The sequence below is a fragment of the Paenibacillus plantarum genome, from assembly GCF_013141695.1.
GTDB lineage: Bacteria > Bacillota > Bacilli > Paenibacillales > NBRC-103111 > Paenibacillus_E > Paenibacillus_E plantarum.
The window spans coordinates 115,343-173,013 of record NZ_WHNY01000092.1 but is presented as its reverse complement, the minus strand read 5'-3'; the positions used below and the strand labels follow the sequence as shown (position 1 = coordinate 173,013).

Annotated in this window: 51 protein-coding genes (1 of these 51 cut by a window edge); 44 read left to right on the top strand and 7 right to left on the bottom strand. The window is 45.0% G+C overall.

Annotation, left to right across the window (positions count from 1 at the left end):
• Window positions 1–196 precede the first annotated feature (196 nt).
• The 19 genes from GC096_RS36890 (at window position 197) to GC096_RS36800 (ending at window position 25,827) form a co-directional block, all read left to right on the top strand.
• Complete coding sequence (locus GC096_RS36890; protein ID WP_056624253.1) at window positions 197–499, top strand: YunC family protein; 303 nt, start codon at window positions 197–199, stop codon at window positions 497–499.
• 226 nt (window positions 500–725) lie between these two features.
• Window positions 726–1,514 carry a basic amino acid ABC transporter substrate-binding protein gene (locus tag GC096_RS36885; RefSeq protein WP_376769555.1) on the top strand — a complete coding sequence of 263 codons (789 nt, stop codon included), beginning with the start codon at window positions 726–728 and terminating at the stop codon, window positions 1,512–1,514.
• An 83-nt stretch (window positions 1,515–1,597) separates the two neighbouring features.
• A complete protein-coding gene (locus GC096_RS36880; protein ID WP_056624247.1) occupies window positions 1,598–2,245 on the top strand; it encodes an amino acid ABC transporter permease in 648 nt (215 codons plus the stop codon).
• A 1-nt stretch (window position 2,246) separates the two neighbouring features.
• On the top strand, window positions 2,247–2,978 hold the full coding sequence (locus GC096_RS36875; RefSeq protein WP_171638025.1) for an amino acid ABC transporter ATP-binding protein: 732 nt from the start codon (window positions 2,247–2,249) through the stop codon (window positions 2,976–2,978).
• 461 nt (window positions 2,979–3,439) lie between these two features.
• Window positions 3,440–5,194: a sensor histidine kinase gene (locus GC096_RS36870; protein ID WP_171638023.1), complete on the top strand. Its 1,755-nt coding sequence runs from the start codon at window positions 3,440–3,442 to the stop codon at window positions 5,192–5,194.
• A gap of 7 nt (window positions 5,195–5,201) precedes the next feature.
• Window positions 5,202–6,770 (top strand): response regulator, encoded by a 1,569-nt coding sequence (locus GC096_RS36865; RefSeq protein WP_171638021.1) that lies wholly within the window; start codon window positions 5,202–5,204, stop codon window positions 6,768–6,770.
• Between the two features lie 151 nt (window positions 6,771–6,921).
• Window positions 6,922–7,611, top strand: coding sequence for an ABC transporter ATP-binding protein (locus GC096_RS36860; RefSeq protein ID WP_171638019.1), 690 nt, complete (start codon window positions 6,922–6,924; stop codon window positions 7,609–7,611).
• Window positions 7,601–8,641, top strand: coding sequence for an efflux RND transporter periplasmic adaptor subunit (locus GC096_RS36855; protein WP_171638082.1), 1,041 nt, complete (start codon window positions 7,601–7,603; stop codon window positions 8,639–8,641). Before GC096_RS36860 ends, GC096_RS36855 begins: the two co-directional genes overlap by 11 nt.
• 64 nt (window positions 8,642–8,705) lie before the next feature.
• Window positions 8,706–11,576, top strand: a complete 2,871-nt coding sequence (locus GC096_RS36850) for an ABC transporter permease (RefSeq protein WP_171638017.1) — start codon at window positions 8,706–8,708, stop codon at window positions 11,574–11,576.
• Window positions 11,577–11,578: 2 nt separating this feature from the next.
• Window positions 11,579–12,463 (top strand): ABC transporter ATP-binding protein, encoded by an 885-nt coding sequence (locus tag GC096_RS36845; protein WP_171638015.1) that lies wholly within the window; start codon window positions 11,579–11,581, stop codon window positions 12,461–12,463.
• Between the two features lie 219 nt (window positions 12,464–12,682).
• The gene (locus GC096_RS39440) at window positions 12,683–14,992 is read left to right on the top strand and encodes a helix-turn-helix domain-containing protein (RefSeq protein WP_171638013.1); all 2,310 of its coding nucleotides are present in this window, start codon (window positions 12,683–12,685) and stop codon (window positions 14,990–14,992) included.
• A gap of 274 nt (window positions 14,993–15,266) precedes the next feature.
• A complete protein-coding gene (locus tag GC096_RS36835) occupies window positions 15,267–16,313 on the top strand; it encodes a glycoside hydrolase family 88/105 protein (RefSeq protein WP_171638080.1) in 1,047 nt (348 codons plus the stop codon).
• Between the two features lie 267 nt (window positions 16,314–16,580).
• On the top strand, window positions 16,581–17,549 hold the full coding sequence (locus GC096_RS36830; RefSeq protein WP_171638011.1) for an ABC transporter permease: 969 nt from the start codon (window positions 16,581–16,583) through the stop codon (window positions 17,547–17,549).
• 19 nt (window positions 17,550–17,568) lie between these two features.
• The gene (locus GC096_RS36825) at window positions 17,569–18,450 is read left to right on the top strand and encodes a carbohydrate ABC transporter permease (protein ID WP_171638009.1); all 882 of its coding nucleotides are present in this window, start codon (window positions 17,569–17,571) and stop codon (window positions 18,448–18,450) included.
• 132 nt (window positions 18,451–18,582) lie between these two features.
• The gene (locus GC096_RS36820; RefSeq protein ID WP_171638006.1) at window positions 18,583–20,133 is read left to right on the top strand and encodes an extracellular solute-binding protein; all 1,551 of its coding nucleotides are present in this window, start codon (window positions 18,583–18,585) and stop codon (window positions 20,131–20,133) included.
• A 118-nt stretch (window positions 20,134–20,251) separates the two neighbouring features.
• Window positions 20,252–21,451 (top strand): oligogalacturonate lyase family protein, encoded by a 1,200-nt coding sequence (locus GC096_RS36815; protein WP_171638003.1) that lies wholly within the window; start codon window positions 20,252–20,254, stop codon window positions 21,449–21,451.
• Entirely contained in the window at window positions 21,448–23,031 is a 1,584-nt protein-coding gene (locus GC096_RS36810) for a sulfatase family protein (protein WP_171638001.1), read from the top strand. Before GC096_RS36815 ends, GC096_RS36810 begins: the two co-directional genes overlap by 4 nt.
• 414 nt (window positions 23,032–23,445) lie before the next feature.
• The gene (locus GC096_RS36805; RefSeq protein WP_171637999.1) at window positions 23,446–24,741 is read left to right on the top strand and encodes a homocysteine synthase; all 1,296 of its coding nucleotides are present in this window, start codon (window positions 23,446–23,448) and stop codon (window positions 24,739–24,741) included.
• Between the two features lie 177 nt (window positions 24,742–24,918).
• Window positions 24,919–25,827 (top strand): M15 family metallopeptidase, encoded by a 909-nt coding sequence (locus GC096_RS36800; RefSeq protein ID WP_246303249.1) that lies wholly within the window; start codon window positions 24,919–24,921, stop codon window positions 25,825–25,827.
• Between the two features lie 53 nt (window positions 25,828–25,880).
• Here GC096_RS36800 and namA read toward each other — a convergent pair whose 3' ends face one another.
• Window positions 25,881–26,885 (bottom strand): NADPH dehydrogenase NamA, encoded by a 1,005-nt coding sequence (gene namA / locus GC096_RS36795; protein WP_171637997.1) that lies wholly within the window; start codon window positions 26,883–26,885, stop codon window positions 25,881–25,883.
• A 365-nt stretch (window positions 26,886–27,250) separates the two neighbouring features.
• On the opposite strand from namA, the gene GC096_RS36790 reads away from it, so the two are divergent.
• Window positions 27,251–28,267 (top strand): Gfo/Idh/MocA family protein, encoded by a 1,017-nt coding sequence (locus GC096_RS36790; protein ID WP_216626373.1) that lies wholly within the window; start codon window positions 27,251–27,253, stop codon window positions 28,265–28,267.
• A gap of 35 nt (window positions 28,268–28,302) precedes the next feature.
• The gene (locus GC096_RS36785; protein WP_171637995.1) at window positions 28,303–29,271 is read left to right on the top strand and encodes a helix-turn-helix domain-containing protein; all 969 of its coding nucleotides are present in this window, start codon (window positions 28,303–28,305) and stop codon (window positions 29,269–29,271) included.
• A gap of 638 nt (window positions 29,272–29,909) precedes the next feature.
• Here the strand turns inward: GC096_RS36785 and mtnA are convergent.
• The gene (gene mtnA, locus GC096_RS36780) at window positions 29,910–31,007 is read right to left on the bottom strand and encodes an S-methyl-5-thioribose-1-phosphate isomerase (RefSeq protein ID WP_171637993.1); all 1,098 of its coding nucleotides are present in this window, start codon (window positions 31,005–31,007) and stop codon (window positions 29,910–29,912) included.
• Window positions 31,004–32,224 (bottom strand): S-methyl-5-thioribose kinase, encoded by a 1,221-nt coding sequence (gene mtnK / locus GC096_RS36775; protein WP_171637992.1) that lies wholly within the window; start codon window positions 32,222–32,224, stop codon window positions 31,004–31,006. The genes mtnA and mtnK overlap by 4 nt, the downstream gene beginning before the upstream one ends.
• Window positions 32,225–32,462: 238 nt before the next feature.
• Between mtnK and GC096_RS36770 the strand changes: the two genes are divergently transcribed.
• The 8 genes from GC096_RS36770 (at window position 32,463) to sufB (ending at window position 39,325) form a co-directional block, all read left to right on the top strand.
• Complete coding sequence (locus GC096_RS36770; protein ID WP_171637990.1) at window positions 32,463–32,921, top strand: Dps family protein; 459 nt, start codon at window positions 32,463–32,465, stop codon at window positions 32,919–32,921.
• A gap of 90 nt (window positions 32,922–33,011) precedes the next feature.
• Window positions 33,012–33,179: a hypothetical protein gene (locus GC096_RS36765; protein ID WP_171637988.1), complete on the top strand. Its 168-nt coding sequence runs from the start codon at window positions 33,012–33,014 to the stop codon at window positions 33,177–33,179.
• A 125-nt stretch (window positions 33,180–33,304) separates the two neighbouring features.
• Entirely contained in the window at window positions 33,305–33,874 is a 570-nt protein-coding gene (locus GC096_RS36760; protein ID WP_171637985.1) for a DUF1802 family protein, read from the top strand.
• A gap of 166 nt (window positions 33,875–34,040) precedes the next feature.
• Complete coding sequence (sufC, locus tag GC096_RS36755; protein ID WP_171637983.1) at window positions 34,041–34,871, top strand: Fe-S cluster assembly ATPase SufC; 831 nt, start codon at window positions 34,041–34,043, stop codon at window positions 34,869–34,871.
• Window positions 34,872–34,924: 53 nt separating this feature from the next.
• Window positions 34,925–36,220 (top strand): Fe-S cluster assembly protein SufD, encoded by a 1,296-nt coding sequence (gene sufD / locus GC096_RS36750; protein ID WP_171637981.1) that lies wholly within the window; start codon window positions 34,925–34,927, stop codon window positions 36,218–36,220.
• On the top strand, window positions 36,217–37,443 hold the full coding sequence (locus GC096_RS36745) for a cysteine desulfurase (RefSeq protein ID WP_171637979.1): 1,227 nt from the start codon (window positions 36,217–36,219) through the stop codon (window positions 37,441–37,443). Before sufD ends, GC096_RS36745 begins: the two co-directional genes overlap by 4 nt.
• A complete protein-coding gene (sufU, locus tag GC096_RS36740) occupies window positions 37,430–37,864 on the top strand; it encodes a Fe-S cluster assembly sulfur transfer protein SufU (protein WP_057310356.1) in 435 nt (144 codons plus the stop codon). Before GC096_RS36745 ends, sufU begins: the two co-directional genes overlap by 14 nt.
• 63 nt (window positions 37,865–37,927) lie before the next feature.
• The gene (sufB, locus tag GC096_RS36735; protein ID WP_056624188.1) at window positions 37,928–39,325 is read left to right on the top strand and encodes a Fe-S cluster assembly protein SufB; all 1,398 of its coding nucleotides are present in this window, start codon (window positions 37,928–37,930) and stop codon (window positions 39,323–39,325) included.
• 54 nt (window positions 39,326–39,379) lie between these two features.
• On the opposite strand, the gene GC096_RS36730 is transcribed toward sufB, so the two are convergent.
• A complete protein-coding gene (locus GC096_RS36730) occupies window positions 39,380–39,811 on the bottom strand; it encodes a PH domain-containing protein (RefSeq protein WP_216626372.1) in 432 nt (143 codons plus the stop codon).
• A gap of 178 nt (window positions 39,812–39,989) precedes the next feature.
• On the opposite strand from GC096_RS36730, the gene GC096_RS36725 reads away from it, so the two are divergent.
• From GC096_RS36725 to GC096_RS36700, 6 genes are all read left to right on the top strand, one after another.
• The gene (locus tag GC096_RS36725; protein ID WP_171637974.1) at window positions 39,990–41,102 is read left to right on the top strand and encodes a C40 family peptidase; all 1,113 of its coding nucleotides are present in this window, start codon (window positions 39,990–39,992) and stop codon (window positions 41,100–41,102) included.
• A 121-nt stretch (window positions 41,103–41,223) separates the two neighbouring features.
• Window positions 41,224–41,445, top strand: coding sequence for a hypothetical protein (locus tag GC096_RS36720; RefSeq protein ID WP_171637972.1), 222 nt, complete (start codon window positions 41,224–41,226; stop codon window positions 41,443–41,445).
• Entirely contained in the window at window positions 41,442–42,083 is a 642-nt protein-coding gene (locus tag GC096_RS36715) for a hypothetical protein (protein ID WP_216626371.1), read from the top strand. The genes GC096_RS36720 and GC096_RS36715 overlap by 4 nt, the downstream gene beginning before the upstream one ends.
• A 4-nt stretch (window positions 42,084–42,087) precedes the next feature.
• A complete protein-coding gene (locus GC096_RS36710; RefSeq protein WP_171637970.1) occupies window positions 42,088–43,284 on the top strand; it encodes a glutathionylspermidine synthase family protein in 1,197 nt (398 codons plus the stop codon).
• The gene (locus GC096_RS36705) at window positions 43,281–43,931 is read left to right on the top strand and encodes a hypothetical protein (protein ID WP_216626370.1); all 651 of its coding nucleotides are present in this window, start codon (window positions 43,281–43,283) and stop codon (window positions 43,929–43,931) included. The genes GC096_RS36710 and GC096_RS36705 overlap by 4 nt, the downstream gene beginning before the upstream one ends.
• A complete protein-coding gene (locus GC096_RS36700; protein WP_171637968.1) occupies window positions 43,928–44,317 on the top strand; it encodes a DUF350 domain-containing protein in 390 nt (129 codons plus the stop codon). The genes GC096_RS36705 and GC096_RS36700 overlap by 4 nt, the downstream gene beginning before the upstream one ends.
• Before the next feature lie 13 nt (window positions 44,318–44,330).
• Here the strand turns inward: GC096_RS36700 and GC096_RS36695 are convergent, their stop codons facing one another.
• The 3 genes from GC096_RS36695 to GC096_RS36685 are packed head-to-tail and all read right to left on the bottom strand — an operon-like array spanning window position 44,331 to window position 47,217.
• Complete coding sequence (locus GC096_RS36695) at window positions 44,331–45,380, bottom strand: HD-GYP domain-containing protein (RefSeq protein WP_171637966.1); 1,050 nt, start codon at window positions 45,378–45,380, stop codon at window positions 44,331–44,333.
• Between the two features lie 46 nt (window positions 45,381–45,426).
• Complete coding sequence (locus GC096_RS36690) at window positions 45,427–46,455, bottom strand: ThiF family adenylyltransferase (RefSeq protein WP_171638070.1); 1,029 nt, start codon at window positions 46,453–46,455, stop codon at window positions 45,427–45,429.
• Between the two features lie 57 nt (window positions 46,456–46,512).
• On the bottom strand, window positions 46,513–47,217 hold the full coding sequence (locus GC096_RS36685; protein WP_171637964.1) for a molybdenum cofactor biosynthesis protein: 705 nt from the start codon (window positions 47,215–47,217) through the stop codon (window positions 46,513–46,515).
• Window positions 47,218–47,341: 124 nt separating this feature from the next.
• On the opposite strand from GC096_RS36685, the gene GC096_RS36680 reads away from it, so the two are divergent.
• The 9 genes from GC096_RS36680 to GC096_RS36640 form a co-directional block, all read left to right on the top strand.
• Window positions 47,342–47,812 carry a molybdopterin-binding protein gene (locus GC096_RS36680; RefSeq protein WP_171637962.1) on the top strand — a complete coding sequence of 157 codons (471 nt, stop codon included), beginning with the start codon at window positions 47,342–47,344 and terminating at the stop codon, window positions 47,810–47,812.
• A gap of 68 nt (window positions 47,813–47,880) precedes the next feature.
• Window positions 47,881–49,347 carry a bifunctional metallophosphatase/5'-nucleotidase gene (locus GC096_RS36675; RefSeq protein ID WP_171637960.1) on the top strand — a complete coding sequence of 489 codons (1,467 nt, stop codon included), beginning with the start codon at window positions 47,881–47,883 and terminating at the stop codon, window positions 49,345–49,347.
• Between the two features lie 47 nt (window positions 49,348–49,394).
• Window positions 49,395–50,207: an undecaprenyl-diphosphate phosphatase gene (locus GC096_RS36670; RefSeq protein ID WP_171637958.1), complete on the top strand. Its 813-nt coding sequence runs from the start codon at window positions 49,395–49,397 to the stop codon at window positions 50,205–50,207.
• A 107-nt stretch (window positions 50,208–50,314) separates the two neighbouring features.
• Window positions 50,315–51,448 carry an HD-GYP domain-containing protein gene (locus tag GC096_RS36665; RefSeq protein WP_171637956.1) on the top strand — a complete coding sequence of 378 codons (1,134 nt, stop codon included), beginning with the start codon at window positions 50,315–50,317 and terminating at the stop codon, window positions 51,446–51,448.
• Window positions 51,449–51,520: 72 nt separating this feature from the next.
• Complete coding sequence (locus GC096_RS36660; RefSeq protein WP_171637954.1) at window positions 51,521–53,746, top strand: MMPL family transporter; 2,226 nt, start codon at window positions 51,521–51,523, stop codon at window positions 53,744–53,746.
• Between the two features lie 128 nt (window positions 53,747–53,874).
• Window positions 53,875–55,002 (top strand): radical SAM/CxCxxxxC motif protein YfkAB, encoded by a 1,128-nt coding sequence (gene yfkAB / locus GC096_RS36655; protein ID WP_171637952.1) that lies wholly within the window; start codon window positions 53,875–53,877, stop codon window positions 55,000–55,002.
• A 26-nt stretch (window positions 55,003–55,028) separates the two neighbouring features.
• A complete protein-coding gene (locus GC096_RS36650) occupies window positions 55,029–56,366 on the top strand; it encodes a hemolysin family protein (protein ID WP_056624147.1) in 1,338 nt (445 codons plus the stop codon).
• Window positions 56,367–56,380: 14 nt separating this feature from the next.
• On the top strand, window positions 56,381–57,427 hold the full coding sequence (gene ytvI / locus GC096_RS36645) for a sporulation integral membrane protein YtvI (RefSeq protein WP_171637950.1): 1,047 nt from the start codon (window positions 56,381–56,383) through the stop codon (window positions 57,425–57,427).
• Between the two features lie 197 nt (window positions 57,428–57,624).
• Window positions 57,625–57,671, top strand: partial view of a spore coat associated protein CotJA gene (locus tag GC096_RS36640; RefSeq protein ID WP_171637948.1) — the 5' portion only. It continues 193 nt past the right edge of the window; only the first 47 of its 240 coding nucleotides appear in the window; it begins with the start codon at window positions 57,625–57,627; its stop codon lies off the right edge, out of view.

The window sequence follows — 57,671 nt, the reverse complement described above, 5'->3', positions numbered from 1 at the left end:
AGGAAAAGAAGCTGAGTTTCTATTCAGACGAACAAGGAAGAGTTGTTGGCGTTTGTCCAGTATGTAGACCTCAAGCCGAACGGAGAGCGCTAATGCGGTTATGAAAAAACACACAGAATCTTTACAGTGACCTCACACCGTACTAGCCGCAGGCGCATATACTACCGTAAGACTGCGAAGAGGAGCTGTGCAGAGCATGATGCGCGTAGAACCCATTCTTCTTGAAGGACATACAGCAATCGCGATAGAGGTCAAATTGCCGAAGACGACCTTGCTAGTGGTGACAACGGATAAAGGCTATATTATGTGTGGCGCCCTTGATGTGGCGCTGCTCAACGAGCGATTAAGTGACAGGAATATTGTAGCGGCGCGAGCTACCGGGGTTCGAACGATCGAGGAGCTTTTGGAAGCACCGCTTGAATCAGTAACCTATACGGCGGAAGACTTAGGTATTGTAGCAGGGATGACTGGAAGAGAAGCGATACTTAAAATGATGTAAATCATGTAACGGCAAGCTCGAGCGCTTGGGTCTCTAAGACCTAAGCGTTTTTTTGCATCATGCATGATGACAAAGTTGTGTGTGCTATCTGTGCATGAATCTGAAAATGCATATAAATTCATATTTCCTGCAATTTCCTTGCTTTTTTTACACATAAAAGTGTTGTTATTTTATTGACCAAGTGTTAATATATGATTCGTCCATTACATAGAGCGGGGGAAAAATGATGAAAAAATTAATGATTTCTGTGGTAGCAGCAGCTTTAGTTATAACAATGGCAGGTTGTGGCTCCAAAGATAGTGGTGGCACGAAAGTTAAATTTGCAACAGATGCAGCTTATGCACCGATGGAATATATGGATAAAGACAAGGTAGCTGGCTTTGATATCGACTTCCTTGCTGAAGTGATGAAAGAAGCAGGTCTAGCTTATAGCATTACGAACACGGGTTGGGATACGATGTTGACGAGTGTTCAACAAGGTAAAGAGTATCAAGCAGGTATTTCCAGCGTATCCATTACGGATGAGCGTAAACAAACGTATGATTATACAGCTCCTTATTTCGAGTCAACGAATATGATTCTTGTTAAAGAAGGCAGCCCGATCAAAACGGCAGTTGATTTGAAAGATAAGAAAGTAGCGGTTCAAATCTCTACAACGGCGGATACGCTTATGACGAAAATTATGGGTGCTGATAATAAGTCACTCAAACGTATGGATAATAACACGCTCGCCTTGATGGAACTTGAAAGTAACGGTGTAGACGCGGTTGTTGCGGATATTGCTATTATTCGTGAGTATGTTAAAAACAATCCAAACAAAAAATTCGTTTCGATATCTGACAGCAAAAACTTCGAATCCGAGTACTACGGCATCTTGCTTCCTAAAGGCAGCGACCTGAAAGCGAAGCTGGATCCCGCGATCAAAAAAGTAATTGAGAACGGCACTTATGCAACAGTGTACAAAAAATGGTTCGGTCAAGAGCCTGATACGAAGAAATTGCTCGATCAAAAATAAAAGTTCAAAAGCATGCGTGACTTAACCTTACGCATGCTTTTCTTCTGTAAGTAGCAGAATAATTAAGGGAAAGGAAGTGTGGAATGGATTTTCGGTTTGATATTATTCTTGATTATGTCCCCTTGCTGCTGAAAGGAACGCTATGGACGATTGGTATTTCCATTCTCTCTATCTGTTTCGGGTCTGTATTGGGTCTGGCAGTTGGTTTAGGTAAAATGTCACACCGCGGCTATTTGAGATGGCCGACAAGCATATATGTTAACTTCTTCCGCGGCACTCCGTTGCTGGTTCAAATATTGCTTGTTCACTTTGGGGTCGTTCCTTTGTTTTTAGGGTCGACGAACCCCATCATTGCTTCCATCGTGGCATTGTCCTTGAATTCAGCGGGATATATGGCGGAGATTTTCCGTGCAGGTATTCAATCGATTGATAAAGGCCAGACCGAAGCCGCGCATTCTCTGGGTATGACGCATTTCCAAACGATGAAATCGGTTATTTTACCGCAAGCGATCAAACGGATGATTCCGCCTTTCGGGAATGAATTCATCGTACTTATCAAGGATTCTTCGTTGTTCGCCATTATCGCGGCGCCTGAGTTGATGTATTGGTCGAACGCGATGCGCAGCCAATATTTCAAAGTATGGGAACCGTATTTGACAGCTGCACTTATTTATTTCATTCTTACTTACTCTCTTAGCAAGCTTCTTGGCTATATCGAAAGGAGAGTATAATATGACGGCTTTAATCGAAGTAAAGAACTTGAAAAAAGCGTTCGGAGATAACGTTGTTCTTCGTGACATTAGTACGGAAATTCGGCACCAAGAGGTGCTGGTTGTAATTGGCCCTTCTGGATCCGGGAAATCTACGTTCTTACGTTGCTTGAATCTGCTGGAGCAGCCCAATGGTGGAACGATCACGATTGATGGTCGCAATCTCATGGACCCTGCGAACAAAATTAACGAGATCCGCATGGAATTAGGGATGGTTTTTCAGCGGTTTCACTTATTCCCTCATATGAAGGTTATTGATAATATTATGCTTGCGCCAATCCAGGTACGGAAATGGCCGGAGGATAAAGCACGGAAGAAAGCTTTGGAGCTTTTGGCCAAAGTTGGACTCGCAGACAAAGCAAACGCACTTCCGGATTCTTTATCCGGTGGTCAGGCGCAGCGTGTTGCGATTGCACGTGCACTTGCGATGGAGCCGAAGATCATGTTGTTCGATGAACCAACTTCCGCACTTGATCCAGAGATGGTCGGCGAAGTGCTTGCGGTTATGAAACAGTTGGCCAAAGAAGGTATGACAATGATTGTCGTGACGCATGAAATGGGCTTTGCGCGTGAGGTAGGCGATCGTGTCATGTTCATGGAGCAAGGTGTTATTGTCGAGGAAGGCCCTCCGAAACAAATTTTTGAGGCGCCGACTCAGGAACGTACGAAATCGTTTTTGTCCAAAGTACTATAGTGAAATAGATGAGGAGGCTCGCGCCATGCGCGGGCCTTTTTTGCGTAAGTTAGTAGCGAGTAGAGCTGGGGGATGGAGAGGGGATCCTGTGTGAAACTTGTGCGGGACCGTGTGCTCCCAGCGATTAGATGGATTCTATACAGTTAAATTCTTGGAATTACCGATGAAACGAAGAATAGATGGATTTCCTACAGTTAATTTTAACCATTTTATTCGATTTGAACAAAAGAGGCGGTTTTAACTACATGTTTTCCAGTTAAGTCGAGATTTCGAGGAATATGCTCGGAAACAGCTGTATGTTTTACAGTTAATACAACTATATAGATCGTGTAGCGTGCATTTAGCACTTATAGGCAAATAGCATTTCAAGCAAAAAAATGAAGCTACAAAAATTTCCAATATGCTATGATAGAAAATAAGTTTATTCAGATAACATTCCAATCGAAAATGAAAGGTGACGTATGCCATCGTTGTTCTCTCACCTCACGAATCGCTTCCAACTTCGTGTGTTTCTCTATGTATTTCTGGCGATTTCCTTGCCAGTAGGACTTGTGCTGTATGTGGGCTATCAGCAGTTCACATCTTACATGGACAAAACGGCCATGCATGCCGTGGACGTACAACATGATCAAATCATCACAGGGTTACAGCAAGAATTACGCTATACAGCGGAGATGGCACATCGACACGCAGCGGACTACGGCCTAATTTCTTATACGAAACTCAACGATGCTTCTTCACAGGCTGCCAAAGAACTGAGTACCTATGTGAATAACTTGTTATCCGAGCAAACGATACATACACGTTATATCGAGCAGGCATGTCTGACCGTTCAGTCAACCAATAGAACGATATGTGCGCATACGGGGGAAACGGATGGAGCATTCGTTACACAAGTGAAACGTACGAACGAACGTTTTGAGCCGATAGGAGAAGAATCAAGTCGTAATAACGCCTATCTAATGACCTATTCGGAGTCAATTATAGACAGTTCAAGTACGCAAGAACTTGGTAAGCTTACAGTTTGGTTGAATATGAATAAGGTGTGGAAGGAGTTCGCAGTAAAGAGTCCAACACATACCTATATATTGATGGATCCAGATCAACGGGTGCTGTATCGAGAAGGTGTTTACACTGGGGATTTGCTGCAAGGAGCAGGTCCGCCAGTTGACAGCGTGTATAGGGACGGGAAGATGATTCGTTCAGTGAAACAATTGGAGGTAACTGGAAATATTCCGTGGTTATCGTATTATGAAGCGCCTATGCCAGTGGGCCTTCTAGATGTATTTCCTAACTACCGTACTTGGCTCATCGCCCTCATCACTTTCGTAATCGCACTTAGCCTAGGTGGGTTGCTCCTCTTTATCAACGCTGTGACGAAGCCGCTTTATGTTCTGAAAGCACTAATGAATCGTGCAGAGCGAGGCGATCTGAGGGCTTATTGGACGTTCAAAAGTTCGGATGACTGGACGCAAGTAGGCGAGAGCTACAATCAGATGTTGAATCGAATGGAAGATTTAATTAAGCAGGTGAAGCGGGAGGAATCCCTGAAGAAAGAAGCGGAAATGGAAGCACTCCATTATCAATTGAACCCCCACTTTCTTTACAATACATTGAATACGATCAAATGGGTGGCCAAAATCCATAAGACACCTCAGATCTCAGAGGTGGTTAGTGCGTTAGTTCGCCTTTTGCAAGCTAGCTTAGGTAAAAAAGGAGACTTTATCACTTTACGTGATGAAATTGGTTTAACGCATGATTACATGGAAATTCAACGATTTCGTTACGGGGATCGCATTCAGATGGACATGCAAGTAGATGACATCACATTAGGTTGTTTAGTTCCCAGGATGCTCTTACAACCGCTGGTGGAGAACGCGATCATTCACGGTATTGGTCCAACCAAGCGTGAAGGCATGATTACGATTCGGACATGGTTAGATCGCGATCTATTATTTTGCCAAGTGGAAGATAATGGGGTTGGCATGCAGGTTGAAGAGGGCGGCTCCGTTTGGAATGCGATAGCTGCAACTGGAACTGGAGGTGCGCAGGCTGATCGTATGCTGAAGGAGCGCATGAGCGGTGTGGGGATTTCACATATTCGAGAGAAAATAAAACTGATCTATGGACCCGAGTACAAAATGCATATTAGCAGTAAACCCGGAGAAGGAACCACGGTTCGCATGTTTCTTCCCATTCATCAAGGTGAGGAGTGAAGCGTAGATGAATGTGCTTGTGGTGGATGATGAACCTATCATTCGGCAAGGTTTGCGAGAGCTGGTAGATTGGGAACATTTCGGCTTTACATATGCGGGTGATGCAGAGGATGGCATGGAAGCCTATGAGCTTATTGAGGCCTTACATATCGATATCGTCATAACTGATCTCATTATGCCTCGAATGGATGGCTTAGCCTTAATCCGAAAGCTCAAAGAATGTTCAAGACCGATCAGCAGCGTTGTCCTGAGCTGTATGGATGACTTCACTTATGTCAAAGAAGCGATGAAGCTGGGAGCCAAAGACTATATTCTGAAACCAACGATGGAGCCCGAGTCGTTAATGGACATCTTGGTTGGCGTTAAGCGCGATCTGGAAATACAGCGAAATGAGCGAAGGGAGCAGGGGCTGCGAGAGCTGGAGCTCGCCTCGACCCTGCAGATGCAGCTATCGACCCGACTGCAGGCCTATCTGCAGTCGGGAGTGGGCGAAGCAGAGCTGCAGGCTGAGCTGTTCGGCGCAGCAGCAGGCAGCTCAAGGGCAGATGCAGCAGCTAGCAGCCTAGTCAGCCTGCTGCTGCACACCGGTGCCAGCGCCGCTGCCACGGGCTGGCGCTGGACCGGCTGCCTCGCGGCGCTGCCGCTGGCCGCGGACAGCGTGCTGCTGCTCATGCCGGCAGCAGCAGCAGCAGACGGCGGCGCCCTCGCCGCTGCCGCAGCGCTCGAGCGCGCTGCGCAGGTCCGGCTCGCAGACGCGCCGGACTGGTTCATCGGAGCCGGCGTCGTCCTCCGCCGGCTCCAAGATGTGCAGCCTGCTGCGGCGCTTCACGCGCAGCAGCTGCACGAGCGATTCTACGGCATGAGCCGGAATCGCCGAATTGTGCTTGCGCCGGAGGCCGCAAGCAAGCCAACCACAGCGCTGCCGTATGACATACGCAGCGACCTGCTGCGCTGTATCGTGCACGATAACAGCGAAGGGTATCTGCATCACGCGGACGTTCTCTGCGCGAGACTGAGGGAGCAACGTCCAGCGAAGGAGCGGGTGCTGTCTTTTATCCAAGAGCTGCTTGCGCTTGCCGCGGGTTATGCTCGTGAACGCGGCTATGCGGAGATAGATCGCTATGAAGAGTTGTTCGTACATAACAAAACACTTCAGCCATGCACCAGCTTTGAACAGGTGAAGTTGTTTCTTCTGCAAGCGATGAGCACGCTCAGCGAGCATCAACTAGCGCTTGGAAACGATCAGAAGCATCGCTCCACCAATCCGTTTATCCGGAAGGTACTCACGTATATGCGAGAGAATTATGCCTCACCGATCAGTACATCGGATATGGCTGATCATGTCAGGCTTAGCCGCAGCTATCTAAGTGATTTATATAGCAAGGAAATCGGAGAATCTCTAAGTGAAACGCTGACTCGAATTCGAATGGAAGAAGCGAAGCGGAGGCTGCGTGCGGGCGAAATGAAAGTATATGAAATAGCGGACGCTGTAGGCTTTCCTGATGCCAAAACATTTGCCAAAACGTTCAAGCGTGTTGTCGGTTGTTCACCGAAAGAGTTCGAGAAGCCGAATTAGACCGGTATTTCCCCTAAGTTAATATGGACTCACAAAAACGAACAAACAGACACCTTTTCCAACAAAGGCAGTCTGTTTATTTGTTATGTAAAGGTTTACATTTATTGAGAAGATGCAGGATTAGCATAAAGATGAGGTGTTCACTTTGACTATGCAGGACAATCAGGTTCCTATGGTGCAAGCCATTGGTGTAACACGTGTATTTGGAAAGGGGTCAGGTGCGGTTCATGCCTTGCGCGGAGCGAATCTCTCGATCCCCAGAGGCAGACTCGTAGCCTTGCGTGGAAGATCCGGTTCAGGGAAAACAACGTTACTTAACATCATAGGCGCCTTGGATCATCCGTCTGAAGGTGCCGTTTACTTGGAAGGAATGGAGATCAGCACACTCTCTGAATCCAAGCGAAATGAACTGAGACGGAAGCAAATCGGGCTTATTTTCCAATCGTTTGCCTTAGTGCCGTATATGTCTGCTTACGAAAATGTTGAGTTTGGTTTGCGTATATCGGGTGTACCTCCCAGTCAATATAGGACGCTTGCTGAAGAGGCACTGCAATTCGTGGGGTTAAAAGCGAGAATGAAACATCGACCCTATGAACTATCTGGCGGAGAACAACAGCGAGTTGCCATAGCAAGAGCGATTGCTCATAAGCCTAAGCTGATTCTGGCAGATGAACCTACGGCGGAGTTAGATAGTCGAATGGGGCTTCAGATTCTCAAACTGTTCAAGGATTTGGTGAAGGAAGGGATGACCATAATTTTGACTACGCATGATCTGGCGATTATGGAAATTGTAGATGAAGTTTATGCATTGGAGGATGGTTCCATTGTCGATGAAGGTTAATAAAATCGCATCAAGGCTTGTGCTGCTAACTGGTGCCCTTTTCATACTTGCTGGCTGCTCGTTGCTGCCCAAAGAAGAAGAAGCGTTGAAGCCGCCTTTGGTGAAGCCGGTCAAAGAAAATTTTGAGCTGTATGAAGTGAAGAAAGGCTCCATCACGAGGAAAGTCAGTGCGATGGCGACACTAAGATCGAGCAGAACGACTAATTATTTTTTTAAAGAATCGGGTCATCGACTTGCTGGATTACGTGTCAAATCTGGGGATATCGTGAAGCAGGGAGATGTGCTTGCGGAACTAGAGCAGGGTGATTTAGAAACGAAAATTGCCTTGCAGAAATTGAATTTGGAGAAGGCTCAGATCGCTTATACACAAGTTAAGATGTCCTCGACTTCGACTGATCAAGAGTGGTCTATTCGTCTTAAGGCTATCGATGTGGAAGCAGCGCAGCTGCAGCTAACCAATCTACAAATTGAATTGGCGAAAACCAAATTAACGGCTGAAGACGGAGGCATCGTTACCTACGTGACGGAAGCTCAACAAGGAAATATGGTGGATGCTTACAGTACGCTAGTCGTTGTGTCAGATCCAAGTAAGCTGCAGTTATTTTATGAAGCACCGGATAGTGGAACGCTTACAGGCATTGAAGTGGGGATGAACGTGGAAGTGAAGTTCGGATCTAATGTAACTGTGGTGCCAGGTAAAGTGCTGCAGACCCCTTCAAGTGCTCCTCGAACTGATAATAAGCAGATAGCTGAGCGTAATGCCAAAACGATCATTGTAGGGATTCCAGAAGGCACAGCTGGCGCAGAGATCGGGGCATCTGGTGATATGACGATCATCGTAGAGAAACGTGATAACATCCTAATTATCCCAAGAACAGGTCTTCGTTCCTATCTAGGTCGAGATTATGTGCAAGTACTGAATGGTGAGAGCCGTAAAGAAGTCGATGTCGAGAAGGGGCTTGTCTCCGCTACGGAAGTGGAAATCCGAACGGGGTTAACCGAAGGCCAGAACGTCATTTTAAATAATTAGCACACTTGAAGGATAATGCTTACAATGCTAGTTTTGCTTAAGCAAAACTTTTAGGAGGATTACAATGGCTTTATTACTGATGATTCTCCGCAAAATGGCAAAGAACCGTTGGTTAGAGCTAAGTTTATTACTAGGGTTAATTATTTCTGTCGCCCTTGCGAGCTCCATGCCGATTTATACGCATGCCATTTTGCAACGTATGTTGATCAAAGACTTGGAAGTTCAACAAACGAATACACAGAAGTATCCAGGACTTGTAGCGAACCAAGCTTACTTTGGCAAATCCAAAGAAGGCGATAAACGATTAGCGGAAACCGATGCGCTCATGACTGATATGAGTAAGCGTTTTGATTTACCGATTCTGCTTTCTACGGTAACCAGGGGCACCAAGACGTATAAACTTACACCTAGCGATCCAAATAAATTAGATCCCAAGGTAGATAGGTATGGCGAAATCGCTGCTATGACCGATTTGGAAAAGCATATTCGTCTTGTTGATGGCGTCATGCCTTCCACAAAGCCTGTGAACGGTGTTTATGAGGCTTGGGTATTTTCAGAGTTGTTGACGAAGCAGAAAATCGTATTAGGCAATGAACTCACCATCGTCGACGATGGTTTGAAGACCACTATCCGAATTAAACCGGTTGCCGTGATTGATCGGGCAGATTCCACTGATCTATATTGGACGAATACGATGAAGGATCTGAATTCAAGATTTTTCATTCCATCTGCCTTATTTGAACAAGATTTTACGAAAAGCAGTAATTTTATGGATCAGTTTTCATACTGGAGTGTCGTCCTGGATTATCATCAACTGAAGTTAGAGGGTATTGACACATTTATCGCGACTCAGAAGGAAATGGATGACTATTTTAGTCGGAATTTAGAAACGTATACATCCAGTAATACAACGGTACTCACCTTACAATCCTATGGGGAGAAAGAGAAGAAGCTCCGTATCCTGTTATGGTCATTGAATGTGCCTGTATGTATTTTACTTGCTTTCTATTTATTTATGGTGGCAAATTTGATTACCGATCGGCAGAAAACTGAAATTGCTGTGCTGCGAAGTCGAGGAGCAAGCCGAGCTCAAATCATGATTGGGTATGTGATTGAAGGTATTCTACTTGGTGGAATTGCGCTAATCATCGGTCCTTTTGTAGGGCTCCAATTAACGAAGGTCTTGGGTGCTTCGAATGGTTTTCTGTCGTTCGTGCAGCGTGCCGCCATTGAAGTTAAGCTAGGTCAAGAGGCATACCAGTACGGATTAATTGCAGTAATTGCTTCGGTTGGTATGGTGCTCATTCCTGCCGTACTCGCGACACGGGTGAGCATAGTGGGTCATAAACAAACACTCGCGAGGAAGAATAAGCTTTCTTTTGTCCATAAAATATATCTAGATGTCGCCTTATTAGCCGTTTCGATGTATCTCTTGCAAAGCTTTAAGCGACGGATGGATGATTTAAATGCTCTAGGGTTAGATTCTCTGGACATGAAGGTTGATCCGCTTTTATTCGTCGTCCCCGCCTTTTTCATATTCGCTATGGGGCTCTTTCTGCTCAGGATCTATCCTTGGATCATTAAACTAATCTATGCAATCGGTCGAAAATGGTGGCCGCCCTACTTATATTCAACGTTGTTGCAAGTGGGGAGATCAACCACCCAGTATCAATTCATCATGTTATTTATTATTATGACATTGGCTACGGGGATTTTTAGCGCGAGCGCAGCAAGAACGATGAATAAGAATGTGGAAGAGAAAATTCAGTATAAGAATGGATCGGACATCGTCTTGCAAACCGCATGGGATAATGATGCGCCGCCTCCACAATCTGGTCCGCCAGGATTCGAGGAAGCGAAACCGCAAGGCAGCGAAGGCGGAGGAAAGAAACGCGTCCAATATGTAGAACCTCCGTTCATGCCGTTCGCACAATTGGCCGGTGTAGAGTCAGCAGCAAGGGTATTTAAAAAAGAAGATGCGTATATTTCCATTGGCAAAGATACGAAAAAAACGGCGCTCATGGGGATTGATACCGATGATTTCGGCCATACAGCTTGGTTCCGTGATCATTTGTTAGATCACCATTTCTATGACTACCTGAACGTTTTGGCTACGGATTCCAAAGCAGTGCTGATCTCTAGGTCCATCGCCGAGGAAACGGGAGCCAAAGTGGGAGATGTCATTCGAATCGGCTGGAATGATGTGGAAGGCGCTACATCGGTGATTTATGGCATCATTGATTATTGGCCTAGCTGGAATCCGAATCCGATCTTAACGGCCTCATCGAGTTCAGGAAGCAAAACAGATGCACCGAAACTCGTCATTGGCCATCTTTCTTATATCCAAAATAATTTAGCTGTAGAGCCTTATGATGTGTGGCTAAAGCTGAAGCCGGGAATGACAAGTCAAGCCTTATATGAAGCATTGGAGCAGAAGCGCATCTCAGTCACACGCCTAGTGGATACGAATATGATGGTGATTCGGTCGAAGAACGATCCCTTCCAACTGGCAGTGAATGGTGTTATGACGCTTGGATTCCTGATCGCAATTGGCATCAGCTTCATTGGATTTCTTCTGTACTGGGTACTCTCGTTGTATGGCCAGATCTTACAATTTGGTGTGCTTCGTGCTATGGGAATTTCCTATAGACAATTGATCGGAATGCTAGTCGCCGAGCAGCTTCTAACGTCGGGGGCCGGCGTGCTGATTGGTATGATTACAGGGAACGTGGCTAGCCGCTTGTTCGTTCCTTTATTCCAGTTAACGTTCGATTCGTCAAGCCAAGTGCCACCTTTTCAAGTCAGCTTTGATCCGAAAGATCAGCTTCACTTATATATGATCGTTACGATCATGATTGGGCTTGGATTGCTGCTGCTCGGCACGATGCTCTCCAGAATTAAGATTCATCAAGCTGTTAAGCTTGGGGAGGATTAGGTATGATTCATTGTGAGAATTTAGTTAAAATTTATAAGGCAGCAGATCTTGAAGTTGTTGCGCTGCAAGGTCTTGACCTTCATATTCAAGAAGGGGAGTTGATGGCCATTATCGGCAATAGCGGGAGTGGGAAATCGACGCTGCTCAATATGCTGGGAGGGCTGGATCGACCATCGGCTGGTAATCTGAGTGTGGACGGGAAAGATTTATTGAAGTTTAAAGAGTCCGATTTGGTCAAATATAAGCGGGAGACCGTTGGCTTCGTATGGCAAAATAATGCCCGTAACCTGATTCCCTATTTGACGGCATTGGAGAATGTAGAATTGCCCATTCTGCTGCAGGGGCGACGCAAACGCTATCGTGCGCTGGATTTATTGGATGCTGTAGGTTTGAGCCATCGTAGAAATAACAAACTTAATGAGCTGTCTGGCGGTGAGCAGCAACGCGTCGCAATCGCGATTGCACTGGCCAATCAGCCTAGGCTTTTGCTGGCGGACGAACCGACCGGATCTGTCGATACGAAGATGGCGAATCAGATCCTTGATCTGTTTCGGGAGCTGAATCGCAGCTTCGGTCTGACCGTCGTGATCGTTACGCACGATCCTCATCTAGCGAAGAAGGTAGACCGTGTCGTTGCGATTCGTGACGGCAAAACCTCCTCTGAGATACTACGACGCAAATCGTATCAGGAAGAATTACTGGAGCTGGAGCAGGGGATTATTTCGTCAGAAGAAGATTCCCATGTTGAATATGCAGTCGTCGACAAAGCGGGCAGATTGCAAATTCCGGCCAATTATCTGGAATCCATTGGTGCTGCGGGGACGAATAAAATGCGTGTAGAAATGGAAAATGGACGGATTATACTACTCCCAAAGGACAAAACATAAGGAAAACCCGTCATCGAAGTTGAATTCGATGACGGGTTTTCCTTGCATTTTACCCTTTTTGATAAGAGAGCAATTATAAGACTAATTTCAACGGTGGAAGGTCATGCAGGTGAACTAGTTGATAGACATACCTAAGGAAAGAACGTTATCATGATAAAAGGTAGGTTTAATTGCATGGACAAGGTGTTATAAATAATTACATAAGGGGGAAGTGAGCTCGTGTTTAAAAGTAAGCGGTTTCGAAATAATTGGATTATTATTCTGCTCATTTCCAGTATTCCTGGACTTATCTTCGGAGGATTAATGAATTGGCTGGCAGGAGGACGACTGGAAAATGAGCTGCTTCAGATGCACAATAAACAGATTCAACTGAGAGCAACAAATATTGACGAACAGTTCTCTTACTTGGAAACGTCTGTCATGCATTGGGCATTCGATCCAAATTTCAGTTACTCATTATCGAGTTTAAGTCTATCGCGCGATTTTGAGATTGCTCGCAACATTACACAGACTTTAGCCAATATGAAAGGTGCCAATCCGCTGGCTATTGAAGCAGAGTTGTTCTTGGAAGGGCCAGCCCCCGTGCGGTTTCATCCGCAATACGAGGCATTAACGGATGCTGCGCAGATCAACGGATACAGGCAATTGCTCGCGCATGATAAGAACGTGTTCTGGTCACAGATTAAGTCCGAATCGGATTCTCCAAGTGATAACTCATTATCTTTAATGGTAAAAATACCTGAAACCGATGAGAAGCCTTTCGGTATCATTGCGGTCACTATCGAAACGACGAGGGTCGTCAAACTACTGCAAACGTTGGCCCCTTATGACGACGGGGGGACGTTCCTGTTGGACGAGAATGGCGAGCAATTGCTATCTAGCTCAGGGCAAGAGTCAGCGTCGCAGCTGGAAGAAGCCATTAAGAGAGAGGTTCTTGCCAGCAAGACTAAATCAGGCTCATTTCTGTTTGATTGGAACCAAGCGACCTACACCGTATCCTTTGGTACGATGTCACGCATTGGTACCGATTGGAAGTACGTTACTGCATCTCCCATCAGCGTGATTACAAAGCCAGTCGTTTTTATTTCTCAACTCGTTTTGACGTTAAGCATCGCGATGCTGCTGCTCGCATTCGTTTTATCTTGGCTTGCATCACGACGCATCTATTCGCCTATCGCCCAGTTAGTTCGCATGCTGACGGGAAATACAGCTTTAACGGGGTTAGGGAACGAACATCATGATGATTTTAAACTAATTGAGAAAGAATGGCTGCACCTGACTAGAGAGAGCATGACGCTTCAGAATAGGTTGGAACAGCAATTACCTCATCTCAAGGAGGGCTTTCTGCTTCAACTAGTTCAAGGGTATCTCTATTCATACTCCGAGCAGGCTCTTCTGGAGAGGATGCGTAATTTCGGCTGGTCGGTGGATAATCGACATTACGCTGTGTTGTACATCCATTTGAGCGGTTTTGAAAACTTGGAAGGACGCTTCTCGTCTGGCGATGAAGGTCTCGTCACTTTCGTTGCTGCGAATATTATGAAGGAGCTCGCAGAAAGCCGTTTCGAGCAAGCGGAAGTGATGAATTTCCACGATTTATCAGTAGGTCTACTCGTCATCGTTCCGGACGAAACAGAAACCGAAAGTGAACTGAAGGAAGCATTCAGAAGCTTTAGTCAGGAACTGACCCAAGCTATTCATCATGTGCTCAACGTGTACGTCTCGGTTACGATCGGTGGTATCGCTGTATCTATCATTCATGTACCCTCCCGATTTGAGGAAGCAATGCAAGCATCTAGCAGACGCCGCTTCGAGAGCCGGAACCAAATTATCGATTTGGAGTCTCTGGATGAGTACGATAAAGAGAACCAGGAGATTCATTATCCTTTTGCACTCGAAAGAGAAATCATTCAAGCGCTTCGTACAGCCCAGAAAGATGAGGCGAAACAGCTTATTCAGACCTTCCTGGAGGAGCTGATTGAACGTGGTGCAAAAATAATTGACATTCACCAGGGAGCGCTCCAACTGCTTGGCAGTATCTTGCATGCTATTCGACTTGCAGGTTTGGATCCAAACCGTATGTTCAAATCGGCCAATTTGTACGAACAACTCATGCAAATCGGAGACCAGCAAAAAATGATCGCCTGGTTTCACGACAAAGTAGTGAGTCCCTGCATACTGGAACTGGAATCACGCTCTGACTCGCAAGTGAAAAAGACCGTAGAAACTGCGATGATTTATTTGCAAAACAATTATATGAAGGAAATATCACTAGACAGCTGCGCCGATCAAGCAGGCACGAATACGGTTGCGTTAAGCAAAGCGTTCAAACAGGTCAATGGTATAAATTTCATCGACTATTTAACCGAGCTGCGTATTGATAAAGCGAAGGATCTGTTGCGTGACACGGATTTGAAAATCAACGACATTGCCGAGAAGGTTGGATATCAGCCAAGCTATTTTAACCGGATCTTTAAGAAACAAGAAAGTATAACACCAAGCCAATATCGGGATTTATACCGAAATTAATAGCAATATGGCCACAAACCGCCCGCAATGGCGGTTTGTGTTTTTTTGTGATTGAAAAAAAGTCTTATTCCTGTAAAAAAAGTGAAAGCTCCCATCATAGATGAAATGAAAAAGTGTTGTTGAAGGAAATTTCAGCAGATATTAGTCTTGATCCATGACACAAAATGAATTTGGAGCTGAGTGCTGAATTTATGAATATGCTCAACGAGTAAGCGCATTGCAGTCTAAACATTCCATTTTTAATGTGCGGGGAGGAATTTTTTTGAAATATGTAATGATCAATGAAACGGATATTAAACAAGCCATCGATCGGGTTGTAACGAGAACCTTTCAGATGGATATGACATGGGATTGGCCGGCTGGAGTCGCTTTCTACGGAGTAGGCCAAGCTTATCTGGCTACAGGTGAAGCGAAGTATTTGGATCAATTGCAAACGTGGATCGATGAGCAGCTGGAGGATGGTATACCTACTTTAACCGTTAATGCGGTATCCATCGGTCATACCTTGCTAATACTGTATGAACAAACCAAAGAGGAACGGTATCTGGATGTAGCCGTCCAAATGGCGGAATTCTTGCGAACTGATGCAGTTCGCTTCGATGATGGCGTGTTTCAGCATACCGTATCGCAAAACTACGATTTCCCGCAGCAGGCTTGGGTCGATACGATGTTTATGGCCGGATATTTTCTCATCCGAATAGGTACTTTGCTTCGCAGAAACGATTGGCTGGAGGATGGCTTACTGCAGTATCATGCACACGAGCGCTTCTTGCAGGATCCTGAAACGAATCTGTATGTTCACGGTTGGGATCATATCGCCCAGAACAACATGTCCGCGGTTTATTGGGCACGAGGCAATGCATGGGCGGCATACACGATGGCGGAAGCTCTTCATATTGTAGAAGTCACACATCCGTCTTATATGAAAATGTACGATTCACTGCGTGATCAGCTTAGCAGCATCGTTCGGCTTCAATCCATTCACGGTCTATGGCATACCGTACTGAACGATCCGACCGCTTATGAAGAAACATCAGGCTCTGCGGGGCTTGCCGCCGGATTGATTCGATATAACGAAGCCATTGGCGCCCCTATGTACAATACATACATTCAGAAGGCCGTGCCTGCCATACTATCGAAAATATCGAATAACGGTACAGTAATGGACGTATCAGCAGGAACGGCTGTGATGAAAGATGCCGACGGCTATTTAGGGGTTGCCCATCAGCGAATACAAGGTTGGGGACAGGGCCTGGCGTTGGTATTCCTATCTTCGCTTCTTACGAACAAATGGGTAAAGGACAGTTCACAAACCGAGTAAAGATAGTGTTCAACTCATTCATACTTCAATTGGAAAGCGGCTGCAGTGGCAGCCGCTTTCCTGTGATAACACATTTTTTCTGAGTTATTTCAAACCAGAATACCTTTGTGCAAGGCCTTATTTTGTTGTTAATACTTTTTTTCTGGACTCATACTATTTTGAAGAAAGCGATTTTTAAAAAAGTGTTATTGTCAGAAATTTATGAATCTTTTAGTGTGGGACTTACAGAGCCACAAGTTAAAATTTTAATTGCGAAGGAGTGAGAACATGATCAAAACTTCAGATGCTGAACAGCACGTCGTGCCTGTCCCAGCCGTTAGAACTTCCAAGCGAAGCACGTTAATAGCTAAAGTGGTAAGAGATAAATATTTGCTGCTGCTGGTGCTGCCGGGATTAGCCTACTTTATTATTTTTAAATATGTTCCGATGTGGGGGGTCCTTCTTGCCTTCAAAAATTATCAACCCTATGTCGGTTTTATGAAAAGCGATTGGGTCGGACTAGATAATTTCAAACAATTTTTTCAAGATCCTGTCTTCTTCAAATTGATACGCAATACGCTTTTGCTTGGTTTGTACGATATGGTGTTTTTCTTCCCGGCGCCAATCATTCTGGCTATCTTATTAAACGAAGTTCGCAAATCTTTTTACAAACGTTTTATTCAATCGCTAATATATATCCCACATTTTATTTCGATGGTTATCGTTGCAAGTATTTCCTATCTTCTTTTGACGACAGAAGGTGGAGTCATCAATGAATTGATGCTGAAGGTATTCGGACATAAAATAGACTTTCTAACTAGTGAAAACTGGTTTCGTTCCATGATTATCACACAGAGTATTTGGAAAGAGATGGGTTGGGGAACGATCATCTTCCTCGCTGCGCTTGCAGGCGTAGATCAAGAGCAATATGAAGCGGCAATTGTTGATGGGGCCAACCGATTTCGCCAGCTCTGGCATATTACACTGCCAGCTATTCAGGGAACGATCATTGTCGTGCTGATTTTGCGGATGGGTCACTTTATGGACCGCGGGTTTGAACAAGTATTATTGATGATTAATCCATTAAACAGATCTGTTGCTGAGGTATTTGACACGTATGTGTACACAGCCGGGATCATTCAGGGCGCTTTCAGTTACAGCGCGGCAGTAGGGCTATTTAAAGCCGTAATCGGTGTCTTTCTCGTATTTACAACGAATTATTTAGCCAAAAGGGCTGGGCATTCCGGTATATTTTGATTGAAAGGAGGAAAGTACGATGAACACACGTCACTTGACTTTAGGTGAAAAATTGTTTGATATCGCCAATTATTTGTTTCTTGCTGTCGTTGCCCTTGTCATGATCCTTCCGGTCATGTATATCGTGGCGGGATCGTTCGCAAGTGATCTCGAGATAGGTAGCAGATCCTTTTTCCTCATTCCCAAAGACATTACATTTGATGCCTATAAATTTGTTTTTAAAGATAATACATTACCGCGAAGTTTGGGAGTATCCGTATTTGTAACCATTGGGGGGACTCTTGTAAATCTTTTCTTTACCTTTACGATGGCCTATGCGTTATCGCGGAGCCAAATGATTGGCCGTAATGTCTTTATGAACATGATCATTTTCACGATGGTGTTTAGCGGTGGAATTATTCCTACTTATCTGGTTGTGAAAAGTTTGGGACTATTGAACACCTACTGGGCGGTCATGTTGCCTGTCGCGATCAACGCTTTTAATTTGATAGTTATAAAATCATTTTTTCAAGAAATCCCTAACGAACTGATTGAATCAGCCCGAATTGATGGGTGCAACGATATCGGTGTACTGTGGCGAATTGTTCTACCGCTTTCTAAACCCGTAATCGCGACATTCGCTCTTTTCTACGCTGTTGCACACTGGAACGATTTCTTTAACGCACTGATCTATCTATCAGACGCCAAGAAGTGGCCGATGCAAGTGCTATTGCGGCAAATTGTACTAATGGCAACGGGCTCACTAGAAATGGGAACTTACGATCCTACTTACGTAAAACCTCCGGATCAATCGATTAAAATGGCAATCATCGTCGTGGGTACATTACCGATTTTGATGGTTTACCCATTTATTCAAAAGTATTTTGCTAAAGGGGTTTTAATTGGTGCTGTGAAAGGTTAATCGTTTTCTATGTGAAGGGATTATGTTCGGATTGTCGCAGCATCGGTTCAAGACCGATAAGGTATTGACGACAGGTGCTTGCTTCATCATATACAAAACCATTTTTGATTTGACAAAGGGAGGCAAAAGAATATGAATTGGGACAAAAAGAAAAAACCATTGTATGCAACAACTAGCGTGTTATTAGCAGTTACAGTTATTGCGGGGTGCAGTTCGAATACCGACGGGGCTAAAGCAACAGCTAAGGCAACCGCAGGAGCAACGACGGCAGCAGTTGAAAAGCCATTACCAATCAGTATTATGCTGAAGAGCTACTACAATGATACGGCTACCCCAGAAAGTAAAGTATGGAAAAAAGTAGAGGAATATACGAACACGAAGATAGATTTTCAATTTGTTCCTGATGCAAGCTATAACGATAAACTGAACATAACGCTTGCTTCTGGTTCGATTCCTTCTCTATTATTTGTGAATAATGCAAAACTGCCTGCTGTTGCCAACGCGATTAAAGGAGGCGCATTCTGGGAAATAGGTCCTTATCTCAAAGATTATCCGAATCTTAAGCAAGCGAACCCAACTGTTCTTAACAATACGTCCGTAAACGGTAAATACTATGGTCTCTATGTATCCCGTCCGATCGGACGTATGGGGATCAGCTACCGTAAGGATTGGCTTGATGCTTTAGGCATGCAGGAACCGAAAACCATTGATGAGTTTTACAATATGTTAAAAGCATTTACCAAAAACGATCCAGATAAAAACGGCAAAGATGATACGTATGGCATGGTCATAACTAAATATGCGGGCCCTTTTGATATTATGCAAACTTGGTTCGGGGCTCCGAATAAGTGGGCCGAGAAAGACGGCAAGCTGATACCTGCCCATTTGACTCCAGAATACATGGATGCACTCAAGTTTTTCAAAAAACTGTATGACGAGAAGTTAATCAATCAAGATTTTGCGGTATATGATTCGGCGAAATGGAATGACCCGATTATTAACGGACAAGCGGGTGTAGCGGTTGACGTCACAGAACGTTCCTATCAAATTGAAGAGAAAATGAAACAAGTCAATCCGAAAGGCAGTATAGATTTAATTGGTGCTGTAAGCGGCCCTACCGGTCTTCATAATCAACCGACAGCTGGACACAATGGCATGTTCCTCATCTCGAAATCTAGTGTTAAAACAGAAGCTGATCTGAAGAAAGTGCTTGCTTTCTTAGATAAGACCAATGATAAAGAAATGCAAGCATTACTCAACTTTGGTATTGAAGGAGTCCATTATAAAGTGGAAGACGGTAAACAAGTTATTCTAATCGTTCCGACTGACCCAATGGCTCCGGATATTAATAACAAGAATATGAACCAGATTTTATCTTCAATTCCGTATATTATACCTGACATGTTTAAACCGTCTACACCGCTTCGCACGAAGTCAGTCGATGTGCAAAAGGCAAATGAGAAAATCATTGTTACAAATCCTGGAGAACCATTTACAACTGCAACCTATACGCAAAAAGGTGCGCAATTGGATCAAATGGTGGAAGACGCTAGAATTAAATTTATTGTCGGCAAAATCGATGAAGCCGGCTATAAAACCGAAATGGATTTGTGGAAAAAAAGCGGTGGCGATGATTATACGAAAGAAATAAGCGAAGCTTTCGCTGCAAGCAAGGCTAAATAAATAGATAAGTGAGTAACTATTTATTAGAGGAGAAGGTCTAGTCGCTTCATAGGACTGGGCTTTTTCTCTCAAGGTATTCGGATTGGACTTGTACGTTACAACTAAAGGAGCGATTGCGATGACAATGGCAAGAACCAGAGGCGGTAAAGGAACGGTTTGGCCTTCGGAACGGCGCAGTTTTAGTGATTTACTAACAGGCGTCACCGTAACTCAGCTAACAAATCACTGTTCACATAGTAATCATATTTATTTTACCAATAACGGATTCTACGGGGATGGGAAGCTGATCTTTGGATCAGATCGTGAGAATGTTACCAATTTGTACAGCATGGATCTACACGATGGCGTGATTACCCAATTAACGGATTTGGAACGTGGCCGTGAATCCCGGATTCAAGGGACCTTTCTTCATCCAGACGGACATGAGGCTTATTTCTACTATGACAATTCCATCATGGCAATCAACCTGGGAACGATGGAAGAACGGATTCTCTATACGATTCCAGAGAACTATAAATTCGGCAGCTTGAGCTGCACCGCAGATGGGCAATGGTTATGCTTTGGCCTGAACAAGGATTTAACGCAAAGTATCGTGATGGATACCAAGAACGGATACTTGGGTTTTGAGGAGTATTTCCGTGCGAAGCCGCACAGTATGATTATGGGAGTTTCGCCTATTGATGGGACAGTGAAAAAACTTCATGAAGACCAGTTGTGGATCGGCCACGTCAATACGTCTCCAACGCAATCTCATCTGTTAACATTTTGCCATGAAGGGCCTTGGGAACAGATTGATCATCGAATCTGGGTGCTGGATATCGCTACCGGGCAGTATTGGAAGGTAAAGGACAAGATGCCCAATGAATATGTTGGTCACGAATATTGGTTGTCAGACGGCATACATATCGGTTACCACGGTTTTACTAATTCTCTAGAAGATCATACCGGGAAAATTATCGGGGCTGTCCTTTTTGATAATAGTCATGTCGAACAGTACGAGTTTCCTTTTCAAAATATGCATGTTCATTCTAATGATCTTTCTCTTGTTATTGGTGATGGTCAGCAAACGAGCGCTTATCATGGTCAGCAATTTCAAGATACGATTCAGGTATGGCGCAATGAAGGGGCTGGATTTAAAGGTCCGCGTATATTATGCAAGCACAGGGGAAGTTTCCATTCGCAAAATCTTCACGTTCATCCGAGACTAAGTCCGGACGGCAAGTATGTCCTGTTTACAAGTGATATGTCGGGATACGGTAACTTGTACATGGTCGACGTGCCGGCATTCGAATCTTTACCCGAGATGCCAGTTACATGAAGTCACAACCCAATCTACTTCTCATTTTTACGGACCAGCAGCGATGGGATACGTTAGGGGCTTATGGGAATGAAACGATTAAAACGCCGCATTTGGATCGATTAGCGCAGGAAGGGGCCGTATTCGAAAATGCGATTACCCCGAATCCGCTCTGCGCTCCTGCCAGAGCCTGTACGATGACGGGTTTCGCTGCTGGAAAGACGAATGTATTCAATAATGAATCAGCGCCTGCCATTACTGCCGATGAATCGATTGCAGCTTATTTGTCTAAAGCAGGTTATCACAATCAGGCGATTGGGAAGATGCATTTTACACCAGATGAGCAAACTTATGGGATGGATCATCTTATTTTATCTGAAGAAATGAGAGGCGTTCGTACGGCTGGAAGCTTAGCGGATATTCGGTTTGATGATTATGACCGCTTCTTGATGGAGCACGATGCCTGGGGATGGGAGAAGCCTCCCGAGATAGGTTATAACGAGCTTAAGCCACTCGTGAACGGCCTGCCCAAAGAGCTTCATATTACACAATGGTGCGGCGATCGCACCGTAGAATGGCTTAAAACGGAAAGACCCTCTAACAAGCCCTTTTTCCTATGGACATCGTTCGTCAAGCCTCATGCTCCTTTCGATTGTCCTTCGCACTTGACGGATTTGTATGCGCCGGAAGAAATGCCAAGGCCTTGGGTGTCCGAAAAAGATGGAACATCGAAAAATCCTTATCTGGGATCGCATCGTCAAGCGATGGAAGCTGATCTTTACTCGGAAAAAGCTATTCTTACAAACAGAGCTTATTATTATGCTAATATTACGTTTATTGATGAACAAATAGGTCGGATTATGCAAACGTTGGAGGAAGAAGGGCTGGCGGAGAATACGCTCGTTATTTTCACTTCCGATCACGGGGAGCTCCTTGGCGACCATCGGTTATGGCATAAGAATTTAGGGTACGAAGGCAGTCTGCACATCCCGATGCTAGCGTGGTGGCCCGGTGTTATTCATCCGGGTACCCGCTGTGAAGAATTGACTACCTTGCTTGATATTTTTCCTACTCTCGTCAATCGGACAAGTGAAAAGGGCAAGTACGATGGCAGATCTGGTTTGGATCTATTGGAACTGCTCTCGGAACCTTCCTCGGTTCGGCGAAATGTAGTGTGTTCTGAATTCTATGTGGCACCCAACTATATGCTCCATGTCCGCAGCAAAGAGTGGAAATATCTTTTTTACCAGAACGGCGGATATGAGGAACTGTATCATCTCTTAAGCGACCCGCATGAACTTATTGATTTGGCGGATGATCCCGACTTTCAACACGTAATAAAAGAGCATCAAGAGGAAGCTATTCATTGGGTTATCAACTATGGGAATCCTGAAATTGCTCTCGATGAAACAGGGAGTAAGTTGAAGGTGATGCCATTTCAGCCGAAAGAAGTCACATCTAATCCACGACCGTTCTCGAGAATGCCTTGGGATTCCAGAGTTCCTCCATCATGGCTTTCCGAACAGCAGCGCTCGTGGTTCTGGAAAGAATTGGGTGGGGATTGGAGCAAGCTTATCCGCTTAATGGGAGGGGACATGTAAAACATGGATTGGAATGAAATCTTCTCTATGGAGAAGATTATTTATCATAATCCTTTGGCATTGGGTCGATGAAGGAAAGGCTTTTGGGAAGCCGCGGTGAGACGGAAAGATCGGATTTCGTCAGATGGCTCCGCTATAGCGGAATACGCCAATCTTAACGAATATTCGATTTCAAAATTCTGAAATTATTTTGATTTGTTAGGAGAAGCCTGGATTATTTATAATACAGGCTATTTTTCTATGTTTTATACCTAGAAATTATCCAGGTTTTCTCCCAAAATGTATAACTCGTATGATATATTGACAGTAGGTATAATTATCCATTAGAATTATAGCATACTATTCCAGTGGGAATTATCAATTTTACTTTTTGCCGTTTAATTAATACATCTATTAATCCTAGGAGGCATATTCATGTCAAATTCGGAACGTAAACATTTACCAGAAACACTAGCGATTCACGCAGGTCAAAAGGTTGACCCCACGACTAATTCACGAGCGGTTCCTATCTATCAAACGACGTCCTATGTGTTCAACGACACCGACCATGCTGCGAATTTATTTGCACTGAAGGAATTTGGTAATATCTATACACGGATTATGAATCCAACGACAGATGTATTTGAACAACGTATTGCTGCACTGGAAGGTGCGCCTGCCGCGCTTGCGGTGGCGTCCGGTCAAGCAGCCATCACGTTTTCGATTCTGAACATTGCTGAAGTTGGTGATGAAATCGTATCGGCTTCGGCTTTATATGGCGGGACTTATAATTTATTTGCCAATACATTGCCTAAATTAGGGATTAAAGTGAAGTTCGTTGATGCTAGTAATCCTGATAATTTCCGAGCTGCGATTACGGAGAAGACGAAAGCCATCTATGCTGAATCCATTGGCAATCCCAAAGGGGATGTCTTGGACATTGAAGCTGTAGCGGCGATTGCGCATGAAAATGGTATTCCGCTTATCGTAGATAATACATTCCCAAGTCCGTATCTGCTTAGACCAATTGAGCATGGCGCCGATATTGTGGTGCATTCTGCGACCAAGTTTATCGGAGGTCACGGTACGACGATCGGTGGGGTTATTGTCGACGGCGGGAAGTTCGATTGGGCAGCAAGCGGCAAATTCCCAGGCTTGACGACACCAGACCCGAGTTATAATGGTGTTGTTTATACGGAAGCGGTCGGTCCGATTGCCTATATTATCAAGGCACGCGTGCAATTATTACGAGATTTGGGAGCATCCCTATCCCCGAATAGTTCATTCCTATTATTACAAGGTTTAGAAACGCTGCATCTTCGTCTGGAGCGTCACAGCTCCAACGCATTGAAAGTTGCTCAATATTTAGAAGCACATGAGTCCGTGGAGTGGGTAAGCTATGCTGGTTTAGAAAGTCACCCGTCGTATTCACTGGCTAAGAAATACTTACCGAAGGGTCAAGGCGCCATATTGAGCTTTGGTATTAAAGGCGGCATCGAAGCGGGCAAAAAGCTGATACATGCTGTAGAGTTATTCTCTCATTTGGCCAATGTGGGTGATTCCAAATCCTTAATTATTCATCCTGCAAGCACGACACATTCGCAATTAAATGAGCAGGAACAAGCATCAGCTGGTGTATCTCCTGGACTTATCCGTCTATCCGTTGGAACAGAAGCGATTGAAGATATTATTTATGATTTGGAACAAGCGATCATCGCTAGTCAGAAGTAAACTTGAAACATTAACCCGTTCCGCATAAAATATGAGAAGGCTGCGATTTAGGAGCTCAACCTAAATGCAGCCTTTTTAAGTTGAAGGAATGATCGTCAGGTATGAAACTTTTTTAATTAAATAGCTGTCTATTATTTTGAAAAGATATAGAACTTCTAGGAGGCATGAAGACAAGAAATGAGAGGGAAATGGAAAGACAACATGGTTAACAAAACGAAAACTAAAATGAACATATCGATCGCGATCCTAATGGCTTTAACTATTGTGGCAGGTTGCGGGAATAAAAGTGATGTCATATCTACGGTTTCGCCTGTGCCAACAACAACAGGTGGTGCAACGACTGCTCCAACGGTTTCACCAAGTGTTGGAGCGACACCGACGACAATACCGACGGCTTCGTCAACGGCTGCAGCTACTGCTACTGCGAAACCATCGTCTAGTCCAGCGGCTTCACCCGCGGCGAGTAATACACCACCTAAGAATGGCGCGGTTCAGGTAATTGCTAAACCGGAAAGTATTACAGCTCTGGTCAATAAGCAGAACGCGTTGCCTTCCAGCTATGAGCCGACAGATCTTGTCTATCCGAACATTGCATTTACATTTAGCGAAAAAATTGATAAGCGGAAAATGCGCCAAGTCGCAGCAACTGCTATAGAGAAGCTATTCGCTGGAGCGGCAAAAGATGGTGTTCCGTTAGCAGGTGTTTCTGCATACCGTTCGTATGCCACACAGAAAGCCCTATTTGATAGTTACGTCAAAAAGGATGGCGAAGAAAAAGCCAAAACTTACAGCGCGGTACCTGGAACTAGTGAGCATGAAACAGGGCTTGCTATCGATGTTACCGGCAGCAATGGGAAATGTGCAGCTGCGGATTGTTTTGGTGGAACGAAAGAAGCGATTTGGTTAGAGAAGCACGCGGGTGAGTATGGTTTTATTATCCGCTACCCACAGGGAAAAGCAGCCATTACAGGCTATCAATATGAGCCATGGCATTTGCGATATGTGGGAGCAGACATTGCGAATGAAATCCAGGCGAAGAACTTGACGATGGAAGAATATTACCATACCGTTCCAGTTTCGAAATAAATGTATGCTCAAAACCCCACTTGGACTTTTGCAGTCCAAGTGGGGTTTTGCTTTTACCATCCTCGTTGATAAGGTCCTGGTGGAGTAAGCTCAACACGTAAGTCACGGGCGGCTGATCTTGCCCAGTAAGGGTCTCGTAACAGCACTCTACCTAGAAAAATAAGATCGGCACGGTGATTCTGAAGAATCTCTTCGGCTTGCTGTGGTTCTGTAATCAATCCGACAGCGCCGACAGGGATGTCGGCTTTGGTGCGAATTTCTTCGGCGAAAGGCACTTGGTAGCCTGGGAAAAAGTGCGGAACGATCGGTGCATTGCCGCCGGAGCTGACATCGATCAGATGGACGCCAAGTTCTTTGAGTTGAGTCGCGAAATAGACATGATCCTGCGGTGTAAGTCCGCCTTCCACATACTCATGAGCCGAAATACGGACAAACAGGGGACCATCCCACCGGGTTTGAATAGCCTGAACCGTTTCACGCAAGAAGCGGAATCGTCCCTCTTGATCGCCACCGTACGCATCTTGACGATGATTCGAGTAGGGAGATAGGAATTCATTAATGAGATAGCCATGCGCCGCATGTATGTCAATAACGTCAAAACCCGCTTGCTTGGCACGATCAGCTGCATCAGCGAATGCTTTGATCGTATCCTGAATGTCCGTGAGTGTTGCTTCCTCAGGTGTTTTGAACGTATCTGAGAAAGGGATGGCAGACGGGGCTATAATGGGTGTATCTAGGACGGCTTTTCTGCCTGCATGGGCGAGCTGAATGCCTGCATGAGAGCCATGACTATGGATGGACGTGACAACACGCTTTAAGCCATCGATATGTGAGTCCTCCCAGATTCCTAAATCCCGCGTTGAAATCCGTCCTTGTGCAGTGACTGCTGTAGCTTCAAATATAAGTAGTCCCACTTGGCCAACGGCCCGTGAGGCGTAATGAATATGATGCCAATCCTTGATTTCACCGGATTCATCCGATGCATACATACACATAGGTGACATGACGATACGGTTCTTCAAGGTTATGCCGGCAATGGTGTAGGGTGTAAATAACATGCATAATCAACTCCTTATAAGGATAGAAATAATTATTTAATTGTATACTATTCCAGTTGGAATTATCAACTTTAAGTTTCTGACCACATAAGAATTTATTGGTTTCCGGTACATGGAAAAACAAATTCTTATTGGCGATAAAAACAACCTTTGAAACGCGGTCGCTCATCCTTGAAGGACTTCGATAGAAGTTTTTTTCATTAAAAAAACTTGACGTATTAGAGATTCTATCCTAATCTTCGTGTAAGGTAATAAAATTATGTGTGTCGTAATATTGCACCTTCATCTGTCACGAATTCGAAATTTATCCGCTTTAATGCCCGTGATACAATGAACCCAAGTCACTTATTTGGAGGTCATTTAGGATGAAAGTAGCAATGTTGAGTTTCTGGCATGTACATGCAAAGGATTATGCGAAACAGGTAAACGAGCACCCGGATACAGAGATCGTTGCGATTTGGGACGAGATTGCAGAAAGAGGACAGCAAGAAGCTGAAACACGAGGTGTGGCCTTCTATGCAAGTCTTGAAGAGTTACTGGCCAACCCAGAAATCGAAGCCGTTGTTGTAGATACTCCAACCAACCTTCACCGAGATGTCATCATCGCTGCTGCACGGGCAGGTAAACATATTTTTACAGAGAAAGTCATTGCTCCTACGCTTCACGAAGTGAACGAGATCCTCGAAGCAGTTGAGGAAGCAGGCGTGACCTTGACGGTCTCCTTACCGCGTTTGAATTCACCATCGACACTTGCTATTCAAGATATCGTTGCTAAAGAGTTATTAGGTCAAATCACGCTTGTGCGTACACGACTCTCTCATAATGGCGGAATTTCGACTACAGCGAATCCGAATGGCTGGCTTCCGCAGCATTTCTATAATGCCGAGCAATGTGGTGGCGGAGCACTCATCGATCTTGGCTGTCATCCGATGTATCTCAATCGTCTATTGCTAGGTCTACCGGTCGCTGTAAGCGCTTCTTATGGCTATGTGACGGGAAGAGAAGTTGAAGATAATGCCGTATCGTTGCTCCAATATGAGAATGGTGCGTTGGGAATCGTTGAAGCAGGCTTTGTGAATGCTTTCTCGCCTTTCGTTATTGAAGTACATGGCACGGCAGGCAGTGTATTATACTCAGAGCAAGATGGCCGTGTCATGCTGCGCACGAACAAGCTGGAAGAAGCGACTGGACAATGGGTGGCTTACGAATCTATTCCGGAGGAAAAGCCAACAGCGTTTGATCAATGGGTAGCACATATTCAAAATGGTACCAAAGCCACCGAAAATATCGGATTGGCTGTAGACTTAACGAAGCTAATGGAAGCTTCTAATCTATCCGTGGCTAGCAAAAGCCAAGTTCGCTTGGATTCTCTAGCAAACTAATCCTCACCATCTGGAAAGGAAGTGGTGTTTCCCCTATGAGTCAACCCTTTTACTTCGAACCTATGCTAGAAAATCCGATGGCGTTAGATCGCCTGGAATTAAGCTTCCGTTGGGGAGCTTACGGAATTCGAGTATTGCGTTGTCATCTGACTTCCTTTCCAGCTGGAGCCATCGTAAATTATCATCAGCATTCCGAATACGAGATTCACTATATACCTTACGGCAAAGGGAGAGTAATTCTAGATGGGATTACACATCCACTCCAAGAAGGACTGCTCTACGTCACGGCACCTGGTGTCATTCATCGGCAAGAAGCGGATGAGCATGAAGCGATGGGCGAATTATGTCTCCACGTGGATATTGTGAAACTATCGGATCTGGAAGAAGCAGGAACCTCCGCGATGTCCTCCTCTGGTTGGGGAGAGGAATGGGAAATGGCAGAAGCTGAAGCGTGCATCGGACAGCTTAGTGAGCTGCCGCATACGCCAGCAGTGGATCGCCATGAAGCGATGAAATGCTTCCTCGTCGCTTATGAAGCATGGCGAAACAACCAGTTAGGTCAGTACACGATTATTAAACAATCCATCATTCAAATGCTGTTAAGAACCGTTAGTGCATATAAACCGGAACAGCAGGGCGTTAATCTGCCAGCCCGTGATATGAAGAACTATCGCTATCAGATGGCGGTTCAATTCATTACAGACAACTTCCGTCGTCCTCTGACCTTGGAAGGAGTTGCAGAACGCGTGCAGATCAGTTCTAGGCAGCTTCAACGGATTTTCAAGGAGAAGGCCAATGTTTCCTTCAGCGAATACTTGGAGCAAATTCGCCTCAAATTCGTATGCAGCGAGCTGCAGCAGACGACACTGACGCTTGAGAAAATTGCCGAGCGCAGCGGCTTCACGTCCAGCAATTACTTGCACTACGTGTTCAAGAAGGCGCACGGCACAACGCCTAATGCCTACCGCGAAAATACAGTGCTTCAACACGTGAGCACGATGTAAACCCAAATAAGAGCTGTCCGTAAAGTAGAGAATCTACTTCTGGACAGCTCTTTTTGGTAATTTAGTCATGCACTCCTGCACATTAGTAAGCTAGTTTGCATCCAGCACCTCAATTACGTTGAACCCCTAGATACTTCAACAACCTCAAATCAGCAGTTAGCACATCAGCAAATAAGCATCCAGCACCACAATCAAATCGAACCCCTAGCTACTCCAACCCCCACAAATCAGCAGTTAGCACATCAGCAAATAAGCACCCAGCATCTCAATCACATCGAACGCCTAGCTACTCCAACCACCACACAAAGCAGCAGTTAGCACATCAGCAAATAAACATCCAGCACCTTAATCACATCGAACCCCTAACTACTCTAAGCCCCACACAAATCAGCCTCCGCAACCCACCAACTAGCCGCCGCACGCTACTACCCTACTAACTGGAAAACATACAGCTATTTCGCTCCGATTTCGCACTTTAAGCCAAATAACTGGAAAAACTCCAGCTATTTTCCGGCTTTCTCCGCAAAAGAAGCAGATAGCCGGAATTTAACTGGAGTTTTTCCATCTAAACTTATATCTAAGCTGAAGTTGATGAATTTAAATGGACTTTTTCCATCTAAAGTGCATCCAACGAGGATCTATTCGAAAAGCTTACGCAGGTTTTCACCATAAGGTGCCTGAACGATACCTTTTTCCGTGATAATCGCGGTTACATACTCGTTTGGCGTCACATCGAACGCCGGATTGAACACTTTCACACCAACAGGTGCTGTGCGTTTGCCAAATCCTTGCGTGATCTCGTCCTCATGGCGCTCCTCGATCGGGATATCGCCGCCAGTTGGCGTGTTCAAGTCGATCGTCGACAATGGACTTGCCACATAGAACGGGATGCCATGCGCCTTCGCCAACACAGCTACGCTGTAGGTGCCGATTTTGTTGGCTACATCGCCGTTCGCCGCAACACGATCCGTTCCGACGATGACCGCTTGAATCCAGCCCTTCGCCATGACCGCGCCGGCCATGTTGTCACAGATCAGCGTGACGTCTACGCCTGCCTGCTGCAATTCAAAAGCCGTGAGCCGCGCGCCTTGCAGCACGGGCCGTGTTTCATCGGCGAACACTTTGATGTTCAGCCCTTGTTCCTTCGCCAAGTAGAACGGCGCTAGCGCCGTGCCGTACTTGGCGGTAGCCAAACCGCCGGCGTTGCAGTGCGTCAGCACGCCGAACCCATCCTCGAACAACGTGAGCGCATGTTCGCCAATACGGCGGTTGGTTTCTTCGTCCTCCGCCTGAATCACTTGCGCTTCTGTTAGAAGCGCAGCCTTGAACGCATCCGGGCTCACGCCCTCGGATGCCAAAGCTCCCGCTCTCGCACGCATGCGATCGAGCGCCCAGAACAAATTCACCGCTGTCGGACGTGACGTCGCCAGGTAATCCGCCTGCTTCTGGACTTCTTCCAGAAGCCCATCAACTGCAGCATCCACACCGCGGATGCCGAGATATACCCCATACGCGGCGGCGATCCCGATCGCAGGTGCGCCGCGAACCTTCAAATGCCGAATCGCTTCCCACACCTCAATTGGTGTCTCCAGCGGCAAATAAACAATCTCCTCTGGCAGCAGTCGTTGATCCAACAAATCTAGCTGCTGGCCATTCCAGCGCAAGGATTGCAGGGCACCTTGCACTTGATTTTCAGCAATTACGTTGCTTCCATTTACATCATTCGTAGTCGTCATAGTACAAAACCTCTTTCTGCTGCTCGTGTTGCGATTGCTATTAGTTCATCAATCGTCGTTACCTGACGGTTAGCTCGAATGCTGGCAGTGCCGATCGTTAAGGCCATGCGCTGAGCGCGTTCTCTCGCTGCAACATCCTCAATTTTATCAATATCGGCGACGTGGGCAAGACCCACTACGCGGCGGACCATTTTGGCTCCTGCGAATCCAACCGTATCACGAAGTAAGTTTGTCATGTAATAATCTTGGAAACCCGGAGCGGTAAATACACGGTCAACGCCGTTTTCATTCCATAGGGCGCGGAAGTTTTCTTCAAAGTTCGTCCATACATCCTTGATGGTTTGTGTTAAATAAGCACGGTAAGCGGAACGGCTTTCTTCATCCTTACTCCAACCTTCTTGCGCAGCAAAGTTAAGTAGAAGATTGGCTAGAACAGCACCAATATCGAAGCCCATCGGACCATAGTAGGCAAATTCAGGGTCAATTACTTTCGTAGAATCGGGTTTGATGAAAATACTGCCTGTGTGCAAATCGCCATGAAGGAGGGCTTGAGCTTGGGTGAGGAACTTGTTGCGCAGAATCGCAACTTCTAAGAGAAGCTCTTTGTCTGCCCAAAGTTGTTCCGCTGCATCACGGATAGTCGCTTCAATATTGTTCGTTTCCGCATCTCGATACGGATCATCGAAGATCAAATCTTCCGTGATCTTGCAAAGTTCAGGATTGATGAAGCGTCCTAACTGAATCTTTTTTTCTTGTTGATTTTTTCCTAAGTCGGATGTAAAGAACAATGTATGAGCTAGAAAACGCCCGATATGTTCAGCAAAAAGCGGGTATTGGTTGCCTTCAATCAACCCTCTGCGCATGATTACGTGATCGCTCAAATCCTCCATTACTGTTAGCGCTAGGTCTGCATCATAGGCGTACACATGCGGGACAAGTTCTGGCACGAGCCCTTCTTCAATGATCAATGCCTCGCTTTCAATACGCGCACGATCAAGCGTCAGAGGCCAAGATTCCCCTACAACTTTGGCATAAGGAAGAGCTTGTTTCAAAATAATACTTTTTCCTGTAGCAGCCTCTGTTATACGAAATACGAGGTTTAAATTCCCATCCCCGATTTCTTGGCTGGCCAGGTCAGAACCTGGTTGAAATAATTGCGGAATACGGCGTGCGTATTCGATGGCTTGCGCTTCCGATAACGGATGATAAGTGGACATGAATGAACCTCCTAAATGTTTTCGTCAGAAAACTGACTTCGTAAGCATCCTCTAAAGTGATTGGAATTAATTCCAACTAATTTACTGAGTATTAATTGTCTTTACCTAGTATAAGACAAATTGTTTCCGCATGAAATACACTTTTCAGAAATGTCGTTTATTTTACATAAAATCCGCGTGATTAACGTAAATTAGCGTGTACAAGGACGATTTTTAGGCAAAAAGAAGGAGGATTTAAATGACGAGCGCAACATTAGTTTCAACGCAATCCATTCAAACTGTTCTTAATAAGCAAATTTCTAACTGGAATTTACTGTTCGTTAAGCTTCATAATTTTCATTGGTATGTAAAAGGGAATCAATTTTTTACGCTTCATGTAAAATTTGAAGAACTCTACAATGAGGCTGCGTTGCATGTGGATGAGTTGGCTGAGCGATTATTGGCGATTGGCGGTCAACCTGCCGCTACGATGAAAGCTTACTTAGAGATTTCTTCGCTAAAGGAAGCATCCGGAACGGAAACAGCTACGAAAATGGTTGAAGCGATTATAGAAGATTTCACGATTCTTACGCAAGAGTTGAAGGCGGGCATGCAGATCTGTGAGGAAGTGAGTGACGATACCACATCAGATATGCTTTTGGCGATCCAAACTTCTTTGGAAAAGCATCGCTGGATGCTGCAATCATTCCTTGGATGAGAAATTTACACAATCTTTAATTCGAACAAACATTCACGTTATGAAATTCCATTATCCTAGAGACAGAAGATTTCAAAGGATGTGAAATGGATGAAAATTCTGAATGTCATATTCGCCATTGCTGTGGGCACCATGTTCCTACTCCTTGCGTATCAGGCAGACGTTCCCGACAGCGCCCATGATCCGAATCCAATGAAACATAATCTAGATCAGTTTACCCGAATGCAGGTTACGTATGAGAAAGAATCAGAGAAATAAAGGAATGGCCGATTTTTTAGGCTGTTCCTTTTTATTTTTCCTGAAAAATGTCAATCTTCATTTGTTTTGCTTACAAAGTTTATTTATAATAGATAGATTAAAGAGGAGAACGAGGGGTTGGCGAGATGGGGAATGGGAAAGCATTGAAGGAGTGGGCCTCTGCGGTAAAAGCGTTAGAAGCTGGCTCGCAAATTTTTATTATGCGCAAAGGAGGTATTGTCGAAGAAACAAGAGATTTCCAGGTAGAATCGAATGATTTCTTTCTCTATCCAACATACGAGCATCAAAGAAAAGAACTACTGAAAGAGCAGTATCGCGGGATTATCGATGAAACGTTGGTCAGCTGGAGCGCGCAGGATACACACGTAACAATCAATTCTTTTGCTCGAATGGTGGAAGATATCGAAGTCAGCGACCAAGAAAAGCTGAATCAGCTATTCCCTTTTCATATTTGGACAGAAAATTTCACAGAAGAGCGATTGAAGTGGAAACGTAAAAACCCGCTGCATATAATGATTTTAAGGGTCTATACGCTGAACCAACCGATCCAAATTGAGATCGAACAGGCCTATATTGGCTGCAAATCATGGATACAACTGCAGGCATTGGTACCGGATGATTCCGGCATGACCCCCGTGTTGAATGAGGAAGAATTTACCGCACAAGTTGCTGAAATAAAACGTACTTTGGCGTAAAATTCACGTAGCATTTCACAAAACGCTCGCCTTTTTCATGGAATTGCCCTTTCTTGATTTGTTACAGTAAGTTATAATAGAATTATTCTAATGAGAATCAGTGATAATCATTACATGTGATTGTCATCTATCTAGTACACTCAAACATTATGGAGGCTTAAAGAAAATGGCAAATTCATCAACATTTACAATAGAGGGTCTGAAAGCGACCATCGAAGGAAAGGAAATTTTGAAAGGTCTTAGCCTAGAAATCAAAGGCGGCGAAATTCACGCGATCATGGGGCCGAACGGTACTGGTAAAAGTACATTGGCATCCGCGTTAATGGGTCACCCGAAATATGAAGTAACAGAGGGCTCTGTTACATTAGATGGCGAAGATGTTCTTGAAATGGCTGTTGACGAGAGAGCTCGCGCTGGCTTGTTCTTGGCTATGCAATACCCAAGTGAAATCACTGGTGTAACGAATGCTGACTTCTTGCGCAGTGCAATGAATGTTCGCCGCGGTGAAGGTAACGAAATTTCTTTGATCAAATTTATTCGTCAAATGGAAGCGAAAATGAAGCAACTGGAAATGAACCCTGAGTTCATGCACCGTTACTTGAACGAAGGTTTCTCCGGCGGTGAGAAAAAGCGTAATGAAATTCTTCAAATGCTTTTGCTTGAGCCTAAATTCGTTATCCTTGATGAAATCGACTCCGGTCTAGATATCGATGCTTTGCGTATTGTTGCTGAAGGTGTTAATGCGATGCGCAGTGAAGAGCGTGGATTCTTAATCATTACGCATTACCAACGTTTGTTGAACTACGTTAAACCTGATTTTGTACATGTTATGATGCAAGGTCGCATCGTGAAATCCGGTGGCCCTGAGCTCGCTGAGCGTTTGGAAGCGGAAGGTTACGATTGGATCAAAGAAGAACTTGGCATCGTAGATGAGACTGTTGGTCAAGACGAGGAAGAATTCAAAGTTCCAATGAACACACCAGGGCCGAAGTACTAGGAGATGAGAGACTTTGATCTTAGGGTCAAAGATACTTATAAATGGAGGAAATCATGAGCACTAAAACAACACTTTCCATCGATACTAATGCTGTTACTGAGCTCTCCCGCAGCAAGCAAGAGCCGGAGTGGATGACAGCCCTTCGTACTGAAGGGGTAGCATTAGCGAATTCGTTGGAATTACCTATACTAGAAAAAACAAGAATCGACCGTTGGAGCATTTCCGCCTACGGTTCCTATAAATCGCAAGCAGCTTTGAGTTCACTGGATGAATTGCCAGAAGTGACCAAAGGCTTAACGAATAACGAAAACCTCATTGTGCAACGCAACTCCGGTATCGTGTACAATCAAGTTTCCGAAGCTTTGAAACAGCAAGGCGTTATTTTCACAGATCTTGAAACGGCTGTTCGTGAGCATGGAGATTTGGTTAAGCCATACTTCATGAAGGCTGTTCAAGCGAATGAAAATCAACTTACAGCTTTGCATGCAGCATTGTGGAATGGCGGTATTTTCATCTACGTGCCCAAAAACGTTGTTGTAGATATCCCACTTCAAGCATTGTTTGTTGCAGATGATGCAGAAGCTACGTTTGCACCACACGTTCTCATCGTTGCTGAACAATTCAGTTCCGTTACGTATGTAGACAACTTCGTGTCTTCCGTTGGCGGCGCAGATCTTGTACAGAACGGGATCGTTGAAGTGTTTGCAAAACCAGGTGCACGTGTTAGTTATTCCTCCATTCACAGCTTGGAAGCATCCGTAACGGATCTCACGTATCGTCGTGCGATTCTTGAAGATGACTCCCGTATTGGTTGGGTTGTTGGTGAGTTGAACTATGGGAATTCGATGTCCGATACGACATCTATTCTCAAAGGGAAAGGCTCCGACTCCGATGCGAAAGTAATCTGTGTGGGTACGCACGAACAGAAATTAAACTTGACGACTCGCGCTGTTCATTGGGGCAAAGCGTCTACAAGCGATATGATTACACGTGCAGTTATGCGCGATAGTTCTACAGCGATTATCAACGGAATCACGAAGATCGAAAAAGGCGCACAAGGCTGTAACGGTCAACAAACCGAGAAAGTCCTGATGCTTAGCCCGAAAGCTCGCGGAGACGCGAACCCGATTCTTCTAATTGACGAAGATGATGTTAAAGCAGGTCATGCTGCAAGTGTTGGGCAAGTGAATGCAGAACAAGTTCACTACCTAATGTCCCGTGGGATTACCAAAGAAGAAGCTCAACGTTTAATCATTTACGGATTCTTGGCACCAGTTGTTTCCGTAATTCCAGTTAAGAGCGTTGAAGAACAGCTGCAAAGCTTAGTGGAGAGGAAGCTAGGACAATGATATCTGCCGAGATACGTGAACTTTTTCCCATTCTGAAGCAAGACGTGAACGGTCATCCGCTGGTTTACTTGGATAGTGCTGCTACTTCCCAGAAGCCTATTCAGGTGATTGAGGCACTGAAGCATTACTACGAGTGGGATAATGCGAACGTTCATCGCGGGGTTCATACCCTAGGTTCCCGAGCAACAGATGCGTATGAAGGAGCTAGAGCCAAAGTGGCTAAGTTCATCGGCGCAGCCAGTGAGCAGGAAATTATTTTCACTAGAGGCACAACAACCGCTATCAATATTGTGGCAGCTAGCTTTGCTGAATCGGTACTTCGTGAGGGCGATGAAATCGTCCTTACACCGATGGAGCATCACAGCAACCTGATCCCTTGGCAGCAAGCTGCTAAGAAATCAGGCGCCACTTTAAAATATATTCCGCTGCAGCCAGACGGATCCATATCCCTTGCAGATGTAGAGAACACTATTACTGATCGTACCAAGATTGTTTCGATTGTGTATGTGTCCAATGTGCTCGGCGTGATCAACCCGATCAAGGAAATTGCCGCTATTGCCCACAAGCATGGTGCCAAAATCATGGTCGATGGTGCGCAAAGCACACCGCACATGAAGGTGGATGTGCAAGATTTGGATTGTGACTTTTATGCTCTGTCCGGGCATAAGATGTGTGGCCCTACCGGAATCGGGGCATTGTATGGGAAGAAGTCTTTATTGAATAACATGGAACCTGTTGAGTTTGGCGGAGAAATGATCGATCATGTCGATCTGTATGAGTCGACTTGGAAGGAACTTCCGTGGAAATTCGAAGGCGGAACGCCTATGATAGCAGGAGCAGTTGGGCTTGGAGCGGCCATCGACTTCTTAACCGAAGTTGGGATGGATAACATATTTAAACATGATGTGGAGCTCACGAACTACGCATTGGATCGTATGATGCAGATTCCAGACTTAGCTGTATATGGGCCTACAACGAATCGTGCAGGACTGGTAACGTTCAACCTTGGGGATGTTCATCCTCATGACGTAGCAACCGTATTGGATTCCATGGGTATTGCAGTTCGTGCTGGTCACCACTGCTGCCAGCCACTTATGAGATGGTTAGAACAAAGCAGCACAGCTCGTGCAAGCTTTTATCTATACAATACGGAAGATGATGTAGACCGTCTTGTGACGGCTTTACTGAAAACAAAGGAGTACTTCGGCGATGCAATTGGATGATTTATACCGTAGAGTAATTATGGATCACTATAAAACTCCTCGCAACCGTGGGAAATTTGAGTCCGGCGAGTCCGTTACGATTGACCTTAACAACCCAACCTGTGGGGATAAAATTTCCCTGCAGATGCAAGTTGAAGAGGGGATCGTTAAGATGGCGAAATTCACAGGTGAAGGCTGCTCGATTAGTTTATCCTCTGCATCCATGATGACGGATGCTGTCAAAGGGAAAACAATCGAAGAAGCACTGAAGATGGCTGATGATTTCTCTGGCTTGATGAAGGGCGAATCTGTAGAATTTGAATATGAAGACATTGAGGCCCTGTCGGGCGTTAATAAATTCCCAGCGAGGATTAAATGCGCAACTCTTGCGTGGAACGCACTACGCAAAGGGATTGAACATTCTCATAAGACCGATAACTAACGCATTTGCGGGTGGAATAGGTTAACGATAAGGAAGTAAGAGAACGTTAAGGAGGAATCAACCATGGCGAAACAAATGCCAGATTTAGAAGATTACAAATATGGTTTTAGAGATGAGCACAAATCCATTTTCCAATCCGGTAAAGGCTTAACTCGTGAAATCGTTGAAGAAATCTCAAGAATTAAAGGCGAACCAGAATGGATGTTGGAATTCCGTCTGAAATCCCTTGAGCAATTCTTCAAAATGCCTATGCCGCGTTGGGGCGGAAACATGGATGATTTGGATTTCGATGATATCCAATACTATGTTCGTCCATCCGAGAAGCAAGGTAAAACGTGGGAAGAAGTTCCTACAGAAATTAAAGAAACGTTCGACAAGCTTGGTATCCCTGAAGCAGAGCAAAAGTTCCTTGCTGGAGTATCTGCACAGTATGAGTCTGAGGTTGTTTACCACAGCATGCAAAAAGAGCTTGAAGATCAAGGTGTTATCTTCACAGATACAGACACAGCTCTTCGTGAATATCCGGAGTTGTTCAGACAATATTTCGGAACGATCATTCCGCCAGCTGACAACAAATTTGCAGCATTGAACAGCGCAGTTTGGTCAGGTGGATCCTTCATCTACGTACCAAAAGGCGTGAAATGTGAAGTGCCTCTACAGGCTTACTTCCGTATTAACTCCGAGAACATGGGTCAATTCGAGCGTACGTTGATTATTACGGACGAAGATAGCTTCGTACATTACGTTGAGGGCTGTACAGCTCCAATCTATAGCACGAACTCGCTTCATAGCGCTGTAGTAGAAATCGTTTGTTTGAAGAACTCCCGTGCTCGTTACACAACCATCCAAAACTGGGCACCTAACATCTACAACCTCGTTACCAAACGTGCGGTTGCAGAAGAAGGAGCTACAATGGAATGGGTTGATGGTAACATCGGTTCCAAGCTGACAATGAAGTACCCAGCAGTTGTTCTTAAAGGCCGCGGCGCTAAAGGGATGGTTCTTTCCATCGCTGTTGCAGGCAAAGGACAACATCAAGATGCGGGCGCGAAAATGACACATTTGGCACCAGATACAACATCGACGATTGTTTCCAAGTCGATCTCCAAGCATGGCGGTAAAGTAACGTACCGTGGTTTGGCTTCCTTCGGACGTAACTCCCAAGGTTCCAAAGCTAACATCAAGTGCGATACGTTGATCTTGGATAACGAATCCACTTCGGATACAATTCCTTACAATGAAATCTTGAACGATAACATTACGCTTGAGCATGAAGCGACTGTATCCAAGGTATCTGAGGATCAATTGTTCTACCTCATGAGCCGTGGTCTTACAGAAGCAGAAGCGACGCAAATGATCGTTATGGGCTTCATCGAGCCATTCACCAAAGAACTTCCGATGGAATATGCCGTGGAAATGAACCGTCTCATTAAGTTCGAGATGGAAGGGTCTATCGGTTAATCTCCCAATAAAAAAGCGTGCCAGAGAGTTTTCTCTGGCACGCTTTTTCGCATGTTATCCGTTAATTCGCTTACGATTCTGTGTCGCTGCCGATTGGAGGGCCACATATAACGATTGGATATTAAACTTTTTCTTGAATTCAAAACGATAAGCTGCCGTCGTAATGTTATTCGCTTTGTAATAAGGTGAGGTTATGGAATGAATAATGAGCTCGCTGTCATCAAACCCTGTACCGCCAGATTCCATCGATACCTCATAGATGGCATCTAGATCAATCGTGGAGACTTTCGTTTTCTTGCCAGTGACACCTTGATGATCAATCAGGATAATGCGCTCGTCAGTGATTAAGAATGAATCCCGAACAAGTTTAAACCCTGTAGAGATGACTTCATTTGGCATGAGATAAGTACCATACTGTCTCGTAAGCTCCTCAACAGGAACTTCGGATAAATTTCCTAGTAATCCACTAAAAATACCCACTATCATCACTCCTCCTTGAACAAATATATGTATCTATTCCACATTTATACGACGTACACCTCATACAGATTTCATTACTTCCAACAAACGCCAAGCCCGTTTGAACGAACGGATTGCATATTTGCATGCCACTTGTCTCACTCTATAAAGGATAATAATGTGTCCCATAAGGAGAGAGAATTTCATGTGGAATAAGCTAAAGATACCGGCAATAGGAAGCGTGATTGTCATGCTGGCGATTTCGACTGCTTGTGGGAAGGATCATGCGAGCCCACCAAGTGTAGCTCCGTCGCAAAGCCCGACAGGTTTAACTGGCTCCGGCAATTCGGTTACGAAGAGTATGTCACAAGCGGGCAAAGATATCATTGCGCTAGCAAGCAATGATGCAGTCCTACCGATGAAACAAATTGGGAACGTCAATTATGTTTCTGCTCAAGATTTAATCAAAACACTTAAATTCCAGTCTGAATGGGAAGATTCTGAAGGCAAACTGATTTTAGGGGACAATGATGCTAACTTTGAGTTGATCATGAACTCGAAAAAAGCCATGAAGGATGGGGCGGATATTCAATTAAGCCAACCGGTAGTGAAAGAGGGCGGAACGGCTTATTTACCTGTCTCGGACTTAGCTGACTTATTTCAAGATGATATGTCGTACGAGGTTCGAAAAGGGGACGTCATTATTCATGCTTCGCCCATTGCGATCATCGAACATGAAGATGACCCAGCAAGTGCGAATGATAACTCACCAGAGTTGAGTTTCGGAGATGATCCTACAGATCCGTTCAAAGGCAACGGGACAGGTGCAAATCCTGCAGGGATGCCTATTCAGACCCAGCATGATCTACAAGTATGGTCGCCAAATGATCAAAATGACGTTATGCCGGTTTTGAAGAATATCGATATTAATGCATTGATTAATAAAGGGGAAAATTATATGGGCGTAAAGTATAAATTTGGTACGGGCCCATATCCCCAAACAGGACGATTTGATTGCTCGACATTTACCCAATATATTTATGGGAAATATAATATTAAACTGCCGCGGGTAGCTCGGCAACAAGGTACTAAAGGTAATTTGGTTTCTCGCAAGTCGTTACGCAAAGGGGATCTGATGTTTTTCTACGTGCCAGGTCGTTTCAAATCGAACAAAACCGTTGGTCATGTAGGGATTTACATTGGAAACATGAAGATGCTTCATGCCTCCCCCGAGCCGAAGAATGGGGTACAAATCAGCAATATTGATAAAGCTTATTGGAAAAAAACATTTCTAAAGGCGAAGAGAATAGCCTATTAATAAGAGTAATGGGAAAAGTCTATCCGATGGATAGGCTTTTTATTTTTGTCTATTTTGAAACAATTGAATCCCTCGTGCGTTTAACTGTGTAGAAAGTTTTTTTGTGAAGGAGGCTAGCCGTATGACAATCGTGCTTTATGAAAAGTTGCCCGAGGGGCAACTGCTCAAACTTGGTGAACGTGCTTGGGATGATCAACTTATTCAAGCCTTGAATGTAGCTAATTTTATTCTTGTTGGCGGGAAGGAATACGAAATGATTGAGGGCCGTTTGAATTTGGATCTCCATGTGTTTGAATTGCTGCTCGTGAAAGCCGGGGCAGAAGGGGGAGGGAGCAGGGAGTGAAACGACCGCTTAAAGTACTATCAACTTCACTGAGTTTGATTTTGTTAGGCCACATGCTGCTAGGAACAGCACAGGCTGCGGAGACACCAAGTCCCAATACAGGCTCTTCTAAATTGGTGGAATGGTCGAATGAGGATGTTAAGGCTTATTACGATCCGCAGGTGGATTGGAGATTACCTGTCCCCCCTGATAAAGGTGTAGCTACACCGTCACCTACGCCAACACCTAGCACAACAGGCGGGAGTACAACTCCTATTATTGTGAATCAAGTGTCAGGCGGTGGGTTTGGATGGGATGATCTGCTGCTTTATCATCTGATTTTCAATACCGTAAGCCCTTATTCATCTAGCAGCTGGGGGAATAATCATCGCTCGTATTATTATCGATCCAATACACCCTATGTCAATAAAACGTATCAACCAAGCTCTTTTACGAATCGTTCGACAACGAAGGCACCAACAACTTCAAGCGGTAGTGGCACCTTTACATCGAATTCGAATAAATCGTCAACGGCCACCAAATCAGGTACAACAGGTTCCTCAGTTAGCGGCTCCAAGTCAACCTCAACCTCATCAGGCAGCATAGGTGGTAAATCAAGCGGTTTTAGCTCCTCCTCCAGCTCGAGCTCTGGGGGTTAATTGTATGGTATTTGAAGTAATCGGGACAGCAGCCTCAGATAGAAATTCTCGCGTACAGCAACTAGCTGAGCTTGGATTTACGTGGGCTAATTTGGAGAACGAAGAGTACTGGATTGATCAGCTTGTCGTTATGCCAAATGAGGTATATCAGGATCTTATTCATACTGCTGCAGGACTTTGGCAAGTGTTTGATAAAGCTGCTCGTTACGTTTTCGGCAAAAGGGATCTTTATGCTGACTTGTCGATACCGGAAGTGCTTTGGGATGGGCTGGATCGACTTGAGCCGAATGGCGAGGGATTCATAAGCCGCTATGCGAGATTTGATTTTACAGTCGATCAGGCAGGTAACATTAAATTACTAGAATTAAACGCGGATACGCCTACGGGTTATGTAGAAGCCTCTATCGCGACTCCATGGCTTTGTGAGCAATATGGTTTGGAATCACCGAATGGCAGGATGAAGGAGCTTCTCAAGGCAGCCTGGGAGGTCGAGGCACCAGATTATGCAGCTTGTATAGCGTACGGTGTACATGCGGAAGACACGGGGACGATAGATGCACTCGTTGCTCATAGCGGAAGAAAAGTGACATGCGTGGACTGTTTGGATTTGTGGATCGACGAGGGCGTCGTCAAGGTTGGTGCTGATCAGACCATTCAGCGTATGTTTGCCTTATATCCGAAGGAGTGGATGGGGGTTGACGACGGGGGAGAAGCGCTGTCGTATGCAATCGAAGAGCAATTCGTTCATTTATTCAATTCCTTGCATGCTGTGATTTTACAATCCAAAGGCTTGCAAGCATTGATCTGGGATCTTCATATAAAGCAATCAGCGTTATTTACGCAAGAGGAACATGACATCATCAAGACTTACATGTTGCCAACCTATATGCATCCTATTCTTGAAGGTAACTATGTGTCCAAATCGATGTTTGGCCGCGAAGGCGGCTCTGTTGAGCTGTATAACGAAAATGGAGAGCTGGAATTTAAGGATGAAGCGGGCTTTGATACGAGTGTGTTTTTTAAACGTGTGTATCAAGAAAGGGCAGACCTGCCGCGGCTAACTTTCCAGCATGGGCAAGGACATTTATTAACGGGTCTATTCGTATTGAATGGAACGCCATGTGGGCTTCTAGGTAGGGCAGGCGGCATCATAACAGGAAATGCAAGTCAATTTGTGGCGATTGGAGTGAAAGCGCCTTGAAACAAGGGAGATTTATTCTATTGGCCGTAGGACTTATCGGAATTATCGTTATCATATGGCTGTTCAGCATGATATTCGATAAGAAACCATCCGTCCTAAGCCAATCAACAACAGGCAACGTATCGACAACATCCAGTTATGCTCCTGGTGACGTGCCATGGGATTATCAAGTCCAGCAAGTTAAGGTCGGTGATCTCATCGATGGTGATATGGTGCTGTTGCCGAACAATGACCGAATGTCCAACGATCAGAATTTTGCGACTGGTGATAGTATCTGGGTATTGAGTTTCATGCAAGCCACGATGAAAGCGGACAGTCAAGGAAAGAACGATGTTACTTTGTCGCAATGGAAACCGATCAAGTCCTTCAAAACAAAAGAAGAAGCCGACAAAGATCTCGTAGAGCTGAAAGTGGAAATAAAGACGGATGTGAAATTGATCGGTGTTTATAAAACAGAGCTGGATAGCCAATTCAGGTACTTTGCGGTAGTAGAATTGCCAACTGGGCAGAAGGTTAAGCAGCCGATTCCAGAAGAGAGATACAAAGCGTTCAAGGATAAAAAAGAAGTAAGCGTAGTTCTAGAGGAAGTACATGATTATACAGATTTTGATCAATCGATGGCTAAATTTCGGGGGTGGGCAGAGTGATCGTTGTGGATCTTATTATAAGTTTATTCGTCATTGTCTTGTTACAGTTTGCAGGGATGTACATCTTTAGTTTAATGACACCCTATCGGGATATGGAAGAAATAAATAACGGCAACCTGGCTGTGGGGATTACCATGGGAGGCAAGTTCGTAGCTACGGCCATCATCCTAGGCATTGCTGCCTATACGAACGCCTCCATTTGGCATATGAGCTTATGGTTTGCAGTAGGGTACGCATGCTTAATAGCTTCATATTGGGTGTTCGATTGGCTAACCCCAGGTATGAAGCTATCAGACCAGCTAAAGGGAGGAAATGTGGCTGTAGGCACCCTTCTTGCTGCGGTATATATCGGAATTGCGATTTCGGTAAGCAGTCTAATTATTTAACTTTTCTTATGTATTAAATCGCAATTGTCTTAATTTCTACATTTGCAAGCTGCGATAAATCCAAGAACTGATTGTCGATGTTGATGAGCGGTCGGAAGAAATCAGTAGGGTTCGTCATGATGATCGTACCTTCACGTCCGTCGCTCAAAGACACTTTTTTACCTATAAAGTTAGGAATCATGTTGCGTATGAACACTTGGGTGATCTTGGGATCCAGCTCGCCGAAGCTCATGCGATGAAGCTCTTTAAGCACATGCAAAAGATCACGTCGTTGTTGATACACTCTGCTGGATATCATGGCGCTGTAGACATCTGCGACCGCGACAATCCTGGAAAAGGAATGGATGTCCGTACCGCTTTTCCGTAGAGGATAACCTGTACCATCTATACGCTCGTGATGTTGAAGAGCAACGAGAGCGAGCGTTTCATCCTTTAATGATTTGCGAATGATATCATACCCATAAATGGTATGCTTCTGAACTTCCTCGAATTCTTCCTTTGTCAGCTTACCTGGCTTATTCAGAATATCTGGATGTATTCTACATTTCCCGACATCGTGCAAATAGCCTGCTTTCCCGATGACGATAGCATCCTTCTCGGATTTATTCATCCATTTGGCAATATAATAAGACAGCATCCCAACTTGAACGCTATGCTGTAGGGTATAGTCATCTTTACTATGCAAAGATAGAAGTAGGGAAACTACATCCTTCTCCTCTTGTATGCTGTCTATCAGTGGATTGAAAGCGGATTCTACAGTGTCGTTGCGAAGAGATCCACCGTCTTGCAAAGCTTCAAACATTTCTTTAATACCCTGAGTTGCGTTGTTAAAAGAGGTGACCTGTAAGATATTGGCTTGTCTAGTTGGCGCTTCCTCTACGACTTTCTCGATTTCACTGCTTCTTGGAGCTATATCAACATAATCCACACTGTGGCGATTGAGCATCGAAATGTCTCCAGCATCGAGAACGGTGCCCGAGGATAGAAGATGAAGGCCTACTGCATTGTAGGAATCGGAAATTAATTTGTCACCAACGATCAGTTGAAGCACATGTACACGCATAGAAGCTCCTCTCCAAGTCCTAGTATCTGGTAGGTATATTGTAATACTACATCCCAATATACCGACTGTAAAGACTTTTGGCTTGAATTAAATCCTCTGTCCCTTGAATGAGAACACGACCGCCAGGGAATAGAATAATTTGGATATCCTCAGAAGCGTGAAATTTTAAAAGAAAACGATTTTTCTCAACCAAACCAAGCGGTTGAAGTCGTTCCTCCCAGTATTCCAGTGGATGCGTGCTGGGAATAACCGGATGAATTTGAACCGAGTTGCGCCCGCATAAGGATTGAATGGTATCACTTTCAAGATGGGCATCTAAGTACTCGTATTGCTTCTGCGCACAAGCGGGACAATCCGACTTCTTAGCTCCCGAGACCCGTATTGCGGAGTTCTGATTAAACCATAAGTCCCATTGCTGCATGCTGAGATTGAGCTGATCCGTTGCACCTACGAGCAACTTAAGAGCCTCTGTGGCTTGAAAAGAAGCTACAACATGGATGATTCCTCCTATGACACCTGCAGTGTCACAAGTATCCGTGGTACCCGCAGCAGGTGCTTGTGGGAAGAGGCAGCGCAAACAAGGTGTTTGTTCAGGGATAATCGTCAGAGAGACGCCTCGCGAAGCTACAGCACCGCCATAGATCCAAGGTATCCCTAATTTCATGCTGACATCGTTGAGCAGGAAACGAACGGCAAAGTTATCGGTCCCATCGAGAATCACATCGACATCATGAAGCAATTGTTCGGCATTCGTAGCGTTAAGATCACAGACATGAGGATCAATGACGACATTGGAATTAACGAGCTGAAGACGTTTCGCAGCGGCGATTGATTTGGGAATCGTGGCAGCAGCGTCCTCTTCATCGTACAGCATTTGTCTTTGCAGATTGCTTTTATCAACAAAATCGCGGTCAATGATCCGAACATATCCAACGCCTGCTCGCACCATATGATTGGCAAGAACGGTGCCTAAAGCACCCATACCAACAATAGCAACACGACCAAGGCCAAGTTTGCGTTGACCTTCCATGCCAATTGGGGGGAAAAGAATTTGTCTCGAATAACGTGGGTCAATTTCTGTTGCAGTTTCTGTATGTAAATGCGGGTCCAAGTAAAGTCATCTCCGTTCAAATCAGTTATCAGCTTGCGGTGCTTGAAGCGGGTTCCAAGGTCCTGTTTGATTGCCTTTCCATTCGGACCCATCCTCCCATATTTCTTTTTTCCAAATGGGCACGATTTGTTTCAAACGCTCAATCGCATATCGACTAGCGTCATAGCAATCAGCGCGGTGAGGCGAGGATACAGCGATCACGACACTGGCCTCAGCAATCGCGACCTTACCCAATCGATGTGTAATGGCACACAGTGTGCCAGGCCACTTCGCATCGATTTCTTCGCCGATGCTTGCCATCGTTTTCAAGGCCATAGGGACATAAGCCTCATACTCCAATAGGACGGTTCGCTGTCCATACGTCATTTCTCGCGTCGTACCGATGAAGGCAAGTGAAGCGCCATGGTTGGGATGATTCACCTTAGAGGTCACGGAAACGACATCAATCGTTGAATCGGTGATCTCATAGCGCGAAGGCTGCCCACCTGAAACAGGTGGGATGAGTGCGAGCTCGTCGGAGGCGGAAACCGTTTCCTGATCACCGGCATAAGCTTGATTTTTGGCGAAAAAACATATGGAAAGCTGCGCAGAGACAGCAGGATAATCGGTGATGATTTTATCTTTCAATTGTGCAATGGTCATCGAATCTTGATCGACTGAAATTGTTAGAACCGCTGTGCCGAATAGATCTACAAGACCTGCGAAGAGTTGAATGTGTAGGTTCAATTTGTGTCTCCTTGCGATAGATGTTAGAATCCCTTACAGCATATCATATTTTGCCCTGAAAATGGTATAATGGAGTGATCCTTTGGCAGGACATGGAATTTGAATTAACGGAGGAGATCTAAGCATGCAAACCAATTCACACATAGAAGTGTCTGATTTAGATAAGCACAAAGAAACCTTTACCATTGATGAAATGGTCGCACTCTCGGATCTGCGGTTGAACATTCAAGATCGCGTTCCGTCGGTGGAGGGGGAGGCATTTGATCTCAAATCGTGGTACCGTAACTGGAACAGCAAGGGGCAGCATCGTACTGCTGAAGAGCCTACTCATGTGAAGGTGGAAGCGGTAGATGAGTTCCAAGCGTTGATACCTTGGGGGCAAGCGGATCAAGCACTATTCCTCTATGCACAAGAGGGACAAGTACTGAAGAAAGGATACCCCATTCGACTATATGTACCTGATGGAAGCAGTGAATGTCTGAATGTAAAAAGTATTGTTAAGGTATGGTTTCTGAACGATTCAGGTTTAGGTGAAGAAGCAACTTATGGGTTTAAGAACAAAGTTACCCCGGGTGAGCTCAAATTCAAGAAATGAGGAAGCGGATACTTGCATAATATAAAGACATGCTAGGATCTACTTGCCCATGAAGAGAGGTGAACGGGATGACGTCCCCCTTGCAACGGCTTGTCATATTACATACGAATGATATACATAGCCATTTCGAACAGATGCCTAAGATCAGCGCCTATTTTGATCGTGTCCGTCGACTCTGGCCGCCGGATCAAGTGCTGACACTTGATATTGGCGATCATATGGATCGGATGTTTCCAGAGACGGAAGGAACGAATGCGATCGCTAATTTAGAGATCATGAATGCCACAGGCTATGAGGCAATGGTTCTGGGAAATAATGAAGGGCTAACCTTCACGCCGGATTGGCTGCGATCGGTTGTGCTGGAACACGCGCAGTTCCCGATTATTGGCAGTAACATTACAGAAATTAAAACGAATGAAACTCCTGATTGGATGCTGCCTTCACTGACACTTGAGAAATCCGGTCTTCGTATTGGTCTGATTGGGGTTACGGCTGCTTATCAAGCTTACTATGAATTGCTCGGTTGGCATGTAAGTGATCCTATGAAGGCTGTAAGCGCCCATGTGAGCTTATTACGCCCCAAGGTGGACATTCTAATCGTCATGTCGCATTTGGGTCTGAGAACGGATCAACGGATGGCTGAGGAGCTGGACGGCATCGATCTCATCCTTGGCGGTCACACGCATCATTTACTTGAAGAGCCGCTGCTGATCAGCGGCACTTATATTGGTGCGGCCGGCAAGTTCGGTCAGTATGCCGGCCACATCGAGCTTGCCTACGACCCGGCGCAGCGCCGGATCGTAGAGCTGAACGGCCGCGTCGTCCCGATGACGGACGCGAGCGAAGAAGACAGCAGCGTCATCACGCTGCTGGAGCACTACCGCATCGCCAGCAGCGCCTCGCTGGCGGTGGAGGTGGCGCAGCTGCGGCAGCCGCTGCGCTTGGATTGGTACGGCGAATCCCCGCTCGGCAACTTGCTTGCCGCGGGTATTCGCCGCTGGACCAGCGCCGAGATCGGGCTGGTCAATAGCGGGCAGCTCCTTCAGGGACTGAAGGAGGGGGGCTTGACTCGGGGCCGGCTGCTGGAAATCTGCCCCGGCCCGATCAATCCCTGCCGCATGCAGCTTAGCGGCGCGGATATTCGTCAAGCGCTCGAAGAGTCGCTGCTTGACGAGTTCATGGAGAAGCCGATACGCGGCTACGGCTTCCGGGGGGAGGTGCTAGGCGTCCTCTGTGTGGACGGGATAACCGTCCAAGTGGATGCTACGCGCCCTCCCTACGAGCGCATCGTCGCCGTATATGTCGGCGAGGAATTGTTAGATCCAGAACGTTCCTACCTCGTGGGTACGATCGATATGTTTACGTTCGGCTCAGGTTATATATCGCTGAGCCGAGGCAAGCAGATCGTTTATATGCTGCCGGAATTTATCCGTGATGTGCTGGCTGATCAACTGCAAGATGAGGCGGCGATTGCAAACAGCCACCACTGTCGATTCTCAGATGTTGTCAGACCCAGTCCTAAACAGGTAGAATAGTAATCGGAGCAAGATTCCTGATAGTTATCAGAATTTAGGGGGCAATTATGCATACAATTTTTGAGGCGATCATTATTGGGATCGTTGAGGGCTTGACTGAGTTTTTACCCGTATCCTCGACAGGGCATATGATTTTGGCACAGAGCCTGCTAAACACACAAAATGACGAAGTCATGAAGACGTTCGATTTCGTGATTCAATTGGGTGCTATTATGGCGGTAGTTATTATTTATTGGAAACGAATCCTTTCCTTATTTGGACTTGTGAATCGGAAAAGCGAAAGCAAAACAGGAAAAAAACTGAATTTAATTCATATTTTAATTGGTATCATACCTGCTGGTGTGATCGGCGTTTTATTTAATGATGTTGTGGATGAGAAGCTATTCAATACAACAACCGTTTTAGTTGGACTCGTGCTCGGTGGTATACTATTGATCATTGCCGAGAAGAAAAAGGAACAACCCAAAACGACTGTCCTTGATGATTTAACGTATCGCCAAGCTTTTGCTATCGGATTGTGGCAGCTCATTTCGATTTGGCCTGGCTTTTCTCGATCGGGTTCCACGATTGCGGGTGGTATGCTTTCTGGTGTAAGCCGTGCCGCTTCAGCGGATTTCACCTTTATCATGGCCATACCGATTATGTTCGGGGCTTCAGGGGTCTACTTTTTGAAAAATTATGAAGCATTGTCATCCGACGATTTGGCCTTTTTTGTTGTAGGATTTTTAGTGGCTTTCGTAGTGGCTTTACTGGCTGTCGTATCCTTTATTAAATTTGTACAAAAAATGAAGCTGACATACTTTGCATATTATCGTTTTGCCATTGCGATAATTTTCGCGCTTTATATGTTTTTAAAGTAAAACACTAGCGAATCGCGTCGAAAGATGCGGTTTTTTGTATTGAACTTTTCTTTAAAATCTATTACATTTAAGTAGAACGTAATGCTCACCTATGCGGGGGTCCTGAAATGCTGTTTATGCCGATCAACATGTGTCAACCTGGGATGAGGCTGGCTAAGAATATATACAACGATGATGGTATGGTCCTTCTGGCCGTTAATGTTGAGCTTACACAGAGACTCCTTGATCGCTTGTTTAGCTATGGAATTGATTATATTTACATAGAAGATGCTAGAACGAATGATATTATTCAAGAGGATGTCATTCAGGATGAAACAAGAAGCAAAGCAGTGATCGAAATTCGCAATACGTTTAAGAAGGTAATGGAAGATTCGAATAAGCGCGGAGCAGTGAATTATTACGATATTGGTCGTAATTTTCGTGATGTCATGAAGATGATTATTGATGATCTGAGTGCTCATGAAGGTGCGATGGTCATGCTTAATAATATGAATGTGAAAGATAATTACTTATTTCAGCATTCGGTTAACGTGAGTATTTATGCGATCATGCTTGGAATCAGTTATGGGTATAGTCGTGATAAGCTCGAAACTCTTGGTTTAGGTGCTTTATTGCATGATATTGGAAAAACGAAAGTGCCATTAGGCATTCTTCGCAAGCCTTCTCAGCTAACGCCGGACGAGTTCAAGGAAATGAAAAATCATACGACCTATGGCTTCAATTTATTGAAGGATGAGCCTAATATCCCACTTCTTTCAGCCCATTGTGCCTTGCAGCATCATGAACGGATTAATGGCAGTGGATATCCACGGGGCATTCAAGGGGGCGAAATTAATGAGTTCGCCAGATGGATTGGACTTGTCGATTCTTATGATGCCATGACGACTACACGTGTGTATCGCAGACCTTTATTGCCACATGAAGCCATGGAGCAGTTATTCGCGGGATCTGGTACGATGTATGATCAAAGTCAGATTGCTTTGTTTCGAGACAAAATTGCCATCTACCCACTTGGAATTACGGTACGACTGAATACCGGCGAGTATGGCATCGTATCTAAGTTGAACATGTCAGTTCCGCACAGACCGACTATTCGCGTGCTTCAAAATGAGGCAGGTACTGTACTAAAGGAACCCTACGAAATCGATCTTTCAAGCAAGTTATCGATATTAATTTCCGAAATTGGGGAAATTAAAGTAAATGATTCGGTATTAGATGCAAGTATGCCTACAATATTATAGGATAGTTATAGCACATATTGGAAAAAGAACCTGGGAAACCAGGTTCTTTTTGTAGATTAAGGAGGAAGCACGATGCGGGAGTCCATGGAAAAAGGGTTGTTCTGGAGATGGGGGCACGCCATGTTTCGGTTCCGATGGTTAGTGCTAACGATTGGCATTAGTTTAATGCTTATCTTTGCTATTTTTGCTCAAAAAACACCAGGTATGTTGAAAGACAACGGGTTTACTCCGAAAGGGAGCGAATCCGATCTGGGCTTGATTCAAATGAGGGATGAGCTTGGTGTGCCTCGAACACAGCTGAATATCGTTTATGTGGGGCGTAATGGGCTGGATATAACGGTGAAAGATCAGCAAGATGCGATCATGGCCTCACTTACGAAACTGAAAGAATTGTCTTATGTAGAGAATGTGAAATTTATAACTACGCCTCGGAACGAGGGACATCTAGATGTCCAAGCTGTTAGTGTATCGCTCACATTGGATACAGATCCTGCCTTGGAGGCATATCCGGAGCTTAAGTCGCTTGTGCATCCACCGGCAGGTATGGACGTGTATGTAACGGGAGGTCCCGCAATTCTGTATGACATGCAAGTAGCTAGCAAACATGATATTGCCAAGTCGGAAGCGATTGGTTTACCTATTGCACTTCTCGTATTGTTAATTGTTTTCGGTACATTTGTTGCAGCATTCCTACCCATGGTTGTGGGATTGATGAGTGTGACGCTCACACTTGGAGTTACCTATTTTATCGCGCAGCATCAATCTTTATCGAATTTTTTGCCGAATATGGTTACAATGCTGGGGCTTGCTGTTGGGATTGACTATGCGCTCTTTCTGGTTAGCCGATTTCGTGAGGAGCTTAAAGTACAAGGTAGTGTAGCTGCTGCCGTAGCCATGACATGTCAAACAGCAGGAAGATCGATTTTCTTCTCGGGTATCGCGGTACTCATTGGTTTATTGGGAATGCTGTTCGTGGATTTGACCTTCTTCCGGTCCCTTTGTCTCGGAGGGGTTATCGTTGTTTCAATTTCCGTCATTGTGGCCAATACAGTTCTGTTAGCACTTCTAGGTATTTTAGGTCATCGCATTAACTCCTTACAGGTCGTTCCTAAACGATTCCGTAAGCAAGAAACATCGAAATTCTGGGAGAAAATCGCCTACGCGGTGATGAAACGTCCAGTCGTTTTAGTTGTGCTAATAGGCGGCGTGTTGATCTACAGTATGACGCCGATCTGGCATATGAAATTAGGGGTGCCTAATGCGGAGGTCCTTCCTCCAAGCTATGAATCCCGATATGGAGCGGAGTTGCTCAAAACCGCCTATGATCCTCGTATGACAGGGCCCATTCAAATTGTGATACATACGAAAGAGGAGATCTGGTCAGCAGCCTCGATCGACGAGATTCAAGCTTACGGAGAACGAGTCAAAGCTGTCGCTGGCGTAAAAGAGGTGCAGAGCTATCTAACCGTCTTAGGGCAGCATTCGAATGCAGAGCTTACAGGTATGTTTACAAAGCCTGATGTTCAAAAGCAGTTAGAAGACGCGCAATTAGCGAAAGGTCATACCGCATTGATGGTCGTTGTACCTGAGAAGGACACCGATGATCCTGTGACGGATACGTTAGTTCATGAGCTCCGCAAGTTGAACAAAGAAGGATTAGAGACTGCCGTTACAGGTGGGCCTGCCTACCGATTGGACATCATTGATCGCATTCAAAAGGAAATTCCTGAAGTTCTTATTTTCGTTATGGGAATTACCTATCTCGTTCTTTTGCTGGCATTTCGTTCCGTCCTGCTCCCGCTTAAAGCTGTGCTGATGAATATGCTTAGTTTAGGCGCTAGCTTAGGTATCGTCGTATTAGTTTTCCAACATGGATTTATGGCGGATATGCTGCACATTACGTCAATCGGATATGTGAGTGCAACACTGCCTGTTATCATCTTCTGTGTCGTATTTGGTATCTCCATGGATTATGAAGTGTTCCTCATCTCACGTATCATGGAAGAGTATGAGGCAAGTGGAGACAATGATCAGAGTACAGCTGAAGGTTTGAAAAAAACAGGGAGCTTAATTACAAGCGCAGCTTTCATTCTTGTTGTCGTAGTTGGATCATTTATTTTCACGGATATCGAAATTATGAAAGCGTTGGGACTTGGCCTCGGGCTCGCTGTATTAATTGATGCTACGATCGTACGGGTTATGCTCGTTCCTGCGCTTATGAAACTGCTCGGTGACGCCAATTGGTGGGCACCAAGGTGGCTCCGTGTGAAGCCTAAGGCAAAAGTAGAGAAGCGGTAGCGCCATCTGCAATTCCTGTCTCTGTTTCCTTTTTTGTGAATCATAAGTTACAATAAAGGGCATAGGTATAGGCATAATAGGTAGTAACATGTTCTTGAATAGGAAATGATAGGTCAGGTGTAAACAGCATGAATAGGAACGTAACACACTCCATCTTACCGGAGTTAACTCCCCAATATGATCCTTGGGACCCCATTAGGTCGTATCGGAAATATGGGAAACATGTATTAACCAGCATAGAACTAACCATCACCAATCTGTGTAATATGCGTTGTGAGCATTGTGCAGTTGGGGATTCACTTACGATGTCGGAAGGACCACGTATTCCGTTGCCAGTTATTTTACAAAAGCTGGATGAGATTGAACATTTGGAAACGATTAGTTTAACAGGCGGCGAGCCGTCCTACCACATCAAGATTGTGAAGGACTACATGCTGCCAATCCTGAAGTATGCGCGGGAACGGGGAATTCGTACTCAAATCAACTCGAATCTAACGTTAGATTTGGAGCGTTATGAGCTGCTTGCGCCGTATCTCGATGTGATGCATATTTCGTTTAATTATTTGAATGCAGATGATTTTCATCAAGTAGGATTTGTGAATTCTCAGCGTGCCGTGGGGCAAGTAACGGCATCAGGGATGTATGAGCGAATGGTGAATAATACAATCGCGCTAAGCAAGGGCGGTTTGTACGTTTCTGCGGAATCGATGATTAACACGAGAACCCATTTGAAATTGCCTGAGATTCATCAGTTAATTAATGAAATGGGGTGCAAGCGTCACGAGGTACATCCGATGTATGCAAGCTCTTTCGCCTCACATCTTCCGATGGTTACGCTAGACGAATTGCGCGCTAGTATCCATCGCTTGTTAGACCATCGCAATCCAGAAATGTGGATGCTGTTCGGAACGCTGCCTTTCTTCGCATGTAATGAACTGGAAGCGGACCGTAAGCTAGTTAAGCGTCTACGTGAGGAGCAAAATGTTACGGTTCGTAACGACCCAGATGGACGGAACCGATTGAACGTCAGTACGTTTACTGGCGAGGTTTTCGTTACCGATTTTGCTAATGAGCCTCCGCTTGGAAATATACATGATGATGGGCTTGATGATATCTTTGCGCGTTGGGAGAACAATCCGCTAAACCAGCAGGTGAATTGCTTCTGTAGTACGGCATCCTGTTGCGGACCCAACCTGCTTGTAGCTGACTCGTACTATCGCACTGTGGATTTCAAAAGCCGTAAAGCTATTATCTAATCATCTTTCTGAAGGAGAAATACATTTTGCCACATACGTCGTTTGATTTCGGTTCCATCGCACTTAATCTTTTCCTGGTTATCTTACTCGTGCTGTTAAATGGCTTTTTCGTAGCAGCTGAGTTTGCCCTTGTGAAGGTTCGGCATTCTCGTATTCAACAGCTTGTCAATGAAGGCAGCGGAAAAGCCAAATATGCGAGTATCGTAACGTCGCAACTGGATAGGTATTTATCAGCCACACAGCTTGGTATTACACTTGCCTCCTTGGGACTGGGTTGGATTGGAGAACCTGCGATTCATGATCTGATTATGGAACCTCTATTTCATACATTTGGCTTAGGGGAATCCGTGTATACAACGACATTGTCTTTTGTTATTGCTTTCGGATTTATTACGTTTATGCACATTGTGCTAGGGGAATTGGCTCCTAAATCGTTTGCGATTCAAAAACCTGAATTGACCTCTTTGTGGCTCTCAGCTCCGCTATTGTTTTTCTATCGAATATTTCGCCCGATTATATGGGTGCTTAATGGCGCGGCGAACAAATTTCTTGCGATGATCGGTGTTGAGCCTGCCAGTGAGAATGAAGCCGCACACACCGAGGAAGAAATTCGAATCCTGATGGATGAGAGTGTCAAAAGCGGTCATATCAATGAAGATGAGATGACGCTTTTCGATAATATTTTTGAATTCTCCGATCTCATCGCTCGTGAAGTGATGCTGCCGCGGACAGATATGGATTGTCTGTTTCTGGAAACAAGTTTTATCGATAATTTGCGATTCGTTCATGAAACCAAACACACACGCTACCCTGTAGCTGATGGGCATAAAGATAACATCGTAGGTTTTGTACATATTGCTGACTTACTAACGGCGGATCCTGATGTCGAGCAGGAACTCAAGACCTTCATTCGTCCTATTTTGAACGTGCCGGAGTCGATGGAAGTTAGTCGCGTGCTTAAGCTCATGCAGAAAAAGCATTCCCAACTCGCGATCGTTGTTGATGAGTACGGGGGAACTGCGGGACTTTTAGCTTTAGAGGATATCATCGAGGAAATTGTGGGAGAGTTGCATGACGAATTCGATGTGAATGAGCGACCTGGCGTGGAAGTGAAAGACAAATATACCTCTGTCGATGGTCGTGTATTGCTAGAAGACCTGAACGACATGCTAGACCTCCAAATTGAAGATGATGATGTGGATTCGATAGGCGGCTGGCTGTTCAAGAAGGTGGAAGGTGCGCCTGTCAAAGGGAAGAAAGTGCCTTATGCTAATCATGTTTTCGAAGTGACTGAGGTAGATCGATTACGTATTGTTCGTATACATATAACGAATATTGACACGGTTAAACCGGGAAATGAATAATCGGAGGAGTCTCTATGTCACCTAGGACAGCTATAATCATGGCGGTAGGAATACTGGTGCTTTACGGTTTGTTCACCATAGGGCTGCCATTTTTCTTAGCGTTGGTGACTGCTATTTTTTTAGACCCACTCACAACTCTCTTGATGCGTGTCGCGAAAATGAAACGCTTTGTTGCCGCAACAATTGTTAGTACGGCATTTACTTTGATGATGGTGGCATTAATCTATTTTATTGGGATGAATGTCGTAACCGAGTTAATCGATCTTGGTCGTAAAGCGCCTAATTACATGGAGGATGTCAATAATTACGTTGATCAAGCAGTGGTGCGAACTCAAGTATTCTATGACTCTTTATCCCCAGAGATGGCAGCGCAAGTACAGACGTGGGTAGAACGGGGAACAGAGACGTTAACCGGAGCATTGACGAGTATTTTGAGTGGTATTTCAGGATTTTTCCTTAATATGGCTGGGAAGATCCCTAATTTATTCATGCTATTGATCATCTATGTGATCACCCTGTATTTGTGCATGTACAACTTGCCCAATTTGAAGGTTGCTTTTCTCTCGATGTTTGAAACGAACACGAAGGAAAAAATGGAAAATGTGCTGACTTACTTGCGTGAAGCTATTTTTGGCTTCATTCGCGCACAGCTGATCATGGCAATCTTTACGTATTTGTTGACTTTCATTGGATTGCTCGTCCTTCGGGCAGAGTACCCACTCGCCATTTCACTGCTAGTTATGGTGATGGAATTCGTACCCGTGATAGGAACTGGCATTATTTTCATCCCATGGATCATTTATCAGCTGCTGCTAGGATATACGAGTATGGGAATTGGCTTGTTCGTGCTCTTCTTGGTGCTCATCATCCTCCGCCGGATTGTAGAGCCCAAAGTGCTTAGTGATGCCGTTGGGATCAACTCGTTAGCGGCTTTAATTTCCTTGTATATTGGCTTTGAATGGCTAGGCTTAGCCGGCTTGTTCCTCGGTCCTCTGGTCGTCATTATTTATCAAGCGTTGCGCAAAGCTGGCGTGTTGAAATTGAATATTAAATTAGATTAAGAAATGTGTGGTAAAAGGAATCCTTTTTCGAATTGCGCGGGTGCAATCGGAGAGGGATTTTTTTGCGTTTGGCGGGGGTGTAGGGCTCGAGAGTGAAGCTGAATTGATTTCTCATCGAAAAAGATGGGAAATCGGTGATTTTGGTCAAGTTATGCCGCATATAACGAGTCATATAGGCTCTGAAAAGGAGGAGACGTATGTACACACAATTTAAAAGTTGGTACCCGTATATCGGACCGTGTGA

Coding starts and splice junctions, on each gene's coding strand:
- GC096_RS36890 (WP_056624253.1), top strand. CDS start 197: ATGATGCGCGTAGAACCCATTCTTCTTGAAGGACATACAGCAATCGCG.
- GC096_RS36885 (WP_376769555.1), top strand. CDS start 726: ATGAAAAAATTAATGATTTCTGTGGTAGCAGCAGCTTTAGTTATAACA.
- GC096_RS36880 (WP_056624247.1), top strand. CDS start 1,598: ATGGATTTTCGGTTTGATATTATTCTTGATTATGTCCCCTTGCTGCTG.
- GC096_RS36875 (WP_171638025.1), top strand. CDS start 2,247: ATGACGGCTTTAATCGAAGTAAAGAACTTGAAAAAAGCGTTCGGAGAT.
- GC096_RS36870 (WP_171638023.1), top strand. CDS start 3,440: ATGCCATCGTTGTTCTCTCACCTCACGAATCGCTTCCAACTTCGTGTG.
- GC096_RS36865 (WP_171638021.1), top strand. CDS start 5,202: ATGAATGTGCTTGTGGTGGATGATGAACCTATCATTCGGCAAGGTTTG.
- GC096_RS36860 (WP_171638019.1), top strand. CDS start 6,922: ATGCAGGACAATCAGGTTCCTATGGTGCAAGCCATTGGTGTAACACGT.
- GC096_RS36855 (WP_171638082.1), top strand. CDS start 7,601: ATGAAGGTTAATAAAATCGCATCAAGGCTTGTGCTGCTAACTGGTGCC.
- GC096_RS36850 (WP_171638017.1), top strand. CDS start 8,706: ATGGCTTTATTACTGATGATTCTCCGCAAAATGGCAAAGAACCGTTGG.
- GC096_RS36845 (WP_171638015.1), top strand. CDS start 11,579: ATGATTCATTGTGAGAATTTAGTTAAAATTTATAAGGCAGCAGATCTT.
- GC096_RS36835 (WP_171638080.1), top strand. CDS start 15,267: ATGATCAATGAAACGGATATTAAACAAGCCATCGATCGGGTTGTAACG.
- GC096_RS36830 (WP_171638011.1), top strand. CDS start 16,581: ATGATCAAAACTTCAGATGCTGAACAGCACGTCGTGCCTGTCCCAGCC.
- GC096_RS36825 (WP_171638009.1), top strand. CDS start 17,569: ATGAACACACGTCACTTGACTTTAGGTGAAAAATTGTTTGATATCGCC.
- GC096_RS36820 (WP_171638006.1), top strand. CDS start 18,583: ATGAATTGGGACAAAAAGAAAAAACCATTGTATGCAACAACTAGCGTG.
- GC096_RS36815 (WP_171638003.1), top strand. CDS start 20,252: ATGACAATGGCAAGAACCAGAGGCGGTAAAGGAACGGTTTGGCCTTCG.
- GC096_RS36810 (WP_171638001.1), top strand. CDS start 21,448: ATGAAGTCACAACCCAATCTACTTCTCATTTTTACGGACCAGCAGCGA.
- GC096_RS36805 (WP_171637999.1), top strand. CDS start 23,446: ATGTCAAATTCGGAACGTAAACATTTACCAGAAACACTAGCGATTCAC.
- GC096_RS36800 (WP_246303249.1), top strand. CDS start 24,919: ATGAGAGGGAAATGGAAAGACAACATGGTTAACAAAACGAAAACTAAA.
- namA (WP_171637997.1), bottom strand. CDS start 26,885: ATGTTATTTACACCCTACACCATTGCCGGCATAACCTTGAAGAACCGT.
- GC096_RS36790 (WP_216626373.1), top strand. CDS start 27,251: ATGAAAGTAGCAATGTTGAGTTTCTGGCATGTACATGCAAAGGATTAT.
- GC096_RS36785 (WP_171637995.1), top strand. CDS start 28,303: ATGAGTCAACCCTTTTACTTCGAACCTATGCTAGAAAATCCGATGGCG.
- mtnA (WP_171637993.1), bottom strand. CDS start 31,007: ATGACGACTACGAATGATGTAAATGGAAGCAACGTAATTGCTGAAAAT.
- mtnK (WP_171637992.1), bottom strand. CDS start 32,224: ATGTCCACTTATCATCCGTTATCGGAAGCGCAAGCCATCGAATACGCA.
- GC096_RS36770 (WP_171637990.1), top strand. CDS start 32,463: ATGACGAGCGCAACATTAGTTTCAACGCAATCCATTCAAACTGTTCTT.
- GC096_RS36765 (WP_171637988.1), top strand. CDS start 33,012: ATGAAAATTCTGAATGTCATATTCGCCATTGCTGTGGGCACCATGTTC.
- GC096_RS36760 (WP_171637985.1), top strand. CDS start 33,305: ATGGGGAATGGGAAAGCATTGAAGGAGTGGGCCTCTGCGGTAAAAGCG.
- sufC (WP_171637983.1), top strand. CDS start 34,041: ATGGCAAATTCATCAACATTTACAATAGAGGGTCTGAAAGCGACCATC.
- sufD (WP_171637981.1), top strand. CDS start 34,925: ATGAGCACTAAAACAACACTTTCCATCGATACTAATGCTGTTACTGAG.
- GC096_RS36745 (WP_171637979.1), top strand. CDS start 36,217: ATGATATCTGCCGAGATACGTGAACTTTTTCCCATTCTGAAGCAAGAC.
- sufU (WP_057310356.1), top strand. CDS start 37,430: ATGCAATTGGATGATTTATACCGTAGAGTAATTATGGATCACTATAAA.
- sufB (WP_056624188.1), top strand. CDS start 37,928: ATGGCGAAACAAATGCCAGATTTAGAAGATTACAAATATGGTTTTAGA.
- GC096_RS36730 (WP_216626372.1), bottom strand. CDS start 39,811: ATGATAGTGGGTATTTTTAGTGGATTACTAGGAAATTTATCCGAAGTT.
- GC096_RS36725 (WP_171637974.1), top strand. CDS start 39,990: ATGTGGAATAAGCTAAAGATACCGGCAATAGGAAGCGTGATTGTCATG.
- GC096_RS36720 (WP_171637972.1), top strand. CDS start 41,224: ATGACAATCGTGCTTTATGAAAAGTTGCCCGAGGGGCAACTGCTCAAA.
- GC096_RS36710 (WP_171637970.1), top strand. CDS start 42,088: ATGGTATTTGAAGTAATCGGGACAGCAGCCTCAGATAGAAATTCTCGC.
- GC096_RS36695 (WP_171637966.1), bottom strand. CDS start 45,380: ATGCGTGTACATGTGCTTCAACTGATCGTTGGTGACAAATTAATTTCC.
- GC096_RS36680 (WP_171637962.1), top strand. CDS start 47,342: ATGCAAACCAATTCACACATAGAAGTGTCTGATTTAGATAAGCACAAA.
- GC096_RS36675 (WP_171637960.1), top strand. CDS start 47,881: ATGACGTCCCCCTTGCAACGGCTTGTCATATTACATACGAATGATATA.
- GC096_RS36670 (WP_171637958.1), top strand. CDS start 49,395: ATGCATACAATTTTTGAGGCGATCATTATTGGGATCGTTGAGGGCTTG.
- GC096_RS36665 (WP_171637956.1), top strand. CDS start 50,315: ATGCTGTTTATGCCGATCAACATGTGTCAACCTGGGATGAGGCTGGCT.
- GC096_RS36660 (WP_171637954.1), top strand. CDS start 51,521: ATGCGGGAGTCCATGGAAAAAGGGTTGTTCTGGAGATGGGGGCACGCC.
- yfkAB (WP_171637952.1), top strand. CDS start 53,875: ATGAATAGGAACGTAACACACTCCATCTTACCGGAGTTAACTCCCCAA.
- ytvI (WP_171637950.1), top strand. CDS start 56,381: ATGTCACCTAGGACAGCTATAATCATGGCGGTAGGAATACTGGTGCTT.